The 57,671-nt window shown below is 66.1% G+C and carries 44 protein-coding genes and 2 tRNA genes (2 of these 46 running past the window's edge); 22 read left to right on the top strand and 24 right to left on the bottom strand.

The window, feature by feature from the left end:
• Both ACWCIA_RS16625 and ACWCIA_RS16620 read left to right on the top strand, forming a co-directional pair.
• On the top strand, positions 1–2,220 hold the 3' portion of the coding sequence (locus ACWCIA_RS16625; RefSeq protein ID WP_454165090.1) for a YgiQ family radical SAM protein. Its footprint begins 15 nt before the window's first position; 2,220 of the gene's 2,235 nt are visible here — the last part of the coding sequence; its start codon lies beyond the left edge, outside the window; its stop codon occupies positions 2,218–2,220.
• A 311-nt stretch (positions 2,221–2,531) separates the two neighbouring features.
• Positions 2,532–3,686, top strand: a complete 1,155-nt coding sequence (locus tag ACWCIA_RS16620; protein WP_454165033.1) for a diguanylate cyclase — start codon at positions 2,532–2,534, stop codon at positions 3,684–3,686.
• Between the two features lie 107 nt (positions 3,687–3,793).
• On the opposite strand, the gene ACWCIA_RS16615 is transcribed toward ACWCIA_RS16620, so the two are convergent.
• The 3 genes from ACWCIA_RS16615 to ACWCIA_RS16605 form a co-directional block, all read right to left on the bottom strand.
• Positions 3,794–6,523: a hybrid sensor histidine kinase/response regulator gene (locus ACWCIA_RS16615; RefSeq protein ID WP_454165031.1), complete on the bottom strand. Its 2,730-nt coding sequence runs from the start codon at positions 6,521–6,523 to the stop codon at positions 3,794–3,796.
• 347 nt (positions 6,524–6,870) lie between these two features.
• Positions 6,871–6,947, bottom strand: a tRNA-Asp gene (locus ACWCIA_RS16610).
• Positions 6,948–6,982: 35 nt separating this feature from the next.
• A tRNA-Val gene (locus ACWCIA_RS16605) sits at positions 6,983–7,058 on the bottom strand.
• 658 nt (positions 7,059–7,716) lie between these two features.
• Here ACWCIA_RS16605 and ACWCIA_RS16600 point away from each other — a divergent pair.
• The 3 genes from ACWCIA_RS16600 to ACWCIA_RS16590 all read left to right on the top strand — a co-directional run bounded on the left by ACWCIA_RS16600 (position 7,717) and on the right by ACWCIA_RS16590 (position 11,714).
• Positions 7,717–9,495 carry a S8 family peptidase gene (locus ACWCIA_RS16600; protein WP_454165029.1) on the top strand — a complete coding sequence of 593 codons (1,779 nt, stop codon included), beginning with the start codon at positions 7,717–7,719 and terminating at the stop codon, positions 9,493–9,495.
• 158 nt (positions 9,496–9,653) lie between these two features.
• A complete protein-coding gene (gene dinB / locus ACWCIA_RS16595) occupies positions 9,654–10,730 on the top strand; it encodes a DNA polymerase IV (protein WP_454165027.1) in 1,077 nt (358 codons plus the stop codon).
• An 87-nt stretch (positions 10,731–10,817) separates the two neighbouring features.
• Positions 10,818–11,714, top strand: a complete 897-nt coding sequence (locus ACWCIA_RS16590; RefSeq protein ID WP_379743727.1) for a recombination-associated protein RdgC — start codon at positions 10,818–10,820, stop codon at positions 11,712–11,714.
• Positions 11,715–11,926: 212 nt separating this feature from the next.
• Here ACWCIA_RS16590 and ACWCIA_RS16585 read toward each other — a convergent pair whose 3' ends face one another.
• Both ACWCIA_RS16585 and ACWCIA_RS16580 read right to left on the bottom strand, forming a co-directional pair.
• Positions 11,927–13,528 (bottom strand): catalase, encoded by a 1,602-nt coding sequence (locus tag ACWCIA_RS16585; RefSeq protein WP_454165025.1) that lies wholly within the window; start codon positions 13,526–13,528, stop codon positions 11,927–11,929.
• 103 nt (positions 13,529–13,631) lie between these two features.
• Entirely contained in the window at positions 13,632–14,117 is a 486-nt protein-coding gene (locus tag ACWCIA_RS16580; protein WP_454165023.1) for an asparaginase domain-containing protein, read from the bottom strand.
• A 139-nt stretch (positions 14,118–14,256) separates the two neighbouring features.
• On the opposite strand from ACWCIA_RS16580, the gene ACWCIA_RS16575 reads away from it, so the two are divergent.
• A complete protein-coding gene (locus ACWCIA_RS16575; protein ID WP_454165021.1) occupies positions 14,257–15,012 on the top strand; it encodes an L-asparaginase in 756 nt (251 codons plus the stop codon).
• Positions 15,013–15,170: 158 nt separating this feature from the next.
• Here the strand turns inward: ACWCIA_RS16575 and ACWCIA_RS16570 are convergent, their stop codons facing one another.
• Complete coding sequence (locus ACWCIA_RS16570; protein WP_454165019.1) at positions 15,171–16,160, bottom strand: D-2-hydroxyacid dehydrogenase family protein; 990 nt, start codon at positions 16,158–16,160, stop codon at positions 15,171–15,173.
• Between the two features lie 274 nt (positions 16,161–16,434).
• Between ACWCIA_RS16570 and ACWCIA_RS16565 the strand changes: the two genes are divergently transcribed.
• The 4 genes from ACWCIA_RS16565 (at position 16,435) to ACWCIA_RS16550 (ending at position 21,927) form a co-directional block, all read left to right on the top strand.
• Positions 16,435–18,300, top strand: coding sequence for a phosphoenolpyruvate carboxykinase (GTP) (locus ACWCIA_RS16565; protein ID WP_454165017.1), 1,866 nt, complete (start codon positions 16,435–16,437; stop codon positions 18,298–18,300).
• A gap of 105 nt (positions 18,301–18,405) precedes the next feature.
• The gene (locus ACWCIA_RS16560; RefSeq protein ID WP_454165015.1) at positions 18,406–18,726 is read left to right on the top strand and encodes a CU044_2847 family protein; all 321 of its coding nucleotides are present in this window, start codon (positions 18,406–18,408) and stop codon (positions 18,724–18,726) included.
• A gap of 164 nt (positions 18,727–18,890) precedes the next feature.
• Positions 18,891–21,407 carry a CHAT domain-containing protein gene (locus tag ACWCIA_RS16555; RefSeq protein ID WP_454165013.1) on the top strand — a complete coding sequence of 839 codons (2,517 nt, stop codon included), beginning with the start codon at positions 18,891–18,893 and terminating at the stop codon, positions 21,405–21,407.
• Positions 21,408–21,423: 16 nt separating this feature from the next.
• Positions 21,424–21,927: a hypothetical protein gene (locus tag ACWCIA_RS16550; protein WP_454165011.1), complete on the top strand. Its 504-nt coding sequence runs from the start codon at positions 21,424–21,426 to the stop codon at positions 21,925–21,927.
• 15 nt (positions 21,928–21,942) lie between these two features.
• On the opposite strand, the gene ACWCIA_RS16545 is transcribed toward ACWCIA_RS16550, so the two are convergent.
• Together ACWCIA_RS16545 and ACWCIA_RS16540 are read right to left on the bottom strand one after the other, a co-directional pair.
• Entirely contained in the window at positions 21,943–22,419 is a 477-nt protein-coding gene (locus ACWCIA_RS16545) for a hypothetical protein (protein WP_454165009.1), read from the bottom strand.
• Positions 22,420–22,438: 19 nt separating this feature from the next.
• Positions 22,439–22,894, bottom strand: coding sequence for a DUF2214 family protein (locus tag ACWCIA_RS16540; protein ID WP_454165007.1), 456 nt, complete (start codon positions 22,892–22,894; stop codon positions 22,439–22,441).
• Between the two features lie 140 nt (positions 22,895–23,034).
• Here ACWCIA_RS16540 and ACWCIA_RS16535 point away from each other — a divergent pair, with 140 nt between their 5' ends.
• Positions 23,035–23,841 (top strand): lipid-binding SYLF domain-containing protein, encoded by an 807-nt coding sequence (locus ACWCIA_RS16535; protein ID WP_454165005.1) that lies wholly within the window; start codon positions 23,035–23,037, stop codon positions 23,839–23,841.
• A 173-nt stretch (positions 23,842–24,014) separates the two neighbouring features.
• Here ACWCIA_RS16535 and uvrA read toward each other — a convergent pair whose 3' ends face one another.
• The gene (gene uvrA / locus ACWCIA_RS16530; RefSeq protein WP_454165003.1) at positions 24,015–26,864 is read right to left on the bottom strand and encodes an excinuclease ABC subunit UvrA; all 2,850 of its coding nucleotides are present in this window, start codon (positions 26,862–26,864) and stop codon (positions 24,015–24,017) included.
• Between the two features lie 440 nt (positions 26,865–27,304).
• Between uvrA and ssb the strand changes: the two genes are divergently transcribed.
• Positions 27,305–27,799, top strand: a complete 495-nt coding sequence (ssb, locus tag ACWCIA_RS16525) for a single-stranded DNA-binding protein (RefSeq protein WP_454165001.1) — start codon at positions 27,305–27,307, stop codon at positions 27,797–27,799.
• Positions 27,800–27,876: 77 nt separating this feature from the next.
• Here ssb and ACWCIA_RS16520 read toward each other — a convergent pair whose 3' ends face one another.
• Entirely contained in the window at positions 27,877–28,041 is a 165-nt protein-coding gene (locus tag ACWCIA_RS16520) for a hypothetical protein (protein ID WP_454164999.1), read from the bottom strand.
• 88 nt (positions 28,042–28,129) lie between these two features.
• On the bottom strand, positions 28,130–28,294 hold the full coding sequence (locus tag ACWCIA_RS16515) for a hypothetical protein (protein WP_454164998.1): 165 nt from the start codon (positions 28,292–28,294) through the stop codon (positions 28,130–28,132).
• Between the two features lie 120 nt (positions 28,295–28,414).
• Here ACWCIA_RS16515 and ACWCIA_RS16510 point away from each other — a divergent pair, with 120 nt between their 5' ends.
• The 4 genes from ACWCIA_RS16510 (at position 28,415) to ACWCIA_RS16495 (ending at position 35,891) form a co-directional block, all read left to right on the top strand.
• Positions 28,415–30,508, top strand: a complete 2,094-nt coding sequence (locus ACWCIA_RS16510) for a tetratricopeptide repeat protein (RefSeq protein ID WP_454164997.1) — start codon at positions 28,415–28,417, stop codon at positions 30,506–30,508.
• 883 nt (positions 30,509–31,391) lie between these two features.
• Positions 31,392–32,375: a hypothetical protein gene (locus ACWCIA_RS16505; RefSeq protein ID WP_454164996.1), complete on the top strand. Its 984-nt coding sequence runs from the start codon at positions 31,392–31,394 to the stop codon at positions 32,373–32,375.
• 1 nt (position 32,376) lies between these two features.
• A complete protein-coding gene (locus ACWCIA_RS16500) occupies positions 32,377–33,711 on the top strand; it encodes an HlyD family efflux transporter periplasmic adaptor subunit (RefSeq protein WP_454164995.1) in 1,335 nt (444 codons plus the stop codon).
• Entirely contained in the window at positions 33,711–35,891 is a 2,181-nt protein-coding gene (locus ACWCIA_RS16495; RefSeq protein ID WP_454164993.1) for a peptidase domain-containing ABC transporter, read from the top strand. Before ACWCIA_RS16500 ends, ACWCIA_RS16495 begins: the two co-directional genes overlap by 1 nt.
• 24 nt (positions 35,892–35,915) lie before the next feature.
• On the opposite strand, the gene ACWCIA_RS16490 is transcribed toward ACWCIA_RS16495, so the two are convergent.
• The 8 genes from ACWCIA_RS16490 to ACWCIA_RS16455 form a co-directional block, all read right to left on the bottom strand.
• Positions 35,916–36,275, bottom strand: coding sequence for a DUF1428 domain-containing protein (locus tag ACWCIA_RS16490; protein ID WP_454164991.1), 360 nt, complete (start codon positions 36,273–36,275; stop codon positions 35,916–35,918).
• Between the two features lie 60 nt (positions 36,276–36,335).
• A complete protein-coding gene (mnhG, locus tag ACWCIA_RS16485) occupies positions 36,336–36,740 on the bottom strand; it encodes a monovalent cation/H(+) antiporter subunit G (protein ID WP_454164989.1) in 405 nt (134 codons plus the stop codon).
• Positions 36,737–36,958: a K+/H+ antiporter subunit F gene (locus tag ACWCIA_RS16480; protein ID WP_454165088.1), complete on the bottom strand. Its 222-nt coding sequence runs from the start codon at positions 36,956–36,958 to the stop codon at positions 36,737–36,739. The genes mnhG and ACWCIA_RS16480 overlap by 4 nt, the downstream gene beginning before the upstream one ends.
• A gap of 71 nt (positions 36,959–37,029) precedes the next feature.
• Positions 37,030–37,530, bottom strand: a complete 501-nt coding sequence (locus ACWCIA_RS16475) for a Na+/H+ antiporter subunit E (protein WP_454164988.1) — start codon at positions 37,528–37,530, stop codon at positions 37,030–37,032.
• On the bottom strand, positions 37,527–39,146 hold the full coding sequence (locus tag ACWCIA_RS16470; RefSeq protein WP_454164986.1) for a monovalent cation/H+ antiporter subunit D: 1,620 nt from the start codon (positions 39,144–39,146) through the stop codon (positions 37,527–37,529). The genes ACWCIA_RS16475 and ACWCIA_RS16470 overlap by 4 nt, the downstream gene beginning before the upstream one ends.
• Positions 39,143–39,487: a Na+/H+ antiporter subunit C gene (locus ACWCIA_RS16465; protein WP_454164984.1), complete on the bottom strand. Its 345-nt coding sequence runs from the start codon at positions 39,485–39,487 to the stop codon at positions 39,143–39,145. Before ACWCIA_RS16465 ends, ACWCIA_RS16470 begins: the two co-directional genes overlap by 4 nt.
• Positions 39,487–42,387: a monovalent cation/H+ antiporter subunit A gene (locus tag ACWCIA_RS16460; protein WP_454164982.1), complete on the bottom strand. Its 2,901-nt coding sequence runs from the start codon at positions 42,385–42,387 to the stop codon at positions 39,487–39,489. The genes ACWCIA_RS16465 and ACWCIA_RS16460 overlap by 1 nt, the downstream gene beginning before the upstream one ends.
• A 309-nt stretch (positions 42,388–42,696) precedes the next feature.
• Entirely contained in the window at positions 42,697–43,245 is a 549-nt protein-coding gene (locus tag ACWCIA_RS16455; protein ID WP_454164980.1) for a glutathione peroxidase, read from the bottom strand.
• A gap of 160 nt (positions 43,246–43,405) precedes the next feature.
• Between ACWCIA_RS16455 and ACWCIA_RS16450 the strand changes: the two genes are divergently transcribed.
• Both ACWCIA_RS16450 and ACWCIA_RS16445 read left to right on the top strand, forming a co-directional pair.
• Positions 43,406–45,175: a DEAD/DEAH box helicase gene (locus ACWCIA_RS16450; protein ID WP_454164978.1), complete on the top strand. Its 1,770-nt coding sequence runs from the start codon at positions 43,406–43,408 to the stop codon at positions 45,173–45,175.
• Positions 45,176–45,177: 2 nt separating this feature from the next.
• The gene (locus ACWCIA_RS16445) at positions 45,178–47,130 is read left to right on the top strand and encodes a hypothetical protein (protein ID WP_454164976.1); all 1,953 of its coding nucleotides are present in this window, start codon (positions 45,178–45,180) and stop codon (positions 47,128–47,130) included.
• Positions 47,131–47,321: 191 nt separating this feature from the next.
• Here the strand turns inward: ACWCIA_RS16445 and ACWCIA_RS16440 are convergent, their stop codons facing one another.
• Complete coding sequence (locus ACWCIA_RS16440; protein WP_454164974.1) at positions 47,322–48,356, bottom strand: lysozyme inhibitor LprI family protein; 1,035 nt, start codon at positions 48,354–48,356, stop codon at positions 47,322–47,324.
• Between the two features lie 507 nt (positions 48,357–48,863).
• Between ACWCIA_RS16440 and ACWCIA_RS16435 the strand changes: the two genes are divergently transcribed.
• Positions 48,864–50,039, top strand: a complete 1,176-nt coding sequence (locus tag ACWCIA_RS16435) for an MFS transporter (RefSeq protein ID WP_454164973.1) — start codon at positions 48,864–48,866, stop codon at positions 50,037–50,039.
• A gap of 6 nt (positions 50,040–50,045) precedes the next feature.
• On the opposite strand, the gene ACWCIA_RS16430 is transcribed toward ACWCIA_RS16435, so the two are convergent.
• A complete protein-coding gene (locus tag ACWCIA_RS16430) occupies positions 50,046–50,900 on the bottom strand; it encodes a cupin domain-containing protein (protein WP_454164971.1) in 855 nt (284 codons plus the stop codon).
• 80 nt (positions 50,901–50,980) lie between these two features.
• Positions 50,981–52,765 (bottom strand): glycoside hydrolase family 2 protein, encoded by a 1,785-nt coding sequence (locus ACWCIA_RS16425; RefSeq protein WP_454164970.1) that lies wholly within the window; start codon positions 52,763–52,765, stop codon positions 50,981–50,983.
• A gap of 144 nt (positions 52,766–52,909) precedes the next feature.
• On the opposite strand from ACWCIA_RS16425, the gene ACWCIA_RS16420 reads away from it, so the two are divergent.
• From ACWCIA_RS16420 to ACWCIA_RS16410, 3 genes are read left to right on the top strand one after another with little or no spacing between them, the layout of a single operon-like run.
• The gene (locus ACWCIA_RS16420) at positions 52,910–53,542 is read left to right on the top strand and encodes a DUF4254 domain-containing protein (RefSeq protein ID WP_454164968.1); all 633 of its coding nucleotides are present in this window, start codon (positions 52,910–52,912) and stop codon (positions 53,540–53,542) included.
• Complete coding sequence (locus ACWCIA_RS16415; RefSeq protein WP_454164966.1) at positions 53,539–54,465, top strand: glycosyltransferase family 2 protein; 927 nt, start codon at positions 53,539–53,541, stop codon at positions 54,463–54,465. The genes ACWCIA_RS16420 and ACWCIA_RS16415 overlap by 4 nt, the downstream gene beginning before the upstream one ends.
• Complete coding sequence (locus tag ACWCIA_RS16410; protein WP_454164964.1) at positions 54,462–55,697, top strand: glycosyltransferase family 9 protein; 1,236 nt, start codon at positions 54,462–54,464, stop codon at positions 55,695–55,697. The genes ACWCIA_RS16415 and ACWCIA_RS16410 overlap by 4 nt, the downstream gene beginning before the upstream one ends.
• A gap of 406 nt (positions 55,698–56,103) precedes the next feature.
• Here ACWCIA_RS16410 and ACWCIA_RS16405 read toward each other — a convergent pair whose 3' ends face one another.
• Together ACWCIA_RS16405 and ACWCIA_RS16400 are read right to left on the bottom strand one after the other, a co-directional pair.
• The gene (locus tag ACWCIA_RS16405; protein WP_454164962.1) at positions 56,104–57,156 is read right to left on the bottom strand and encodes a glycosyltransferase family 9 protein; all 1,053 of its coding nucleotides are present in this window, start codon (positions 57,154–57,156) and stop codon (positions 56,104–56,106) included.
• Positions 57,157–57,346: 190 nt separating this feature from the next.
• Positions 57,347–57,671, bottom strand: the 3' portion of a protein-coding gene (locus tag ACWCIA_RS16400; RefSeq protein WP_454164960.1) for a N,N-dimethylformamidase beta subunit family domain-containing protein. It continues 1,058 nt past the right edge of the window; 325 of the gene's 1,383 nt are visible here — the last part of the coding sequence; the start codon falls outside the window, past its right edge — the gene reads right to left on this strand; it ends in the stop codon at positions 57,347–57,349.

Genomic DNA, 57,671 nt, shown 5'->3' with positions numbered 1-57,671 from the left:
ATGGATGCGCTGGGCTGGGATTCGTGCGACGTGATCCTCGTCACCGGCGACGCCTACATCGACCATCCGAGCTTCGGCATGGCCCTCGTCGGCCGCCTGCTGGAAGCGCAGGGCTACCGGGTCGGCATCATCAGCCAGCCCGACTGGCAGTCCGCGGAACCCTTCCGCGCGCTGGGGAAACCGAACCTGTACTGGGGCATCACCGCCGGCAACATGGATTCGATGGTGAATCGCTACACGGCCGACCGCAAGATCCGTTCCGACGACGCCTACACCCCGAACGCCGAGCCGAACAAGCGTCCGGACCGCGCGGTGACCGTCTACGCCCAGCGCGTGCGCGAAGCCTATCCGGGCGTGCCGGTCGTGATCGGCTCGATCGAAGCCTCGCTGCGCCGCATCGCCCACTACGATTACTGGTCGGACAAAGTGCGGCGCTCGGTGCTGTTCGAGTCGAAGGCGGATTTGCTGATCTTCGGTAACGCCGAACGCGCCTTGGTCGACGTCACGCGCCGCATCGCCGCCGGCGAAAACATCAAGGACATCCGCGACCTGCGCGGCACCGCCTTCCTGGTGCCGAACGGCTGGCTGCCCGACGCCGAATGGTCGGTCCACAATTCCACCCGCGTGGACGTGCCGGGCCGCATCGACACGCACCCGAACCCGTATGCGATGGCGCAGGAAGACGTCAAAGCCTGCGCCACGGAAAATGCGCAGCCGGAGCCGGTCGTCAAACCGGTCATCATCATGACGCGCGAACAGCGGCAAGCCGCCGCCCGCGAAAAAGCCATGAAAACCGTGGTGCGCCTGCCGAGTTTCGACACCGTCAGCGCAGACCCGGTGATGTACGCGCACGCCTCACGCGTGTTCCACCTGGAATCGAACCCGGGCAATGCACGCGCGCTGGTGCAGTCGCACGGCGACCGCGACGTGTGGCTGAACGCGCCGCCGCTGCCGCTGGCCATGGACGAGATGGACAACGTCTACGACCTGCCGTATGCGCGCGCGCCGCACCCGAGCTACGGCAAGGCCCATATCCCGGCCTGGGAAATGATCCGCTATTCGGTCAACATCATGCGCGGCTGCTTCGGCGGCTGCACCTTCTGCTCGATCACCGAGCACGAAGGGCGCATCATCCAGAGCCGCTCGGAACCGTCGATCCTGCGCGAGATCGAGCTGATCCGCGACACGACGAAGAATTTCGCCGGCACGATTACCGATCTCGGCGGCCCGACCGCGAACATGTACCGCCTCGCCTGCAAGGATAAAAGCATCGAGGAATCCTGCCGCCGCCTGTCCTGCGTGTACCCGACCATTTGCAGCAACCTGGGCACCGACCACAGCAAGCTGATCCAGCTGTACCGCAAGGCGCGCGCGATTCCCGGCGTCAAAAAAATCCTGATCGGCTCGGGCCTGCGCTACGACCTGGCCGTGCGCTCGCCCGAATACGTGAAGGAACTGGTGACCCACCACGTGGGCGGCCTGCTGAAAATCGCGCCGGAGCATACCGAGCAGGGCACGCTCTCAAAAATGATGAAGCCGGGCATCGGCGCCTACGACGAGTTCAAGCGCCTGTTCGAAAAATACTCGCTCGAGGCCGGCAAGAAGCAGTACCTGATCCCTTACTTCATCGCCGCGCACCCGGGCTCGACCGACGAGGACATGCTGAACCTGGCCCTCTGGCTGAAGAAGAACAATTTTAAACTCGACCAGGTGCAGACCTTCACGCCGACGCCGATGGCGATGGCGACGACCATGTACCACAGCCGCAAAAATCCTTTGAAAAAGGTGACCGAGGATTCGGAAGTCGTGGAAACGGCGCGCAGCGGCAAGATGCGCAAGGCCCATAAAGCCTTCCTGCGCTGGCACCATCCGGAAAACTGGCCGATCCTGCGCGAAACCCTGGTCAAGATGGGCCGTGGCGACCTGATCGGCAACGGCGAGCGCCACCTGGTGCCGGCCTGGCATCCGTCCGAGGGGAGCGCCCAGGAAGCGGGCGTGCGCGAAACCGGCGCGCGCACGGCGGGTGTGCGTGCGGCCAATGCACGGCCGGCCCCGGCGCCCGGCGGCGAGCGCAAGCGCCCGAGCAGCATGCCTGCGCCCAAGCAGATGCCGGCAATGGGGCGCAAGGCGGAGCGGGCGCCTGCGGCAGCCGTTGCCGCGGCCGCGCGTCCTTCGATTCTGTCGACGATCAAGAGCAAGCCGAAAGCAGGGCGCAAATAAGCAGGCGGCGGTCGCCGCCGCTTGAGCTTACGAACAGAAAAGCCGGGCCATGTCGCATGCATGGCCCGGCTTTTTTATATCCCTGTTGCATATGGACGACGTAACATTGTCGGCAAAACAAAGCCGTGTTGCGCATGGTGTCGAGTGTCCGTACTAAAAAAGACAATCGTGCAGCCCTGCCGCGGCAAAGCGTGTACTATAAGTTCTTTTGGGAAACACTCGTTAGCTGTTTGACATTAACACCACACCCTAGTTGATCGTCATGGAGCCGAGCGACATGCTCGGCGGCAGCCGCCCATAAGGAACACGCAGTGATCGAACTTCATATCTACATGCTGGCAGTCGGCATCGGCAACCTGTCGTTTGCCCTGCTGATGGCCGCCTACATGCACGGCACCACGTCCACGCCGGGCTTGCGCACCTGGATGTGGGCGCGCATGGCCTTCGGCGCCACCCAGCTGCTGGCCTGCGTGCGCCCCGACAGCGGCATGCCGGTGCTGGCGGTGCTCGAATCGGTGGGCTGGACCGCCGGCCTCACGCTCGAGGCGGCGGCCTACGTCACCTTTTTTGGCTATCCGCGGCTGCGCCGCTACCTGCTGCCCGTGGCCAGCCTCGGCCTGCTGCTGGCCTGCGCGGCACCGATGAGCGGCGTGGCCCACGCCCAGCTGATGGGCGTCGTTTCCAGCGTCATGGGCGTCGGCTCCTTCCTGGTAGGGGCCGTCCTGCTGCATCCGCGGCTGCCGGGGTCGACCGCGCTGCAGCGCCTGATCGGCGCCAACGACGTCGTCTTCGGCGGCGGGCTGGCGCTGTGGGGCTGCATCGCGCTGGCCGACGCCGTCCCGGCCGACTGGCTGCGCTCGCTGGCCTATATTGCCGGCTACATGCTCTTGATCGTGAACGGTTTCGGCTTCCTCCTGATGAGCAAGGAACGCGACGACGCGCGCATGGAGCGCCTCGCCACTACCGACGACCTCACGGGCCTGCTGAACCGCCGCGCCTTCTTCGAGCGGGCCGACGCGGCGCGCATGCTGGCCCTGCGCCAGCACCAGCCGATCGCGCTCCTGATGCTCGACATCGACCATTTTAAGCAGATCAACGACCGCTTCGGCCACGCCACCGGCGACGAGGCCTTGCTGAAATTTTCCCTGACCTGCGGCGAGGTCCTGCGCGAGCACGACATCCTGGGGCGCATGGGCGGCGAGGAATTCGCGCTGGCGCTGCCCGGCACCGACCTGGCGGGCGCCGTGCACGCGGCCGAGCGCCTGCGCCAGGCCGTGATGGACACCCTCTTGCTCACCTGCGGCAACCAGTACACGATGACGGTCAGTATCGGCGTCGTCGCGATCGAGCCCGGCGAAGACCTGCCCTCGGCCCTGGCGCGCGCCGACCATGCGCTGTACCAGGCCAAGCATGCGGGGCGCAACCGGGTCGAGATGGGGATGTCGCAGACGCGACGCCGCGCATGACGAGGCTGTAGGGTGTGAGGGGGGGCGCCTAGCCTCCTGACTCCACGCGTTTTGCACAGTCCGCAACCCTGCACTGCTTGGACCAAATGGAGCTGCTTAACTAGCCTCTACACCCCGTCAGCCGGCACCAAATTCGCAATCAACTCCTGCACCGCCTGCAACTGAGCCGGCTTGGTCAAATGGTGATCGAACCCCGCCTCCGAAGAACGCAGGCGGTCGCTTTCCGTTCCCCATCCTGTCAACGCCACCAGCAGCATGTCTTCCAGCCCGGGAATGCGGCGCAGGGCGCTGGCGGTCTCATAACCGTTCAGGCCGGGCATGCCGATGTCGAGGAAGGCCACCTGCGGCAGGAATGCCCTGGCGGCCTCCAGCGCCGCGATGCCGTCGTGGGCGACCCGGGTCGCGTGGCCGCTGACCTCGAGGATCATCGACAGGGTCATGGCCGCGTCCACATTGTCGTCCACCACCAGCACGCGGATGCCCCCGGGCTGGCCTGCGGCGGCGTCCTCCTGCTGGCCGGCCCCGGCCTCGCGCGGGCTGGCTTCGGCCAGCGGCAACCGCACCTCGAAGGTGCTGCCGCGGCCGGCGCCGGCGCTGGCCGCCGTGACCGAGCCGCCGTGCATCTCGACCAGGCGGCGCACCAGCGACAGCCCGATGCCCAGGCCGCCCTGGGCGCGTTCGAGGTGGTGGTCGACCTGCTGGAACATGTCGAATACCCTGCCCAGGGAATCGGCCGGGATGCCGACCCCGTTGTCGGTCACCACGATCACGGCCATGCCCTCGTCCGCGCGCAGCGACAGGTCGATCCGCCCGCCGGCGGGCGTGTACTTGGCCGCGTTGTTGAGCAGGTTGGCCACGACCTGGGCGATGCGGGTCACGTCGCCGTCGACCATCAGCGCCTCCTCGGGCAGCGCGATGTCGAGGCGATGGCGGCCGGCTTCGACCAGGGGCATGCTGGTTTCCACGGCGCTGGCGAGCACCCGTTTCAGGTCGGCCCGTTCGCGCTTGAGTTCGAGCTTGCCGCCGCTGATGCGCGCCACGTCGAGCAGGTCGTCGATCAGGTGCACCATGTGGCCGACCTGGCGCTCCATCATTTCACGCACCTTCAGCACGGCGTTCGGATTGTCGCCGGCCAGGCGCATGATGCCCAGGCCGCTGCGGATCGGCGCCAGCGGGTTGCGCAGCTCGTGCGCGAGGGTCGCCAGGAACTCGGTCTTGCGGCGGTCGGCCTCGGACAGGTCGGCCGCCAGCCGGCGCAGCTGCTCCTCCGAACGGCGGCGCGCCGTGATGTCGGAAAACAGCAGGGCCACCTTGTTGCTGCCGGGGCCGCCGATGGGGGTGGCGTAGACGTCGAACCAGCGTCCCATGGCCGCCGCTTCGCTCTCGAAGCGCACCGCCTCGCCGCTGAGCGCCACCCGGCCATAGGTGTCGAACCAGAAGCGGTCGAGGCCAGGGGCCACTTCCCTGGCCGTCTTGCCCTGGGCGTCCACCAGGCCCGTGTGGCGCTCGAACATCGCGTTCATCTCGAGGAAGCGGTAATCGAGGGCGGTTCCTGCCTCGTCGAAGATCATCTCGAGGATGGCGAAGCCCTGGTCCATCGATTCGAACAGGGTGCGGTAGCGCTCTTCGCTGGCGCGCAGCCTTTCCGCGGCCTGCTGGCTTTCGGTCGTGTCGAGCACGATCGCTACCAGGCCCTGGTACTCGCCCGCCGGACTGCGCAGCGCGTTGACGCTGCTGGTGGCCGGCACGAAGCTGCCGTCCTTGTGCAGGTAATGCTTGTCGATGACGAAGCCGGGCCCGCCCTGGACCAGGCTGGCGACCCGGCTCATGGTGGCGGCGACCGAATCGGGCGCCGTGACGTCGACGATGCTCATGCCGATCAGCTCGGCCTCGGTACGTCCCAGCATGTCGCAATACTTCTGGTTGACGAGGGTGATGTTGCTATGTGCATCCATCTCGACCACGCCGGTCGCCGCTTGGCCGACCAGCTTCGCGAAGCGTTCCCGACTCTCGGACAGGCGTAGCTCGGCGCGCTTGCGCTCGGTCTGGTCGACGCCGTGCACCAGCACGCCGGTGATGGCGCCGTCCGCATCGCGCAAGGCGGTGAACACCAGGTCGACGAAGCGTTCCTCGAGCGGCATATCCAGCGCGCGCTGCAGCATGACCGGCATGTCGTTGCCGGTGAACGGGGCGCCGGTCTGGTAGACCGCGTCCAGCAGTTCGAAGAAGCCCTGGCCGTCGATTTCCGGCAACGCCTGGCGCACCGGCTGGCCGACCAGGTCGCGCTTGCCCACCAGTTGCAGGTAACGCTCGTTGATCAGCTCGAAGACATGGTCAGGGCCGTTGTACACGCACATGAAGGCGGGCGTATGGTGGAAGATGTCGGTCATGCGCGCATTGGCCGCCTGCACTTCCCTGAGCAGGCGTTCGCGCTCGGTTTCGGCCTCCACCTCGGCGGTGATGTCGCGCGATACCGCCAGCAGGTTCTGGACCTGGCCTGTGCCGTCGTGCACCGCGCTGACGACGATTTCCCACCAGCGCGGCGTGCCCTTCGCGGTGGGGCAATACGCTTTCATGTGCCCGGTGCCGCCCGCACTGGCCAGCGCCATCGCGGCATCGATCCCGGCCTGGCTTTCCTGCGGCCAGAACGACTTCCACACGGCGCCCTGAAAAAGGCTGAAGTCGTCGATCTCCATCGCGCACATGCCGTTCCGGTTCATCGCCAGCACCTTGCCTTCGCTGCTAAGCAATTTCACACAATCGGGGCTGCTTTCGAACAGTTGCAGGCCAAGGGCGTTGGTATCGATGACGGACAGGAGGGCGTGCTTTTGCTGCATGGGACGAGGGTTCCAGTAAGGTCTGCCGGATAGGGCGGCTGGCAGGGCGGATGAGCCGGCACGCGAGCTTACGCGATTTTCGAAGAAGGCGGCGCTACGCGGGCTGTGCCGGCCGTCTTTGCAACGCGATGAAGAAATTGAAGCGGAAACGAAAAAAGGGCCCGACGAATCGGACCCTTTTTTCTTGATGCTGGCGGAGCGGACGGGGCTCGCCCACGTCCCGCGGGCCGCGGATTCCCTTGCAGGGGAATCCCTTCTCGCCCCAATCCGCATTCCCCACTGGGGGAATGCTCTTTATCGCTAAACGAAAAAAGGGCCCGACGAATCGGACCCTTTTTTCTTGATGCTGGCGGAGCGGACGGGGCTCGAACCCGCGACCCCCGGCGTGACAGGCCGGTATTCTAACCAACTGAACTACCGCTCCGTTTTTACTGATCGGTTCTTCGACTGAACTGAATCTGGTGGGCGCTGAGAGGCTCGAACTCCCGACCTAATCCTTGTAAGGGATCCGCTCTACCAACTGAGCTAAGCGCCCCGCTCTTTGTATCCAGTTCGTCTGACGTTTGTCATCACGTCCGAAGAGGCCCGAATCATAGCGTATGGCTTCGCGAATGTGCAAGGGTTTTCCAGAAAAAATATGCGAAAGACGTTTTTGAGGTCCGGCGCGGGCCAGGACGAGGCGCAGCGTCCGAGCCCGCGCCTGGTTTTCAGGCACGTGCACTCGTCGTCCGCTACTTGCCATCCGCATCACCATTTGAGCAAAGGCAATATTGATTTATGTCAAGGTCTTGCGCAAAAAATGCGCAATTTAGGCAGTGACTTCCGATCACAAGGCAATGACAAAACTTAATTAATCCTTAGGAAGGGTCAGTAAATGACCTGTTTTTATGCAAATAACATATTTGAATCTCTTGCCTTATGCACAAGTAATGATTGTTGTGATGCAGGTAAGGAATTCACGCCGAACGTTATTTGGCGTACATACGAACTTTGCAAATAAACGATTTTTTTGTTAATTCAGCCGTCGAAAGCGTTGCGAAAACGCCTCATTCGATTCGAAATTCCCGACATGCATGATTACTCCGCAGTACATTTTCCAAGCCGCCACGAGAGGGCACATCGGCACACGAGGCCGGTGTTTATAAAACAAGGCAACCGCCTTGACGGAAAACTACATAACAAAGGGCTTACAAATGAAGTCGATCCATTCGATTCACCCGAGTTTGTTGAAAATCGCAGCTGCTGTTTCCATCGCCACCGTCTCGCTGGGCGCGCAAGCAGGCGCTCCCATCCTTGAGACCGACCGCCTGATCGTGAAGTACAAGGATTCGGGCTCGGCTGTCTTCAAGGGCCAGGGCGCCGTGCCGGCCATGACCGCCGCACGCCAGGCCGTCGCCGAGCGCGCAGGCCAGCAGTTCGGCATGAGCCTGAAGGCACTGCGCACGACCGCCACCGGCGCGCACGTGATGAAAATCGACCGCAAGGTCTCCGTCAAGGAAGCCGAGGCGCTGGCCGCCGAACTGATGGCACGCGACGCTTCCGTCGAGTACGCCGAGCCGGACCGCATCCTGCGCAAGATGGCGACCCCGACCGACCCGATGTACACCCAGCAGTGGCACTACTACGAAACCACCGGCGGCCTGCGCCTGCCGGCAGCCTGGGACAGCTCGACCGGCACCGGCGTTCGCGTCGCCGTGATCGACACCGGCATCCGTCCGCACGCCGACCTGAGCGGCCAGATCCTGGCTGGCTATGACTTCATTTCGGACGCGACGATCGGCAACGACGGCAATGGCCGCGACAGCGATGCGTCGGATCCGGGCGACTGGACCCTCGCCAACGAATGCGCCGCCGGCGAGCCGGCATCGAGCTCGAGCTGGCACGGCACCCACGTGGCCGGCACCATCGCCGCCGCCACCAACAACGGCACCGGCGTGGCCGGCGTTGCCTACGGCGCCAAGATCGTGCCGGTGCGCGTGCTCGGCAAGTGCGGCGGCTACACCTCGGACATCGCCGACGCAATCGTCTGGTCCTCGGGCGGCGCCGTCACCGGCGTGACGAACATCGCAGCCCGTGCGCAAGTGATCAACATGTCGCTCGGCGGCGGCGGCGCCTGCGGCACCACCACCCAGAACGCGATCAACAGCGCCCGTTCGCGCGGCACCGTCGTCATCGTCGCGGCCGGTAACGAGAACATGAACGCCAGCAACTCGAATCCGGCCAACTGCGCCGGCGTCGTGACCGTGGCGGCAACCAACCGCAACGGTGCCCGCGCTCCGTACTCGAACTATGGCACCGTGGTCGACGTCGCTGCTCCAGGCGGCGATGCCAACGGCTACATCATCTCGACCCTGAACGCCGGTACCCAGTCGCCAGGCGCGGACAACTATGCCGGCTACCAGGGCACCTCGATGGCGACCCCGCACGTCGCCGGCGTGGCCGCGCTGATGCTGGCCAAGAACAGCGCGCTGACCCCGGACCAGATCGAGTCCAAGCTCAAGAGCACCGCACGGCCGTTCCCGGGCACCTGCACCAGCTGCGGCACCGGTATCGTCGACGCGGCAGCCGCGGTGGCTTCGGCGACCACGACCACGCCAACGGCGCCGACCATCAACGAGACCGAGTCGAACAACACGATCTCGTCGGCGAACGCCATCAGCACCAGCGGCACCACGGTCAACGGCACCATGGCCACCACCACCGACACCGACTACTTCGTGGTCCAACTGCCGGCCGGTAAGACCCTGACCTCGACGCTGACCATGGGCCTGTCGACCGCCGACTACGACCTGTATGTCTACAACAGCTCGGGTACGCAACTGGCCACGAGCCAGAACGGCGCCGGCGCGACCGACACCGCTTCGGTGACGAACACCGGCACCACCACCGTTGCACGTTATGTGCGCGTGCGCTACTACAGCGGCGGCACCGGTTCGACCAGCGGCAAGTACACGCTCAAGATGAGCTGGTAATGGCTGCAGGGAAGTAAAGTACTAGAAGTGAAGTGAAACGACGCGCGGCTTGCCGCGCGTCTTTTTTTGCCGGTGCAGGGATGCTTGCGTCTTGCAACAAACCCCGATTGACGAGATACTGTACAGAATTACAGTAGTCGGCCCCGGCCGCCGCCAGAGTGAACGTCCCCGCACGTAAAATTATCCATTGCGATTGCGACTGCTTCTATGCGTCGGTCGAGATGCGCGACGATCCGTCCCTGCGCGGGCGCCCGCTCGCCGTCGGCGGCCGTCCCGACCAGCGCGGCGTGGTGGCGACCTGCAATTACGAGGCGCGCCGCTACGGCATCCACTCGGCAATGGCTACGGCCCAGGCCATGAAACTGTGCCCGGAGCTGCTGGTCATTCCGCCGCAGATGGAAAAGTATCGGATTGCCTCGCGCCAGATCATGGAGATCTACAGCGACTACACGGACCTGGTCGAACCCCTGTCGCTCGACGAAGCCTATCTCGACGTTTCCAATTCGCCCCACTGCAAGGGCAGCGCCACCCTGATCGCCCAGGAAATCCGGCGCCGCATTTTCGAGACCGTCGGCATCACGGCCTCGGCCGGCGTGGCGCCGAATAAATTCGTCGCCAAGATCGCCAGCGACTGGAACAAGCCCGACGGGCTGTTCCTCGTGCGCCCGGAAGAGGTCGACGCCTTCGTGTCGGCGCTGCCCGTGAAAAAGCTGCACGGGGTCGGCAAGGTGACGGCGGCCAAGCTCAATAAACTGGGCGCGCAAACCTGCGCGGACTTGCGCAGTTGGACGATGCAGGAGCTGCAGCACCACTTCGGCAGTTTCGGGGCGCGCCTGCACGACCTGTGCCGCGGGATCGACTACCGCGAGGTCAGCCCCGAGCGCGAGCGCAAGTCGATCAGCACCGAGGAAACGTACACGCCGGACGTGCCCGACCTGGCCGCCTGCCTGGCGCTGTTGCCTGAGCTGGTCGAACACCTGCTCGGCCGCATCAAGCGCAACGCTGCCGAAAAATTCATCAATAAATTGTTCGTCAAAATCAAATTCTCCGACTTCCAGCAGACCACGGTCGAGTGCGTGGGCTTTTCGCCACACATGCCGACCTTCGCCCGGCTGATGGAAATCGGCTGGCAACGCGCCAGCCGCCCGGTGCGCCTCTTGGGCGTGGGCGTGCGGCTGGGCGACACCGAAAACGTCGAGCAGCTCAGCCTGTTTGACGAACGCACAACACATTAAAAAAGCGTCTGTTGCCGGTTGAAAATTGCCGCGCATCAGCGTGTAGAATGTCGTTCCCCTGAAATACTGAGACAACAGAAAGCAACTATGTGGTTCAAGAATCTTCAGATTTACCGCCTGCCCGCACCATGGGCCTTCACCCCTGAGCAGATGGAAGAGGCGCTGGCGCCGCTGGCCTTCACCCCGGCCAACAGCAACGAACTGCTGCGCCAGGGCTGGGATACGCCGCGCCCGAACGGCGGCCTCGTTCACGTCGTCAACAAGCAGATGCTGATGATGCTGGGCACCGAAAAGAAGCTCCTGCCGGGCTCGGTGATCAACCAGGTGGCCAAGGCCAAGGCGGCCGAGCTGGAAGAGCAGCAGGGCTTCCCGCCAGGCAAAAAGGCGATGAAAGAACTGAAGGAACGCGTGGCCGACGAACTGCTGCCGCGCGCATTCACGATCCGCAGCAACACCTGGACCTGGATCGACCCGGTCAACGGCTGGCTGGTAGTCGATGCCGCCAGCCCGGCGAAAGCCGACGACGTCGTGAAACTGCTGCTCAAGGCCGTCGACCGCATGCCGCTCGAGTCGCTGCGCGTGCAGCGCTCGCCTGTCGCCGTGATGACCGGCTGGCTCGAATCGGATGAGGCGCCGTACAACTTCACGATCGACCAGGACACGGAATTGCGCGCCACCGGCGAAAGCCGCGCCGCCGTGCGTTACGTGAAACACTCGCTGGATCCGGAAGACATCCGCCGCCACATCGCCGCAGGTAAGCAGTGCACCCGCCTGGCCATGACCTGGAACAGCCGCATCAGTTTCGTGCTGACCGAATCGCTGGCGATCAAGGGCGTCAAGCCGCTCGACGTCATCAACGAGGGCGGCGCCGTCACCCACAGCGACGACGAGCGTTTTGACAACGACATGATGCTGATGACCGGCGAGCTGGCGAAGATGCTGGCCGACGTGGTCGACGCGCTGGGTGGGGAAGCGAAGGCGTAACAGCCGGCGTTCGCTGGACGGGCGATCGGCTGCAACGTATGCCGGAGGGACGTAGGGTGGGCAGGTTTCCTGCCCACGCGTTCAACCAGTCCATGCACATAAGCGATTCGATTAGCACCCGTTCGTTGAACGCGTGGACGGCAGAGCCGTCCACCCTACGCGTAACGATAAACGGACCCTCTCGGGTCCGTTTTGCTTTTCAATTCAAGGATTTACTTCGCGCCCGCCACCTCGTCGCTGGTCGCCGGCTCCTCGCTCCTGCCATCCGTATAGGTCGGTCCCTGGCGGTTCTCATGCGGCGCCGGCTTGCCTTCCAGCGGCGGCAGAGCCTTGGCCTTTTCCAGGTCGATGCCGGCAACTTCCGCCACGCGGCGGCCGTAGTCCTCGTCGCAATGCCACAGGTGCCACACCATGCGCAGCTGGATCGGTTCCGGGCACTGCTTCAGATCGCCGCCGACGTTGCTCACCAGCTCGTCGCGTTCCCAGTCCTCGAAGGTGCGATAGCGGTCGCCTGCCTGCTTGTAGTCGCTGCGCGTGTTCGTGGTCTGGTAGCGGCCGAGGTGGCCCTCGACATATTGGTGGTAGTCGCGCTCCGGCTTGGGCGCCTCGCGGGTGCCGCCGATCAGGCTCGGCTCGTAGTTGATGTGCCTGTTTTCTCCGCTGTCGTCGACGTAATACGCCATCTGGCCGTCGCGCTGGTTGGTGCGGGCGCGTGCTTTTTCTTGCGGGGCATTGATCGGCAGTTGCAGGTAGTTCGGCCCGACGCGGTAGCGCTGGGTGTCGGAGTAGGACAGGGTGCGGCCCTGCAGCATCTTGTCGTCCGAAAAATCGATGCCGTCGACCAGCACGCCGGTGCCGAAGGCCGATTGCTCGGTTTCCGCGAACACATTGTCCGGGTTTTTATCGAGCACCATGCGGCCTGCGGGCAGCAGCGGAAACTGGTCTTCCGGCCAGCGCTTGGTGTCGTCCAGCGGGTCGAAGTCGAGCTCGGGATGCTCGCCGTCGGCCATGATCTGGATGCAGAACTCCCACTCCGGATAATCGCCGCGCTCGATCGCGTCATACAAATCGCGGGTGGCGTGGCTGGTGTCGTGGGCCTGGATTTCGGCGGCCTGCCTGGCTGTCAGGTTGCGCACGCCCTGGCGCGGCTCCCAGTGGAAACGCACCAGGTGGGCCACGCCCTGGTCGTTGACGAGCTTATAGGTGTTGACGCCCGAGCCTTCCATTTCGCGGTAGTTGGCCGGGATGCCCCACGGGCTCTTTACCCAGGTCACCATGTGCAGCGCTTCCGGGGAATTCGCGACGAAGTCGTAGAAGCGCCACGGCTCCTGCTGGTTGGTCACCGGGTCGGGTTTGAAGGCGTGGATCATGTCCGGGAATTTAATGGCGTCGCGGATGAAGAACACCTTCAGATTGTTGCCGACCAGGTCCCAGTTGCCGTCGACGGTTTTCAGCTTGACGGCGAAGCCGCGCGGGTCGCGCGCCGTTTCCGGCGAGTCCTTGCCGCCGATGACGGTCGAGAAACGCACGAACACGGGCGTCTGCACGCCGGTCTCGTTGAGCACGCGGGCGCGCGTGTACTTGCCGGCAGGCTCGTCGCCGATGGTGCCGTAGGCTTCGAAATAACCGTGGGCGCCGGTGCCGCGCGCGTGCACGACGCGCTCGGGAATCCGCTCGCGGTCGAAGTGGGTGATCTTTTCGATAAACTGGTAGTTCTCGAGGGTCGCCGGACCGCGCTCACCGACGGAACGCAGCGACTGGTTGTCGCGCACGGGATGGCCCTGGCGCGTAGTCAGGATGGGACGGTCTGACATGGGGAACTCTCCTCTCTGTTCACGGGAGAGAAAAGTATAGAAAGTTTGTCGACAGGGCAGCGCTCTGCTGCCCTGCGGAACTTTTATTTGATTCTTTTGCGGTTCAAAGAGGCTGGAAGACGCCGGCGGCGCGGTTCTTCGTCACGTTATCCCATGCAAAGACCTGGCCGTTCATGGCCACGTAGACGCCGGCCGGCAGGGTCTGCGCCACGCCGCAGGCGAAGCCGAGGTTGAACAGGGCGTCCGAGTTGGCGATCTCGTAAGGGATCATGGCGCCGGTCAGCACGACCGTCTTGCCGAGCGCGGCGGCGCCGAGGACGGCGGCCGTTTGCGGCATGGTGTCGGTGCCGTGGACGATGACGATCGCCTTCTCGCTGGCAGCCTGGCAGGCCTCGAGCACGCGCTGGCGGTCGGCGTCCTGCATGTCGAGCGAGTCGAGCAGGGGCAGCAGTTGCAGCTCGACGGGGATCGTCAGGCGGGCGCGGCTGATTACGGCCGGCAAATGGCTTTCGGCAAAGCCGAGGACGCCGGTCAGCTCGTTATAGTGTTTGTCGAAGGTGCCGCCGGTGGCGATGAGTCGCAGGGTCATGTCGGTTTATACACGCAATAAAAAAAGGTGGGTAATGATAGCCGCAATCGGTAGTGTATCCATATGTGACTGCGCTAGAATCAAACGGATCGGATGAGTAGACTGATCTTTTCTCAGGGCATTGCCCCATCGAATTCCCATGAAAGCCGTAGCTCCAGGAACCGTTATTTTCCACCGCCATCGCGGGTATGGCGTGATCACCCACGTCAACCTGCTGACCGGCTGGGTCTCCGCCCGCTTCGGCAACGAGGCGCGCACCCTCGACCTCAACCTGTCGACCGACGAGGTGCAGCACGCCGATGGCGAGCCCATCCTCTTCCGGCGCACGCCGCCCGACCGCATGCCGCACGCGCGCCTGATGGCCGTGGTGCGCGCGCTGCACCAGGCGGGCTACCAGAAGCTGTACCTGTATTCGTGGCCGAAGCCGTCCGGACTGCACTGGCGCTGGCACCTGTTCACCGGCCAGCGCAACTGGATGCAGCGCTCCTGGCGCGAGGGCTGGTATGGCTCGGGCGCCGAGTACAACAACAATCCCGTCATGGGGTGGGGAGATCTGCCGGGCGCCACGACCGAGGAGCTGATCCACGCGCTGGCGAAGTTCGACCCGCAGGGTCTGGCCCAGGCCCTCGGCCGCGACGAGGACCACACGGCCTGGTTCGCCGAGGTCTGCGATGTGCTGTTGCCGGGTTACATGTACAGCCTCAACACCGAGCGCCCGGCCGACGGCCGCCTGATCGAGGCGCCGCCCGTGCCCGTGGTGCCGGTGCGCGCCGGCCTAGCGCCCTACGCCGGCCCGGCCATCGGCTGGCCGCCGGGCTGGGCCGGCATGTGGACGAAGTCGCATGCGATGCCGGTGCGGCGCATTAATTTGACCGGCGAGCCGGAGCTGCGCTAGCGGTCGTGCTCGACCGTAGGGTGGACGGCTCCGCCGTCCACGCGTTCAACCATCGTATTCGCGGTCCCGACATACGCCTTACCGATCAAGCGTCCGTTGAACGCGTGGACGGCGTCATGGCCGCGAACGATCACGCATTTGGGGTATAGCCGTCCACCCTACGTCCCTAGGGCTTCGGGATTCAAAATATTCGTCGGCTTCCCCGCCGCGAAATTCACGACGTTCTCGAATGCCGTCCTGAAATACATCTCGTAACTGTCCTGCTCCACATACCCCAGGTGCGGCGTCGCCAGCACCGTCGGGATGCGCAGCAACGGGGCATCGGCCGGCAGCGGCTCGTCCGTGAAGACGTCGAGCGCCGCCATCCCCGGCCGTCCGGCGTGCAGCGCCGCTTCCAGCGCCCCCGCTTCGACCAGTTCCGCGCGGCTGGTATTCACGAACAGGGCATCGGGCTTCATGCGCGCCAGGTCGGCGGCGGTGACGATGCCGCGCGTCGCGTCCGCCAGCCGCAGGTGCAGGCTCAGCACGTCCGCTTCCGCAAACAGGGCCTCGCGCGAGGCCGCGGTGTGATGGCCGTCGGCCAACGCCGCCTGCCGGCTCGCTTCGCTGCCCCAGACCAGCACCCGCATCCCGAACACGCGGCCGTACCCGGCCAGCAGCTTGCCGATCTTGCCGTAGCCCCAGATCGCCAGCGTCCGTCCGTGCAGCACCCGTCCCAGGCCGTTCAGCTGGACGTTGGTGGAGGCCGTCTGCCACAGCCCGTCCTTTAAATTGTTCGCGTAGGGCAGGAGCTTGCGGCTGGCCGCCATGATCAGGGCCCAGGTCAGCTCGGCCGGTGCGACCGGTGAACCCGTTCCCTCGGCAATGGCGATGCCGCGCGCGGTGGCGGCTGCCACGTCGACATGTCCGCTCACCTTGCCCGTCTGCGCAATCAGCTTCAGGTTCGGCAGTTTATTGAGCAGCGCGGCCGGGAAGCTTGTCCTCTCGCGGATCAGGACCAGGGCCTCGTAGGGCGCCAGGCGGATCGCCAGCTGGCCGAGGCCGCGCGTGGAATTGTTGAACACTTTGACCTCGTGACCGTCCAATATTTTGTAACAGTCGAGGGCGGGGGCGGCGTTCTGGTAGTCGTCGAGAATGGCAATTTTCATCGAAGTTAAACGAAGTTATTGATGAGCACGTAAAAGAATAACGGGTTCCCGGGGAATCGAAGTAGCCCACTACTTTAGTCAACTATATTTCCTACATTTTTCGGCCTGAAGCGCTTGAATCGCGGTTTGTGAGGTGTACAATCGCCCGAATATTGAGGGTTTGACACCACCGAAGTGTATATCAGACCCTGTTGCATTCGTTCCATGGCGCCTCGTCAGCGAGGCCGTCGACATGCCGGGACAGACAGAATTCTTAATTGGCATTGGAGGTACCATGAACCAGCCCGTGATGGGCGGCGTCGCCGCACTGAACGTTCCCGCTTATATCAAGCACCAAAAGCTCATCAACTGGGTTGCGGACATCGCCGCCCTGACCAAGCCCGACGCGATCTACTGGTGCGACGGCTCGGAAGAAGAGTATGACCGCCTGTGCGCCTTGATGGTCGAGGCCGGCACGATGAAGCGCCTGAATCCCGAGAAGCGCCCGAATTCCTACCTCGCCCAGTCCGATCCGTCGGACGTGGCGCGCGTCGAAGACCGCACCTACATCTGCTCGGCCACCAAGGAACAGGCCGGCCCGACGAACAACTGGATGGACCCGGCCGAGATGCGCACGACGCTGAACGGCCTGTTCGACGGCTGCATGGCCGGCCGCACCATGTACGTGGTGCCGTTCTCGATGGGCCCGCTGGGCTCGCCGATCGCCCACATCGGCGTCGAGCTGTCCGATTCGCCTTATGTCGCCGTCAACATGCGCATCATGACGCGCATGGGCAAGGCCGTCTACGACGTGCTGGGCGAGCAGGGCGAGTTCGTACCTTGCGTGCACAGCGTCGGCATGCCGCTGCAGCCGGGCCAGCAGGACGTGCGCTGGCCGTGCAACAGCACCAAGTACATCGTCCACTATCCGGAAACCCGCGAGATCTGGTCCTTCGGTTCGGGCTACGGCGGCAACGCGCTGCTGGGCAAGAAGTGCTTCGCACTGCGCATCGCCTCGAACATGGGCTACCAGGAAGCGCAGCAGGGCGGCACCGGCTGGCTGGCCGAACACATGCTGATCCTGGGCGTCGAATCGCCGGAAGGCAAGAAGCAATATGTCGCTGCAGCCTTCCCTTCGGCCTGCGGCAAGACCAACTTCGCCATGCTGATCCCGCCGGATTCCTTCAACGGCTGGAAAGTCACCACCATCGGCGACGACATCGCCTGGATCAAGCCGGGCGCCGACGGCAAGCTGTACGCGATCAACCCGGAAGCGGGCTACTTCGGCGTGGCCCCGGGCACCAACGACAAGACCAACTCGAACTGCATGTCCTCGCTGCGCGAGAACGTCATCTTCACCAACGTCGCGCTGACCGACGACGGCGATGTCTGGTGGGAAGGCATGACGAAAGAAGCGCCTGCGCACCTGATCGACTGGCAGGGTAAAGACTGGACCCCGGCGTCCGGCACCAAGGCTGCCCACCCGAACGCGCGCTTCACCGTCGCCGCGACCCAGAACCCGGTGATCGACCCGGCCTGGGACGATCCGGCCGGCGTGCCGATCTCGGCCTTCATCTTCGGCGGCCGCCGCTCGACCACCGTGCCGCTGGTGACCGAAGCGAACAACTGGGTCGAGGGCGTGTACATGGCCGCGACCATGGGTTCGGAAACGACCGCCGCCGCCGCCGGCCAGATGGGCGTCGTGCGCCGCGATCCGTTCGCGATGCTGCCGTTCATCGGCTACAACATGAGCGACTACTTCCAGCACTGGCTCGATCTCGGCAAGAAAGTCGAAGCGAAGAACGCGGCTGCGCTGCCGAAGATCTTCTGCGTCAACTGGTTCCGTACGGATGAGCAGGGCAACTTCGTGTGGCCGGGCTACGGCGACAACATGCGCGTGCTGAAGTGGATCCTGGAGCGTGCCGAAGGCCAGACCGGCGGTGCCCAGCACCTGTTCGGCACCTCGCCGAACTACGGCGACCTGAACTGGGAAGGCATCGAGTTCACCGAACAGCAGTTCCAGCAGATCACCTCGATCGACCAGGATGCATGGCGCGAAGAACTGAAGCTGCACACGGAGCTGTTCGAGAAGCTGTCTTACCACCTGCCGCAAGAGCTGGTGGCGACCAAGCAAAAGCTCGAGCAGCAGCTGGCGCAGTAAGCACTGAGGTTTCTGAGGAGGAAGCGGTCGCAATAAGCAACCGTTGAAGCAGGAAAGGGATAGGCAGCCGCCTATCCCTTTTTTCATTTGGGATGGAAAATTTCCATGAACAAGCTTATCGAGTTCAATGTGCCCGGCGGTGGCACGGTGGTCGTCGAATCCCAGGAGGCCGCCACGGGCAGCGTCATGCGCGGCGGCGGTCTTGCCCCCTTCACGGAAAAAGTCGGCCAGTCGCTTGGGGACGCGCTGTCGGTCATCCGCCCGGTGGCCGAAGCGGCGCTGACTGCCTGCGGCGACCTGGCGGCCTTGCCGGACACGGTCGAAGTCGAATTCGGCGTGAGCTTCGATGTCCGGATCGGCGCGGTGATTGCAGCCAGCAGCACCAACGCCACCCTGGCGATCAAGATGGTCTGGAAACCGAAATAAGGACAAGCAGGAACGCTGCCTGCCGTCCTGAACAGTCCCCTGGGAGGGGGCTGTTCACCATGCGCTCGCCAAACGCACCTTCCCCGCGTGCCGCTGTCTAAACCCATATTGCCTTCCTTCGAACCGACGCATGGCGCGCTTTCCCGGATCACATTGGCATTGCGATGATTTATCAGAACTTCGATCTGGAAATTATTTGTCCGCACGGAGGTGACCGGCTGTGCGCGCGCGTGCTCGAATCGCCCCAGGGCGACTGTCCCTTCATCGACATCAAGTGGCCCTTCGACGCCGACGCGGAAAACGAACTGCTCGGGGAAATCTATGGCGGACTCAGGCAGCGTCGCGTCCGTTCCGGCAAGGCCGGCACGATCGAGGACTTTGGCGGCAAGCTGTTCGAGGCGGTGTTTTCCGGCGATATCGAACACCTGTTCCGCTCCTCGCTCGACGCGTCTTTCCGTGAAGGCAAGGGGCTGCGCATCCGCCTGCGGTTGCCTGAAGACAGCGAACTGCACATGCGGCCCTGGGAGTTTTTATTTGACACCGAAGGCAGGGAATTCCTGGCCGTCAGGGAGCACACGCCCCTGGTTCGTTACCTGCCGGTCGCGCAGCCGATTCCGCCGATCACGGTCGAGGGACCCTTGCGGGTACTGGTCGCCCTGTCCTCGCCCACGGACCACCCCAGGCTCGACATCGCGCGCGAGTGGGAAATCCTATGCCACGCGCTCGAACCCTCGATCACCGCCGGCCAGCTGGAACTGCGGCGCGTGCCGGGCCGCTGCACCTTCGACAACCTGCGAGATTCGCTGCGGCATTACGGCGCCCATATTTTTCACTTCGTCGGGCACGGCATTCCCGGGGCGCTGATACTCGAGCAGGAGTCGGGCAAGGGCCTGGAGATGGAGGCGACCCACCTGCGCTCGGCCTTTCCCAGCGGGGCCCTGCCGCGGCTGATCGTATTGAATGCCTGTTCCGGCGCCATCACCCAGGATGTGCCGTTCTCGGGGCTGGCGCAGGGATTCCTGCGCCAGGGGGTGCCTGCCGTGGTGGCGATGCAGGCGTCGATCACGGACGACGCCGCCATGATTTTTACGCGCTATTTTTACCGCGACCTGGTCGAGATCGGCGCGGTCGACGCCTCACTCACCGAAGCCCGGCTGCGCATGCAGGGGAACGGCCATCCCATCGAATGGGGCACGCCCGTCCTCTACATGCGCGCGCTCAGCGGCCAGCTGTTTCAACCGTCCGCGCACCGTGGGGCGAACCCGCCGACGATGCCCGCGGCGGTGCCTCCTCCGATGCCTGCCCAGGTTGTTGCTCCGGTCTCTGCTCCAATCCCGGCTCCGGTCTCTGCCGCAACCCCTGCAGCGATCCCCGAGGAGCGGAAACGCCCAAGGGACACCGCGGCGAGGACGAGCACGTCCCGCGTCGAACCGGGTGCCGAGCGCAAGAAAATCAAGGAGGTGGTCCAGTCGAAGCAGGACGCGTCGCCGCTGCCGCCGGAAGCGCCCCCGGCCGACAAGAAAAAGCCGAGGACGGTGCGGGCGAGGGACACCACGCTCAGGCCGGGACCGGGCCGCGATGCACAGGCTGTCGGATCGCAGGCCGAGCCGAAGGACCTTACCGCGCCGCTGAACCCGGAACCGGAAGGGAGCGCGCAGGACCGCACGGAAAAGATTCCGCCGAAGGAAGCAGCGCCGCCCGTCACGCCGCCGCCGGCCGGGCAAGCCACCGTCTGGAAAGTCGCGCCCGAACAGCCCGCGCCGCCGGTGAAGCCGGCAGCGAAGCCGGCCGCGCCGGCAGGGGAGGCCGACCAGCCTGCGCCGCCAGTGAAACCGGCAGCAAAGCCGGCCGCGCCGGCAGTGGAGGCCGAACAGCCTGCGCCGCCAGTCAGGCCGGAACCGCCGCCCGCACCAGCCATCGCCCCGGCGGTCCAGGCGGACAAGCCTGCGCCTCCCAAACCGGCGCCAAAGCCGGTCGACCAGGCGAGCTCGCCAAAGGCCGCGCCGAAGAAGCAGGCCCCACCGCCCAAGCTGGAGCCGATCCTGAAGGAGTCCGGGCCCCCGCCGAAGGTCCAGCCGAAAGGCGTCGTGCCGACATTTTCCCTGGAGCCGGAAACCAGGGAGCAAAGCGTTCCGGCAACCGGCGGCAATGCGGCGCCTTCCAGGCCGGCGCCCGGCAAGATGCCGGCCGTGGCGCCGCGCACCAAACAGTTCTTCATGTACGGATCGGCCGCTGGCGTGCTGGCCGTGGTGCTGGCCCTTGCGATCGGCGTCGATCGGTTCATCCCAGGGGGAAGCACGCCGCCGGCGCCGGCGCCGGCCGTTACGGTGCCGCCTCCATCGGCGCCGCCAGCCGGGCCGGCCGCTCCGCAAGACGCCATACCAAACGCCGGACCAAACGCCGCACCAAACACCATCCCGGCCGCGCCATCGGGAGTAGCCGGCACGCCCGCTATAGCCGAGCCGGACAGCAGCGCTGCGCAGGTCGTGTCCAAGGCTGGCGAGCAGGCGGCGCAAGGCCGGGATGGGCCTGCAAAAGCGGCGACCGCCGGCAAGACCAGGGCGCCTGCTCATGCACGCAAGACTCCGCCCGCTACCAGGCCGGCTGCCGCAGCGTCCAACAATTGCAACAATCCCGTGGTCAGCGAACGCAGTGCGAACTGTCTGTTCGGTAAACAATAACAAGGGGAGGTGGCCAATGAAGTCGCGCATCACGACCGGCCTGCTGGCCTGTGTCCTGGCAGGATGGGCACCAGGCGCCGCTGCGCAAGGCGATTGCAGAGAGAGGATCGACACGATCGGCAAGATCGGGGACATCCAGGCCGCCCTGAATTGCCTGGAAGCGCAGGTGACCGCCGAGGCCGAGCGGTCGCGGCAGATTGCGGAAAACTACAAGAAGGTCATGCTCCAGCAAATGCTCGCGCAGTTCGAGCTCGTGACCACGAATGTGCGCCACGTGTCCCTCAAGGAATCGACCCATGGCACCTGGAAGCAGATTCCCGATTCCGCGAATGCGAACGCCTGCTTCCTCTCCTCGGTGCGCCTGCCGCCGCAGGGCCTGTGCCAGGTCACTTACCAGGGCACGCTCGAACGCTGGTCGTATAACGTCAGCGATCCCGCGTCCGCCGGATTCACTTGCACGGCGACTTGCGTCTGGATGGACCTGCGCCTGAAGGCGCAAGGGGCCCAGCAGCAGCCATGAACGGCAGGGCAGGGCTTATTCCGGGCCCGTCACTTCGCGCCGGGCGCCCGTAAACCCGTCGAACAGCCGGCGGTGACGGACGTAGGACATCGCATTGTCGCGCGTGTAATACCCCTCCACCCATTCGAGCAGGAAGGCCAGCTTGCTTTGCTGGGCTTCCATCGACGCGTACTTGTGCGGCTCCCAGGGGCGGCGGCGGTTGTTCTGGAGGCAAGTCTCGAGACCGGGATTCATGAACACCAGCTCGCTGCAGTGGGGGAGCGCCGCTTCCACCAGGTCGGCATAGCAGCCCTCTGCCACCCAGCGCTCGTGGCGGTCCACGAAGGCCAGCAGGTCGGCCTGCACCTGTTCCGGCGCGCGCGGGACCGCAATCTGCCCCGGCTCCCAGACGATCGTGTCGAGGTCGAGATGGACCAGCCCGTGCTGCGCGGCCAGCGCCCGGGCGCGCCAGGATTTGCCGGATCCGGAATTGCCGATGATGAGTAAGCGCATGGGTTGTTGTCCGTTCCTTTCAGTGGTAGCCGATGCCCCGCGCCATGGCCGCGGCGAAAATCGGGATCAGCGCAAAGACGTGGATCTCGACCAGCAGCAGCCGGCGCAGCCCGCCGATTTCCTGCAGCGGGGGCACGAAGGCGGCATCGGCCTTCAGCTTCTTTTGCCAGGCCGCGATGCGCAGGGTCGGGCGTATCGAGACCAGGCCGACCACGGCGAAGGCGGCCATCTTGGCCCAGAACGCGTGGTTGTGCAAATAAAAATCCGGCCCCTTGGCGCCGTACCAGACGCGTATGAAACCTGCGGCGAGGATGCCCAGCGCCAGCATGCCGTAGGCCGCGTCGAAGCGCCCCAGCAGCCGCACGGTCTGCGGCGACATGGCGGCCGGCCGCATCAGCGCGAGCTCGGCCGCCAGCACGGCCGCAATGCCGAACACGAGCAGGTGGTGGACGATGGCGAGCGCAAGGTCGGTCATGCCGGGATCCCTGAACGATGAGGTGCGAGGACTGTAGCATGGCGATGCTGCCCGTTGTCAAACTGGCGCTCCCCGGTCGGCCTCTGGATTAGGCTTTTCGAGCCCATTACCTGATGGAGGAACAAGCCATGAATGCGACCATGAAGCAGCTTTTTGCGACTTCGCTTGCCGTACTGCTGGCCGGAACGGCCGGGATTGCCGGTGCACAGGTCGGCGCGGCGAAAGAGGCCGGCACACCGGGCACGGCGCGCCAGGCGAAGGAAATGAAGAAAGGGATCGAGCACGTCAGCAAGGCGGTCGAGGTGGTGCAGCAGATGCAGGCGAATCCCGAGATGCGGACCTTGTTGCAGCGTTCGAAAGGGGTATTCGTCGTGCCCGATTACGGCAACGCGGCCCTGGGGATCGGCGCGCGCGGCGGCGCGGGCGTGCTGCTGGTACGCCAGGGCGACAGCTGGAGCAATCCGGCCTTCTACAACTATGGCGGCGTCAGCATCGGACCGCAGGCCGGCGCGGAAGCAGGCGCTATTGCCTTCGTGCTGAATGACCAGAAGGCACTCAACAGCTTCATGCAGAACAACAAATTTTCCCTGAACGCCGATGCCGGCCTGACGCTGGTGGACTGGTCGAAAAAAGGGGCGGGCGCTGCCGGCTGGGGCAACATCACGGCCTGGGCCGACACCGAAGGCCTGTTCGGGGGCGCGGCCCTTGCCGTGGCCGACGTCGATTACGACGAAGACGAAACCTCGGCCTATTACCGGCGCCAGGTGGCTGCACGCGATGTCCTGAGCGGGAAGGTGTCCAATCCCCAGGCCGCCACCCTGCGCCAGGCCCTGGCCAATGCTGCCAGCGGCAAGGGCGCGGCGAGCATGGGCGCCAGCGGAACGCGCGGCACGACTTCGTCGGGCAAGGAGGCGAACAAGGAAACCAATCCCGAGCGCACCCGTTAGTTGACGTAGGGGTGGAGGAGGCCAGTGGCCTCCTCCACGGCTTCACCGGAGTCCCGACTCCACGCGGTGATACGCGCCGGCTCCGATGTCGTGCCGAATGATCCCGCCGCGATGTATCACCGCGAAAAAAAAGGCAGAGCCGCAGCTCTGCCTTTTTCCATCCATCGATGCGCTTACTGATTCAGCAGCGGCTTGAGATACTTGCCCGTCACGCTGGCCGGATTATCCGCCACCTCTTCCGGCGTGCCGGTGGCGACGATCTTGCCGCCGCCGGCGCCGCCTTCCGGACCGAGGTCGACGATCCAGTCCGCCGTCTTGATCACGTCCAGATTGTGCTCGATGATGGCCAGCGTATTGCCCTGGTCGCGCAGGCGGTGGATGACTTTGAGCAGCAGGTCGATGTCGGCGAAGTGCAGGCCGGTGGTCGGCTCGTCCAGAATGTACAGCGTACGTCCCGTATCGCGCTTGGACAGTTCCAGCGACAGTTTTACGCGCTGCGCTTCTCCGCCCGACAGGGTCGTCGCGCTCTGGCCCAGCTTGATGTAGCCGAGGCCCACGTCCAGCAGGGTCTGCAGCTTGCGCGCGATCACCGGCACCGGCTTGAAGAACTCGTGCGCGTCCTCGACCGTCATCTCCAGCACCTCGGTGATGCTCTTGCCCTTGTAGTGCACCTCGAGGGTTTCGCGGTTGTAGCGCTTGCCGTGGCAGACGTCGCAAGGCACGTACACGTCCGGCAGGAAGTGCATCTCGACCTTGATCACGCCGTCGCCCTGGCAGGCTTCGCAGCGGCCGCCCTTCACGTTGAACGAGAAGCGGCCCGCGCTGTAGCCGCGTTCTTTCGCCGTCGGCACCGTCGCGAACAGGTCGCGGATCGGGGTAAACAGGCCGGTGTAGGTGGCCGGGTTCGAGCGCGGGGTGCGGCCGATCGGCGCCTGGTCGACCGAGATCACCTTGTCGAAGTGTTCCAGGCCGTAGATGGCGTCGTGCGGCGCCGGTTCCGTCTGCGAGCCGTACAGGTGGCGCGACAGCGCCGGGTACAGCGTGTCGTTGATCAGCGTCGATTTACCCGAACCGGAGACGCCGGTCACGCAGGTCATCAGGCCGACCGGCAGTTTTAAGGTTTCACCCTTCAGGTTGTTGCCGGTCGCATTCGTGATGACGAGCTGGCGCTCCGGATTGGCGGCGGTGCGCTTCTTCGGCACGTGGATCTTGCGGCGGCCGTCCAGGTATTGCGCGGTCACCGAATGCTCGTTGTTCATGATCTGCTCGAGCGTGCCTTCGGCGATGATCTGGCCGCCATGCACGCCGGCGCCCGGACCCATGTCGACGATGTAGTCGGCGGTACGGATCGCGTCTTCATCGTGCTCGACCACCAGCACGCTGTTGCCGATGTCGCGCAGGTGCTTCAGGGTGCCGATCAGGCGGTCGTTGTCGCGCTGGTGCAGGCCGATCGACGGCTCGTCGAGCACGTACATGACGCCGGTCAGGCCGGAACCGATCTGCGAGGCCAGGCGGATGCGCTGGGCCTCGCCGCCGGACAGGGTGTCGGCGCTGCGGTCGAGCGACAGGTAGTCGAGGCCGACATTGTTCAGGAACTTCAGGCGCGCGACGATTTCCTTGATCACGCGCTCGGCGATGTCCCTCTTGGCGCCGGTCAGCTCCAGCGTCTCGAAGAATTCCAGCGTATCGCGCAGCGGCTTGTCCGACACTTCATAGATGGCGCGCTGCTGGGCGCCCTGGCCGATCTTGACGAAACGCGCCTCGGTGCGCAGGCGCGCGCCTTCGCAGGCAGGGCACTTCTTTTCGTTGATGAACTTGGCGAGTTCTTCCTTCACCGCCATCGAGTCGGTCTCGCGGTAGCGCCGCTGCAGGTTGTTCACGACACCCTCGAAGGTGTGCTCGCGGATCACCGTGCGGCCGCGCTCGTTCACATAGGTGAACGGGATCGAGGCCTTGCCGGAACCGAACAGGACCGCATCCTGCGCCGTCTTCGGCAATTGCTCGAAGGGCTTGTCGAGGTCGAAGTCGTAATGGGCCGCCAGGTTCGACAGCATCTGGAAATAGAACTGGTTGCGGCGGTCCCAGCCCTTCACCGCGCCCGAGGCCAGCGACAGGTTGGGGAAGGCGACGATGCGCTTCGGATCGAAGAACTCGATGTGGCCGAGGCCGTCGCACTGCGAGCAGGCGCCCATCGGGTTGTTGAAGGAGAACAGGCGCGGCTCGAGTTCCTGCAGCGAATAGCCGCAGACGTTGCACGCGAACTTGTTCGAGAAGATGGTTTCCTTCTCGGTGTCCATTTCATAGGCGACGGCGCGGCCGTCGGCCAGGCGCAGCGCCGTTTCAAAACTCTCGGCCACGCGCTGCTTGATCTCGGCATTGACCTTGACGCGGTCGATGACGACGTCGATCGAATGCTTTTCCGTCTTTTTCAGTTTCGGCAGCTCGTCGATCTCGTAGATCTTTGCGGGATTGACGCCGCTCTGGATGCGGAAACGCACGAAACCCTGGGCTTGCATGCCGGCGAAGAGGTCGGAATGTTCACCCTTGCGGCCGGCCACGACCGGCGCCAGGATCATCAGCTTCGTGCCTTCCGGCATGGCCAGCACCGTGTCGACCATCTGCGACACGGTCTGCGCGGCCAGCGGCTCGTGCGGGTGGTCCGGGCAATACGGCGTGCCCACGCGGGCGTACAGCAGGCGCAGGTAGTCGTGGATTTCGGTGACGGTGCCGACCGTGGAGCGCGGGTTGTGCGAGGTCGCCTTCTGCTCGATGGAAATGGCCGGCGACAAACCTTCGATCAGGTCGACGTCCGGCTTTTCCATCAACTGGAGGAACTGGCGCGCATAGGCCGACAGCGATTCGACGTAACGGCGCTGGCCTTCGGCGTACAGAGTGTCGAAAGCGAGCGAGGACTTACCCGAGCCCGACAGGCCGGTGATGACGATCAGCTTGTTGCGCGGCAGGTCAAGGTTGATATTCTTGAGATTGTGAGTGCGGGCACCACGAATTCGAATTTCTTCCATTAATTTTGGCAGGCTTTCAATAAGTTTTGCGGGGCCGCGCACGAAACTGTCGCGATGGGCGGGCCGATCGAGGGGAATCTGCTAGTGTAGCGTGTTTTTGTTCCGGCTGTACATTCATCCAGTACTTTGGTGTACCATCGCTGTCAGCCTGATATGCCATTCCGGCAAATCGACAATACCAGTCGCCTGTATGTGAGCCGTTTAGGCTTGGCTTCAATGGCAAATCGTTCAGAATCCGAAAAAAAATCTGCGTCCTGGCCTGAACCTCTCCGACGACCATTCGGTGCTGCGTTTTCGCCCGTCCTGACGCTGACTCAGCCCAACAAAATCTTCTTTTAGAAGCGGCCTTTCGGCCCCATAATATCGTGCTGCATCACCTAGTTCCCTGGCGCTTAGTCTTGTGCAGAGCCAGGGCTCACAACACCTGAAGGAGTCACACCATGGCATCAGTTAACAAGGTCATCATCGTCGGCAACCTGGGCCGCGATCCGGAAATCCGCTACATGCCGAGCGGCGACGCCATCGCCAACATCGCGGTGGCCACCTCGTTCAAGTCGAAGGACCGCAACACCGGCGAGCAGAAAGAGCTGACCGAATGGCACCGCATTTCGTTCTTCGGCCGCCTCGCCGAGATCGTCGGCCAGTACCTCAAAAAAGGTTCGTCGGTCTACGTCGAAGGCCGCCTGCAGACCCGCAAGTACACGGACAAGGACGGCATCGAGCGCTACGCAACCGACATCGTCGCAGAGAACATGCAGATGCTGGGCGGTCGCCAGGGCATGGGCGGCAACGACATGGGCATGGATGACGGCGGCGGCTACGACGCCCCGCAGCGCCCGGCCCCGCGCCAGGCCCCACCGGCACCGGCAGCCCGTCCGCAGCCGCAGCGCCCGGCACCGAACTTCTCGGATATGGATGACGACATCCCGTTCTGATCGTCGACCGTCTCGTATGGCTTGATCGAAAGCCCGTTCCTCGAAAGAGGAGCGGGCTTTTCTTTTTTTACCGAAGCTTATCTGCCTCCCGAGCCGGCCAGCGTGTCGCGCCGCAGGCGTAGCGGCGTATGCGGCGTGCGGATGCCGGCCGCCATGCCCCAGGCGGCAGCCCAGCGCAGCGCCTGGTCCGTTGCCGGACCAAAGGGCCTTGCGATGGAAGCGCGCGCCAGTGCAATCGACATGCGTTTCATCGTGTACAGCTTACGAGGTGATGCATCCTTTGCCATGGGTGCAGCTTAAGGCGCTTTGCCGCTGCTCACCGTACCCTGGCTAACCCATGCTGCCGATCGCCGGCAATGCGCCTGGACGACGGGCCTGACGGTTCACCACCATCTCGAAGCCGCCCCAGATCAGGCGCTTGCCGTCGAAAGGCATGTTCTCGGGTTTCATGAATTCGGCCATGCGCGGGTCGTGCATGGATTTTGTCATTGACATGTGGCGCTTCCTGGCGCGATGCGTAGACGATCCACGCAAACACAAGCGCTTTGCCATGGATGTTCTGCGGAGAACTATTTCTTTCAGCGCTGCTTTCGCTATGGCAAACTTGAAGAACGATTGTTTGACTTTTATTCCATGCGCCGCAAGACCACCGTCCTCGCTTCTTTCCTCGTCCTCTGTTCCGGCTGGGCTGGCGCCGGGGCGCCAGCCGATCCCCCTGCCGTTGCCGGGCAGGCCCAGGAACAGGAGCAGGGCCTCGCGCAGCGCGAAGCGGACAGTCTCAACGAGCTGGGCCTGGCCTACCTGAACGGGACCGGCATGCAGCAGGACTACCGCCGTGCGGCCGACATGTTCCGGGCAGCGGCCGCACGCGGACATCCCAGTGCCCAGGTGTCGATGGGCTACCTCTACGAAAGGGGCTACGGGGTGCCGGAGGACATGCCCGAGGCCCTGCGCTGGTACCGCATGGCGGCGGCGCAAGGCGACAGCGCGGCCGCATTCAACCTTGGACTGGCCTACCAGCACGGCCGTGGCGTGGAGCAGGACGACGCGCAGGCTTACGCATGGTTCCGCAAGTCGGCCGAGGGAGGCGATGCGGACGCGCAGAACCACGTCGGGAATGCCCTCGACGAGGGGATAGGGGTACGCGAGGACCCCGTGGAGGCGGCGCAGTGGTACCGCAAGGCAGCTGCACAGAACGACATGCATGCGCAGACGAGTCTTGGCGAGATGCTCATGACGGGCCGGGGCGTGCCGAAAAACGTCGAACAGGGCATCGCGCTGATGCGCCAGGCCGCCGGCCAGGGCAAGCCGCGCGCACAGTTTCGGATGGGGTATTACCACGAGACCGGTTCCGGGCTGGCGGCGGACCCGTCCCTGGCGCTCGACTGGTACGAAAAGGCGCTCGCCGGCGAGTGGGACGAGGCGAAGCCGCGCATCGCGCGGCTGTACGCCGACGGCGTGCGCGGCGCAGCCGGAGAGGCCCGGGCCGAAGCCCTGTTCGCCGAGGCCATCGCGCAGGGCGACCTCGGATTCTTCGTCGACGTCGGCAAACTCTATACGGACCTCGGCAAGCCGGCGAAAGCCGAAGCGCTGGCGCGGCGTGGACTGGCGGCCGCCGGGCGTGCAGCCGGCCAGCGCGAGCAGGTGCGCATGCTGGCGGCGCTGCTGGGGCATGCGCTCGACATGCAGCAACGGTTCGCGGCCGCGCAAGCGCCGCTCGAGCAGGCGCTGGCGCTGGCGGAAAGCCTGCCGCACACGGCTGCCCAGGAAGTCCCGCGCGCCCTGATGGCGCTGGCAAGGAATCAGCTCAACCAGGCCCGCTATCCCCAGGCCGAGGCCTACTACCTGCGCGTGCTGGCGCTGCGCGAACCGGCGCTCGGGCGCGAACACGCGCAGGTGCTCGACGTCCTCGATGAGCTGTCGACCCTGTACAGCTGGACCGAGCAGTTCGGCAAGGCCGAGGCCGCACTGCAGCGGATGCTGGCCGCGCACGAGTCGGCCAAGCCGAAGGACGAGGCCGGCCTGGCCCGCGCGCTGGCCGGGCTGGGATCGGTCTACTGGTCGCAGGGGCATTTCGAACCCGCCGAACCGCTCTACAAGCAGGCACTTGCGATCGCCGAGGCGCGCGAGGGGGCGAAAGGCACGACGGTCGCCACCCGGCTCAACAACCTGGCCTCCCTCTACCAGAGCCAGGGCAGGTTCCAGGAGGCCGAGGCGGCCTTCCAGCGCGCGCTGGCGATCGTCACCGAGCTCTCCGGCCCGGAACATTTCCGTACCGCGATCATGCTCAACAATCTCGGCGCGCTGTACAACGCGATGGGGCGCCACGACGAAGCGCACACACTGTGCCAGCGCTCGCTCGGCCTGCGCGAGAAACTGCTGGATCCGGACAGCCTCGACCTGGCCTTCAGCCTGCACGAGCTCGGTTCCATCCTGACCCATCAGGGCAAGTACGAGCAGGCCCGGGCCTACCTGGAGCGTGCGCTTGCCCTGCGCGAGCGCCATCTTGGTCCGGCGCACACGGAAGTGGCCGGTACCCTGCACGCGCTGGGCGCCCTGTACCTGGCGCAAGGCGATGCCGCGCAGGCCGCGCCCCGCCTGCGGCGCGCGCTCGACATCCGCCAGCGCGTGCTCGCCCCGCACCATCCGGACCTGCGCCGCACCCGCGAGAAGCTGGCGGCAGCCGATGGGCAGGCTCCTTCGGTCTGATCGGCCTGCGCTGTCAGCCGACTGTCCCTATCCAGATTGAGGCGTTGCCACCGCTGACGGTGGCCGCCCCGGTCCGAGCCTGCCCGGTCATGCGCTCCGGATCGACCGTTACCGATCGTCATGTCGATCAATTCCTCGTCCTGCCGAGACAGCCGGACCTGAATCCGCTTATTCATCAGTTCATTCAGCTTGCATGGCCAACACGGCAGAGTTAAAAGCCCTTTTGATACCGTAACTTAACGTTGTTCGAATACTTGTGATGGCTCTTCTGTAGGACTAGTTACCATTTCTTGTAGGATTTGTCTGAAAAACACGCGTATTTAAACAAGGTTTGATCTAAATCAAACCAGACAAGAATTTAACAAAATGGTGACTGCCAGTTAGCTAGGATTTTGAACAGGGCCGGGAGCTTTGGCGAGAATTCCCAACAAGATGCAACCAGGAACGAGAGCGCGCCTCGTTGATGGAACGCCTTGTTTTCGCTTTCTAGATGATGTCACCGTGACAAGTCGGCGAGGCCTTGTCAGGCAGTGATGCCTGGCTTCAAACCGAGGAGAGGGATCATGCGTAACTTGGACACCAACGAGCTCGAGCATGTGTATGGCGGTAACAAACCCAAACACTATGACAAATCCAGGAGCAACAGCCACAGCAAGAGCAAAAGCAAGAGCAAAAGCAAGAGCTACAGCCACAGCAAAAGCCACAGCTATTGCCGCTGATGTCGCTGGCTGAACAGCAGGCTGTCGCTATTGTGGATGGTGCGGTTGGGAACAGGTAACACTGCGGGAATCATACCCGCGGGTTCGAAGCCGATTCCAACCCCTGTCCTTCGGGCCCGGGAGTACGGTGACGCTCCCGGGCCATTCAGAACCAGGGGACGAACATGAAAAGAGATAGCGAGCTGGACGATACGCTGGCGCAGGCAGCGGGACCGGAACAGGAGATGTGGCTGCTGGGACAGGCGCCATTGCGCAAATACCTCGATTTCATCGAGGACATCGGATACGGTCCGAAGATCAGTAACCGTACTCCGCTGGTGCAGGAATGGAGCGCCGCCGCCCTGTGGTACGAGGAACTTGCCGAGCGCGAGGCCGGTATTGCCGACCATCTCGACTGCAAGCCGCTCGATCCGGTACTGGCTCCCCTGGCCGACGACATCCTCGCCAGCGACCGGTTCAAGCGCACGTTCGACCATTTGCCTGCCAGGCTGGTCATGGTGGAGCTGGCCCACCTGGTGGTATGCCAGAACCATGTCACCCGCAGCTTCGTCGACCGGCTCAAGGAACGCCTGGGGCCGGATCCCGACCCGGTTGCGCTGTTCCGGTTTTGCCTGCCCGCGCAGGACAGCCACGCGCCGGTGCAGGTGCGCGAGCTTGGCTCCAAGCGCTATGAATTCCGTTCCGATTCGACCGATTTCCGCTTTCACGAACCCGTGCTGCTCAAATCGCAGCAATTGGGCGACTACGCCTCCTTCGGTTCGGTCGCGGCGGCGCTCGGCCTGGTCGTCGGCTACAGCTCGAACTTCCTCAATGCCGTGTGCGACGACGACAGCGGCCGCCTGTTGCTGCACAACGGCTACCACCGCGCCTGCGCGCTCATGGAACTGGGCGTCACCCATGTTCCCTGCGTGGTCCAGACTGTTACGTCGCGCGACGAGCTCGACCTGGTGGCGAAACCGATCGTCGCCAGCAGCCCGGGGTACTTCTTCAATGCGCCGCGCCCGCCGCTGCTGAAGGATTTCCTCGACCCCAAGATTCGCAAGATCCTGCCGACCCGCAAAGTATCGCGCGTGATCGAGGTATCGTTCGAGGTCCGCGATTACATGGCCGACGACCACGTGGCTGACGACTTCCTGGCAGGGCGCTGACATGAACGACGGCGGCGGCGAACTCACGCGCAACGGCGATGCCGGGCGCGGGCACGGCGCCGCCGTCGGGGTGCCGCTGTTCCGGCCCGAGGTGCTGCGCAACCAGCAATCCGAATGGATGGGCAGCATCCTGGTCAAGCCGCGCGCGATGAACTGGTGGTTCGCCGGCCTGGCCTCGCTGACCGTGGTCGCCATCCTGCTGCTGCTGTTCGCGGCGAGCTATACCCGCAAGGCCCATGTGTCCGGCTGGCTGGTGCCGCAGCAGGGAATGGTGCGTGTGTTCGCACCGCGCGCCGCCGTGGTGAGCGCGTTGCTGGTGCGCGAGGGTGCGCAGGTAAAACAGGGGCAAGCGCTGGCGCAGTTGTCTGCCGAAGAACACAGCCTGGCGCTGGGAGGTACCCAGGCCGGCACCGTGCGCGCGCTGGAAGCACAACGCGCGACCCTGGAGGTGGAACGGCTGCGCGCCCAGGAAATGGTCGCCCAGCAGCGCGCCGCCCTGATGACCCGTTACGACACGCTCGGGCGCGAAGCCGACAGCCTGCGCCAGGAAATCGAAGTCCAGCAAAAACGCCTGGCGTTGGCACAGCAATGGCAACAGCGCATGGGCGGCCTGCAGGGGAGCGGTTATATCTCGGAGCAGCAGGTGCGGGTGGCCGCCGAAAGCGCGCTCGACCAGGCGGCCAAGCTGCGGACGCTCCAGCGCGGCGTGCTGTCGCTCGAAAGGGAGCGCGCCACGGTCAAGGGAGAGCTCGACCAGCTGCCCTCGAAGATGGCAACCCAGGAAGCGGTCATCGCCCGTACCCTCGCCGTCAACAGCCGCGAACTGGGCGAGGTGGAAGCGCGCCGTTCGCTGGTGGTGCCGGCGCCACAGGGGGGAACCGTCACCGCCATCCATGCATATACCGGAACGGCGGTCGGGCCGGCCACGCCGCTGCTGAGCATCGTGCCGCGCGGGGCGGTGCTCGAGGCGCACCTCTACGCGCCGAGCCAGGCCGTGGGTTTCGTGCATGCAGGACAGCCTGTCCTGCTGCGCTACCGCGCCTACCCCTATCAAAAATTCGGCCACGCACGGGGAGTGATCGCCAGCGTCTCGCGCAGCGCGATGGAGCCATCCGAATTGCCGTCGATGTTCGCCGCCAGCGCACCGGGGACCTCGGCCGAAGCGATGTACCGGGTCACGGTCAGGCTCGAACGCCAGCATGTCATGGCCTATGGCAAGGCGGCGCCGCTACAGCCGGGCATGCAGCTCGATGCCGACGTGCTGCTCGAACGGCGCCGGCTGGTCGAGTGGATCCTTGATCCGCTGTACACGCTGACCGGGAGATGGAACCAATGATGAGCTGGAACGACAACACGGCGTACGGCGGGCGCCTGCCCTCCATCCTGCAGACCGAAGCGGCCGAGTGCGGCCTGGCCTGCCTGGCGATGATCGCTTCCTTCTACGGGGACGGCTACGACCTGGCGCAATTGCGGCGCCGCTACGGCCTGTCGCAGCGCGGCGCCTCGCTCAAGGACATGATCGCGATCGCCGACCACCTGGGCATGACGGCGCGTCCCCTGCGGCTCGAACCGGACGAGCTGCCGCTGCTGGCCACTCCCTGCATCCTGCATTGGGACCTGAACCATTTCGTCGTGCTCAAGCGCGTGACGGCAGCCGGGGTCGTGATCCACGACCCTGCTTCCGGCGTCCGCCGCCTGCCGCATGCGGAAGTTCAGCGCCACTTTACCGGCGTGGCGCTGGAGCTGGGCCCGGCTCCCGGTTTCGTGGCGGCCGAACCCGCGCCGCGCGTGCGACTGCGTGCGCTTGTCGGCAAGCTCGTCGGTATCCGGCGCTCGCTCGGCGTGCTGGCATGCATGGCGCTGGCCATCGAGCTGCTGGCCGTCGTCAGCCCATTCTTCCTGCAATGGGTGGTCGATGAGGCGCTGGTCAGCGCCGACCGCGACCTCCTCCTGACGCTGGCGCTGGGCTTCCTGTTCATCCTGCTGCTGCGCGTCGCCATCACGGCCATGCGTGGAGCCACCCTGATTGCCATTTCGAGCACGCTCAAGGTATCGGGCCGGGCCAGCCTGTTCAGCCACATGGTGCGGCTGCCGACGCGTTACTTCGAGAGCCGCCACCTGGGCGACGTGCTGTCGCGTTTCGGCTCGCAGGAGACGATCCTGCAGGCGCTGACTACCCACCTGGTCGAGATCATCCTCGACGGCCTGATGTCGCTGATTACGCTGGCGGTCATGTTCGTCTATGCGCCGGGACTGGCGATGCTGGTGTTGTCCGGGGCGCTCCTGTATGCCCTGCTGCGTGCGGCGTCGTATGCCAGCCTGCGCAACGCGTCGGCCGAGGCCATAGTCTGGGGCGCCCGGCGCGACAGCCATTTGCTGGAGACGCTGCGCGGCATGAAGACGATCAAGTTGTTCAATGCGCAGGCGGCGCGCCAGGCACACTGGCTGGGCCTGCTGGTACAGACCGTGAACCGCCAGGTGACGACCCAGAAGCTCGGTCTGCTGTTTCGCACCGTGAATTCGACACTGATCGGCGTCATCGCCGTGCTGGTGATCTGGCTCGGTGCAAAACGCGTGCTGGACAATACCTTTTCGGTCGGGATGCTGCTCGCGTTCATCAGCTACAAGGACCAGTTCCTCAGCCGTATCAGCGGCCTGATCGATAAAGCACTGGACCTGTGGATGCTGCGCCTGCACGCCGAGCGCCTGGCCGATATCGCGTTGACGGCGCCCGAGGATGGCGGGGTGGCGCCCCCGGATGACGGCAACCCGCGCGCGCCGCTGTCGATCGAGCTGCGCGGACTGCGGTTCCGGTATGGCACCAGCGACCCCTGGGTGATCGACGGCATCGACCTGTCGATCGCGCCGGGCGAGTCGGTCGCCATCGTCGGCCCGTCGGGCTGCGGCAAGACGACGCTGCTGCGGATCATGGCGAGCCTGCTCGAACCGACCGCGGGCGAGATCCTGGTTGGCGGGCGCCCCCTGAACGGAGCGGGGCTGGCACAGTACCGCTCCCTGATCGGCGTGGTGCTGCAGGATGACCAGCTGTTTGCCGGTTCGATTGCGGATAACATCAGCTTTTTCGCGGACGCGCCGTCGAATGCGCGCCTTCGCGAATGCGCGCGCCAGGCGGGCGTGCTGGAGGACGTGGAAGCAATGCCGATGGGCTTCCATACCTTGATCGGCGACATGGGCACTGTCCTGTCTGGCGGGCAAAAGCAGCGGGTCCTGATCGCCCGTGCGCTGTATCGCGAGCCGAGCCTGCTGTTGCTCGACGAGGCCACGAGCCACCTCGACGTGGCGCGTGAACAGCAGGTCAATGCCGCCATCAAGGACCTGGCGATGACCAGGATTATCGTCGCGCACCGCCGCGAGACCATTCTGTCGGCCGACCGCATCATCATGCTCGACAAGGGGCGTATCGCGGTCGACCTGCGTGGACAGCGCGGCCGCGAGGAATTCCTGGCATTGGTGCATGCCAGGGAGGAGGGCGAGGCGCTGAAGGCGCTTGCGTAACCCAGCGCAGCGCCAGGCCTGCCGTCAGCGGTCCACCACCATCTCGAAGCCGCCCCAGATCATGCGCTTGCCGTCGAACGGCATGTTCTCGGGTTTCATGAATTCGGCCATGCGCGGGTCGTGCATGACCTTGTCGTTGACCTCGTCGCGCTTGGCGCGCGAGGGATAGACGATCCAGGCGAAGACGACGACTTCGCCTTCTTCCAGCTGCACGCTCTGGGGGAAGGACGTGAGCTTGCCGGGTTTGACGTCGTCGCCGATGCATTCGCGGTACTCGAGCGCACCGAACTCGCGCCAGATGGCGGCGCATTTGTTGGACATGTCCCAATACGCGTCCAGCTTGGCTTTGGGAACCGGGATGACGAAACCATCGACATAGGCCATGATCGTTCTCCTTGAGATTGTAGGTGCCGTTGAGACCACGCCGGCGCCGGAAAAATCCCGCTAGCGCTTGCCCGGCGCGGGACTGCCGGGAGTTTCTTCCTCCACGATGCTGTACACGCCGCCCGCGGTCACGCCGGCCGCGTGCTTGCGCGCGCGCAGGTCGCGGTAGACGGCCGCGCGCATGATCAGCATCGACACCACGGGCGCCGTCATCAGGAGGAAGACGGTGATGATCACCTCGTGGATCACCAGGCGCGATTGCGCCACCGTGAAGTACAGCATCGAGGCGATCAGGATGCAGCCGGCGCCGAGCGTGATCGTGATCGCCGGGCCGTGGATGCGCTGGTAGAAGCTGGGCAGGCGCAACAGGCCGAGCGCGCCGATCAGGACGATGGTCGCGCCCAGGATCAGCAGCAGCGCGACCGGCAGCGCGGCCCAGGCGGGCAGGATGGCGATGCCGCTCATTCGATGATCTCCCCGCGCATCAGGAACTTGGCCATGGCGACCGTCGAGACGAAGCCGACCAGCGCGATCAGCACCGCCACCTCGAAATACACCTGCGTGCCGAAGCGGATGCCCAGCACCAGCGCCAGCAGCATGCCGGCCATCCACAGGGTGTCGAGCGCGAGCACGCGGTCGTGCGCGGACGGACCGATCAACAGGCGCAGCGCGCACAGCAGCATGGCCACCAGCACGCACACGAGGGCATAGGCTATCGAGAGTTCAAGCAAGGTCGCCACGGGCGCTCTCCGTTTCAAAAATCTGGTTCAAAAATTTCCCTCAGGGGTTGTTCGTAACGCGTTTTGATCGTGTCGATCCACCATCCGGCGTCGTGCAGGTCGAACACGTGCAGCGACAGTTCATAGCGTTCGGGCAGGATCTCGACCCAGACCGTGCCCGGCGTCATGTTGATCAGGCAGGACAGCATGGCCAGGCCGTAGGGATCGCGGATGGTCAAGGGGATGCGGATGAACTGGGAATTGACGTCGGCGTGATGGGTAAACAGGATGATGCGGCTGACGTTGAAGCAGGAGCGGACGATCTCGACCGAGGCCATGCCCAGCAGGCGCAGCAGGGTGAGGGGCGCGCGCAGATGTGGGTAGCCGAGCGGCTGCAGGCGCCGCACCAGCAAGGGGATCGCAATGCCGAGCGCGGCGCCGAGCAGGATGCCGGCGGCGTCGAACGTCTGGTTCAGCAGCAGCCACAGCGCGCACAGCGCCGCCGACACCACCGGGTAAGGGAGCCAGCGCTTCATGGCGCCTCCTTGCCGCTGGCGGGGCCGGGGACCGGCGGCTCGCCCAATACCCGGCGCGCGTACTTGCCTGGTTCGTGCAGGTCGGCGCTGGCGCGGCCGAGATAGTCGAACAGCGGGCGCGCCTGAACCGTCATCGCCACCGACAGCAGCAGCAGCGCGCTGACCGGCGCCACTTCCGACAGCTGCAGGCGCGGCGGCGCGACGATCTCCGCCGCCCAGAAGGTGCGCACGCCATAGCGCAGCATGGAGATGACGGCAATCAGCCCCGAAACGATGATCAAGGCCATCAGGGTCCAGCCGGTCGGGCCGATGCTGCCGCTACCTGCCTCCGGATTGAGCAGCGCATGGAACATGCCGAACTTGGCGACAAAGCCCGACAGCGGCGGCAGGCCGGCGATCATCAGGGCGCAGGCGGCGAACGCGAGCGACAGGAAGGCCATCGCCGCCGGCACGCCCTTGCCGCGCGGCTCTTCGGGGGCGTCTTCGACGGCCCAGGCTTCCATCGTCAGCGCCAGCATCGCCGCGCCCGGGGTGCGGATGCGGTCGATCAGCTCGATCAGGAGCAGGAAAGCGGACACCGCCAGCGTCGAGCCGACCAGGTAGTAGAGGCCGGCCGTCACCAGCGAAGGCTGGCCGTAGCCGATCACCGCCAGCAGGGTGCCGGAGGAGACCACGGCGCTGTAGCCCGCCATGCGCCCGGCGCTGTCGGACGAGAGCATGCCGGCCGCGCCGAACACGATGGTGGCCATGCCGCCCCAGACCAGGGCGTCGTAGCCGAAACCGGCGGCGGCGCCCGCCTCGTCCCCGAACAGCAGCAGCCACAGGCGCAGGATGACGTAGGCGCCGACCTTGGTCATCAGGACCAGCATCGCCGCCACCGGGGGAGAGGCGGCGGCATAGGTGGTCGGCAGCCAGAAGCCGAGCGGCCACATCGCGGCCTTGACCAGGAAGGCCAGCGTCAGCACCGCCACCCCCAGTTTCAGCAAACCGATGTCGGCAGGCGCGATGGCGCCGATGCGCACGGCGAGATCGGCCATGTTCAGGGTGCCGGTGGTGGCGTAGATCAGGGCCGTGCCGAGCAGGAACATCAGGGCCGCCGCCAGGTTGACCGCGATGTACTGCATGCTCGCGCGCAGGCGCTCGGCGTTGTAGCCGTGCAGGACCAGGCCGTAGGAGGCCGCCAGCATCACCTCGAAGAAGACGAACAGGTTGAACAGGTCGTGCGTCAGGAAGGCGCCGTTGATGCCCATCAGCAGGAACTGGAACAGCGAATGAAAATGCACGCCGATGCGGCTCCAGCGCTGCATCGCGTAGTGCAGCGAGGCCAGCGCCAGCGCGCCCGTGAGCAGCAGCATGAGCGCCGACAGGCGGTCGGCGACGAGGGCGATGCCGAACGGCGCCGCCCAGTTGGCCGCCAGGTAGACGCCGATGCCGCCCGCCCAGGCGCCGCCGTCGGCCTGCGCCATCAGCAGGCAGGCCGTGATCAGCTGGCCGAGCACCGAAGCGTAGCCGAGCCCGAACTTGAAGCGGTGCCGGCCCTGGGTCAGCGGCACCAGCACGGCGCCGCACAGCAGCGGCAGCAGGATGGGGAGGATGACGAGGTGTTGGACCGTCATACTTCCGGCTCCTCGCCGTCGACGTGGTCGGTGCCGGTGACGCCGCGCGCGCCGATCATCACCACCAGGTAGAGGGCCGTGGTGGCGAAGCCGATCACGATGGCGGTCAACACCAGCGCCTGGGGCAGCGGATCGGCGAGGACGGCCGGATCGATCACGGCGCCGGCGGGCGTGAAGGGCGGCTGGTCGAGCCAGACCCGGCCCATGATGAAGATGAACAGGTTGACCGCGTACGACATCAGCATCAGGCCGGTCAGCACCTGGAAGCTGCGCGGGCGCAGCAGCAGCCAGATGCCGGCGCCGAAGACGATGCCGATGGCGAGCGAGAGTACTGCTTCCATCAGGCGATCTCCTTGGCCGGTGGGATGGTGCTTCGGGTGGCGCCGGGCGGGGCGCGGTGGCTGCGCAGCGACTGGTGGGCGAGCGCGACGAGGATCAGCATGGTGGTGCCGACCACGACCAGGAACACGCCCAGGTCGAACACGAAGGCGCTCGGCACGTGGATTTCTCCCAGCACGGGCAGGTCGAGGTGGGCCGTGTGGCTGGTGAGGAAGGGGTAGCCGAACAGCCAGGCGCCGAGGCCCGTGCCGCAGGCGGTGACCAGGCCCCAGGCGATCCAGCGGTGCGGGCGCAGGCGCAGGTTCGATTCGACCCATTCGGTGCCGCCGACCATGTACTGGACGATGAGCGCGGTGGCGAAGATCAGGCCGGCGACGAAACCGCCGCCCGGCAGGTTGTGCCCGCGCATGAAGAAGTAGAAGGCGATGATGCCCATGAAGGGCAGCAGGAAGCGCAGGTAGACGGCCGGGATCGCCAGATAGCCGCTGCTCGCCTGCTGCGCCGGCGACTGCATGGCCGCCTGGTCGACGTCGCTGGCCTGCTGCACGGGGATGGCGATGCTTTCCGGCGCCGGGCGGAAACGGCGCAGCAGCGCGTAGACGGTCAGCGCGACGATGGCCAATACCGTGATTTCTCCCATCGTGTCGAAGCCGCGGAAGTCGACCAGCAGCACGTTGACGACGTTGGCGCCGCCGCCCTCGGTAAGGGCGCGCAAGAGATAAAAATCGCTGATGGTGGACGGCGGCTTGCTCGACAGCAGGGCATAGGTGGCGGCGGCCAGGCCGAGGCCGCCGGCCACGGCGACCGTGCCGTCGCGCGCGCGGCGCAGCCAGGTGCTGCGCGGCACGTGCGCTGCCAGGCCCTTGGGGGCGAAGCGCGGCGGCAGCCAGCGCAGGCCGAGCAGGATCAGCACCGTGGTCACGGTCTCGACCATCAACTGGGTCAGCGCCAGGTCGGGCGCCGACATCCACAGGAAAGTCAGGCTGGTGACGGCGCCGGTGCCGCCGACCAGGATCAGGGCGACCAGGCGGTGGTATTTGGCCTGCCAGGCCGCGCCCAGTGCGCAGGCCGCCCCGATCAGCCACAGCAGGGCGAACAGCGGGTCGAGTGCGGACAGGTGCAGCGGCGGCAGCGCGGGCAGGGGCCGCACCACCAGCAGCGGCACCGCGACCAACGCCACCATCAGCATCAGCAATTGCGGCTGCAGGCGGCGGGTGCCGGTGCGGCGGAGCAGCCAGGCCGCCGCCTGCGACAGCGCCAGCAAGGTGTTTTCGTAGGCTTGCGCGCCGTTCAGGCGGTACAGCACCGGCACCCGGTCGCGGTCGGCAAGATCCGCATAGCGGCGCAGCAGCACGTAGAACAGGAAGCCGCCCAGCAGCGCCGCCACGCTCATCAGGAGGGGCAAATTGAAGCCGTGCCAGATGGCAAGGTCGTATTCCGGCAGGGGCGCGCCCAGCACCGCCACCGCCGCCACCGCCAGCACTTCGCCGACGACGAGATCAGGCATGATGCCGACCAGGACGCACAGCACCACCAGGCATTCGACCGGGAAGCGCATCCAGCGCGGCGGCTCGTGCGGTTCCTGCGGCAGGTTCTTCGGCAATGGGCCGAAGAAGACGCTGATGAAGCGCAGCGAATAGGCCACGCTGAACACGCCCATGGCGACGGCGGCATAGGACATCGACCAGTTCTCGGTGCCGCCCACCTGCATCGTCTCGGCGAAGAACATCTCCTTCGACAGGAAGCCGTTCAGCAGCGGCACGCCCGCCATCGCGGCGCTGGCGACGATGGCCAGCGCCGCGGTATAGGGCATGGCGCGCCGCAGCCCGTCGAGCACGAGCATGTCGCGGGTGCCGGTCTCGTGGTCGATGATGCCGACCGCCATGAACAGCGAAGCCTTGAACACCGCATGGTTCATCGTGTGGAAGATCGCCGCCACCACGGACAAGGGCGAGCCGATGGAGAGCAGGACGACGATCAGGCCCAGGTGGCTGATGGTGGAATAGGCCAGCAGGCCTTTCATGTCGTTCTGGAAGATGGCGAAGAAGGAGCCGATCAGGAGCGTGCAGACACCGGCACTGCCGAGGATCCAGGTCCATTCCTCAGTGCCGGACAGGATGGGCCACAGGCGGATCAGGAGGAAGATGCCGGCCTTGACCATGGTGGCCGAGTGCAGGTAGGCCGAAACCGGGGTCGGCGCGGCCATCGCGTGCGGCAGCCAGAAGTGGAAAGGGAATTGCGCGCTCTTGGTCAGCGCGCCGAGCGCGACCAGCACCAGCGCCGGGGTGTACCAGTCGTGGGCGCGGACCCGGTCGCCGGCGGCCAGCACGGCGTCGAGGTCGTAGCTGCCGGCGATGTGGCCGAGGATCAGCACGCCCGCCAGCAGGCACAGCCCGCCGATGGTCGTCACGGTAAAGGCCATGCGCGCGCCGCGGCGGGCGTCGTTGCGGTGCTGCCAGTAGCCGATCAGGAGGAAGGAGGTGACGCTGGTCAGCTCCCAGAACACGACCAGCTGGATCAGGTTGCCCGACAGGACCACGCCCAGCATCGAGCCCATGAAGGCGAGCATGTAGGCGAAAAAGCGCGCCACCGGGTCGCGTTTCGACATGTAGTAGCGCGCGTAGAGCAGCACCAGCAGGCCGATGCCGAGCACCATCAGGGCGAATACCCAGGCCAGCCCGTCCATGCGCAGCACGAGGTCGAGGCCGAAGTCGGGCAGCCATGTGTAGCGCTGGCGCAGGATTTCGCCGTCGCTGATGGGGGAGAAGGCGCCGATCGACAGGACCAGGGCCGTCAAGGTGACGACGCCGGCAACGGCCGCCGGGCGGTTGCGGCTGCCGGTCGGCATGCAGGCGGCGATGAGCGCGCCGAGGAAGGGGAGGAGGACGATCAGGGTCAGCATGGGCGTCACCCGGCCAGCAGCGGTGGCCGGTATCCGCCCGGGGGCAGGTCAGGAGGACGCATTGCGTCCCCCCGGCCCACAACAGCGGATCGTCGCCAGGGCAGCAAGACCCGTGGCGGCTGACAATCTTTGTGGATCTACCGCATCAATACTGTGGCTCACGTGCGCCTCCCTGGCGAACAGACTCGAACCTGCGCTACTTTACCGTTTTTGTGGCGAAGACGGCAACGCATTAGCCGAGCCAGGCCGCCGGCGGGATACGGCGCGGGAGTGCGTAAGCCGCTGTCCTGTGGACGCGGCAGGGGCGGATCAGGCCAGCGCCGCTTCGATCGCCGCCACCAGCGCCGGATCGTCCGGCTTGACGTCGGGGGCGAAGCGGGCGACGACCTTGCCGTCGCGCCCGACGAGGAATTTCTCGAAATTCCACATGACGTCGCCCGGGTTCTTCGGGCTCAGGCCATGCTGGGCCAGCTTGTCGGCGAAGGTGCTGCCATCGAGCTGGCGCGCCTGCGGCTGGGCGGCGATGAGCTCGTGGTAGAGCGGGTGGCGCGCCTCGCGGTTGACCTCGAGCTTCTGGAACATCGGGAAGCGCACGCCGTAGTTGCGCTGGCAGAAGTCCGCGATCTCGGCCTCGTCGCCCGGTTCCTGGGCGCCGAAATCGTTGCAGGGAAAGCCCAGCACGACCAGGCCGCGCTCTTCGTATTTCTCGAACAGTTTTTCGAGGCCCGCATATTGCGGCGTGAGGCCGCATTGCGATGCGACGTTGACGATCAGCATGACCTTGCCGCGGTAGTCGCCCAGCGTGGCCTCCTGGCCCTCGAGGCGGCGCAGCGGAATGTCGAACAGGTTGGCGCTCATGTGCTCAGTCCTTCCATTGCGAAACCGCTATCCTAACCCGGCCCGCGAAAGCGTGCGCCCAAGCGTGCCGGCAACAGTCCGGCTGGCGCCGGCCGGCCGTGCTTGACGGCAGCGCACCCGCCGCCTTATAAGCCTTGCTGTGACAACGCGCAGCCAGGACATGACCGAAGGAAGCCAGCGTGCACGGCGCCATGCGCGCCTGCTCGATGGACTGCGTGCGTTCGTCCACAACGAGCGCACCGCGGCCCAGGACAAGCTGCTCGAGGTCTGGCGCCAGCCGCTGCCGGACCGCCTGGCCAAGGGCCTGGCGCAGGGCTTCCTGCGCATCGAACCCGGGCCGGAATCCGGCACGGCCTGGGCCTACCCGGACGGCGGCGAGTCGCGCTTTCGCGAGGGCGACCTGGTCTGCCTGCACGGCGGCTCGCCCCTGAACGCGATGCTGGCGCGCGAAGCGGCGTTCGAGCTGGAAGAAGAGGGCCGCTGGCTGCTGCGCCTGCGCCATGCGGCCGCCGTCATCAAGGCCATCGGCACGACCCCCTTCTATGCCGACCCGGACGACTTCGACCTGTCCAAATACTACGACGCGGTGCTGGACGATATCGGGGAGACGATGCCGCCCTCGCGCGCCCACCGCATGCTGATGCCCTTGCTGGACGGGCGCATCAGCAATGACTTCGATCCGCGCGATTTCGAGGAGGCGGAAGGCATTGCCCTGGCCGAAGGCCTGAACCCGGCGCAGGCCGAGGCGGTCGGCAAGATTTTTGCTGCCGAGCAGGTCGCCTGCATCCAGGGACCGCCGGGCACCGGCAAGACGCGGGTGCTGGCGCTGGCCGTGCGCCTGCTGGCCGGGCGCGGCGAGCGGGTGCTGGTGACCTCGCACACGCACATGGCGGTCAACAACGCCCTGAACCGGATCGCCGCCCAGGGTATAAAAGTGGCGAAAGTCGGCCGCCACACGCAGGCAACCGGGCTGGAGCCGGCGGTGACCGTGGCCGACAGCTTCGCCGAATGGCACGGCCGCCCGCATGAAGCCGGCTATGTGGTGGGCGCCACGCCGTTTGCCACCTGCACCTATCGGCTGGAGAACTGCAAATTCGACACCGTCGTGTTCGACGAGGCGAGCCAGGTGACCTTGCCGCTGGCGCTGATGGCGATGCGGCGCGGCGCGCGTTTCGTTTTCATCGGCGACCAGAAGCAGCTGCCGCCGGTGCTGCTGGCACGCTCCATCCTGGAAGACATCCCCGGTTCGATTTTCGCCAAGCTGACCGCGCACAACGTCGACAGCGTGATGCTGACCGAGACCTACCGCCTGAACCGCGAGCTGGCCGCATGGCCGAGCCAGGCCTTTTATGACGGCCGCCTGCGTCCGGCAGGGCCGAACCGCGAACGCAAGCTGGCGTTGGCGCCGCGTGAAGACGGCGATCCGTTCGACGCCGTGCTGCGCGACCCGGCCAGCCTGGTCTTCATCCCGACCCTGGACGAAAGCGCGCGCAGCCGCAATCCCGACGATGCGCAGCTCGTCGCGAGCCTGTGCGGCGCCGCCTTCGAGGGTGGGCTGGCGCCGCGCGAGATCGGCATCGTCACGCCCTTCCGTGCCCATGGGCGGGCGTTGCGCAATGCCCTGGTCGAACGATTCGGCTGGAACACGGCGCGCCGGGTCGTGGCCGATACCGTCGAGCGCATGCAGGGCCAGGAGCGCGAGCTCGTGATCCTGTCGCTGGCCGCCGGCGACCTGCGCTTCCTGGCGGCGGTCGCCGAATTCTTTTTCCAGCCGGAGCGGCTGAACGTGTCGGTGACGCGGGCGATGACGAAGCTGGTGATCGTCGGGCCGGAGCTGCCGCCCGACTTCACGTCGACCGACCCGCGCATGGCGCAGCACCTGGCGCTGTACCGCAGCCTGCTGGCCGCGGCGCGCCGCATCGCGTTCTGACGATGGCCCTGTTCATTCCGGAATGGACGCGCGCGAGCGGGCGCCAGCTGCAGCTCAAGCGGGTCCTGAACGCCCTCGACGAGGCGACCGTGGTGCGCAAGCCCCTGCGCGACGAGCAGGACGCGCCCGACCTGTTCATCGAGCACGCCGAACGCGGCTGGCTGGCGCTGGCCGTCGTCGACACGCCCTTCGACGCGCTCGATGCGCGCCAGCTGTTCGCCAGCGACGCGCGCGGCGCATTCGACGCCCAACTGCGCGGCTGGCGCACGGCGCTGCCCGCTGCATTGCCCCTGCTGGTGCTGCTGTGGGCGTGCAGCGAGGACGAAACGGCGCTGCTGGCGGCGCAACTGCAGGAGGCGCCCGAGGTGCGCCTGCTGTCGCGCGAGCGCTATCTCGAGCGCGGCGCGCCGGGACTGGCTGCACTGCAGCGGCCGCTGGCAACGGGCGACGAGGAGGAGCTGCGCGCACGCTTCTTCCCGGAGTCGCTGCTGCCGCTGGCGCCGGTGGCGCGCAGGCGCTTCCGGCGCAGCAATGGCGCCAGCCTCGGCGGCCTGTTCCTCGACGCGCAGCAGGAATGGGCGGCCAAGCTCGACCTCGAACTCCCCGACGAGCAGGCGCAGGCCGCGCTCGACCTGAACGTGCGCCTGGTGAACGGCGTGGCCGGCAGCGGCAAGACCCTGATCGCCCTCAGCCGGGCGCTGCTGCTGGCCGAGATGCATCCCCGGGAACGGGTGCTGGTCCTGATCCATAACACGCCGATCGTGGCCGACATCCGCGAGCGCCTGCACCGGACCCGCGGCGCCCTGCCGGCCAACCTCGAGATCACGACCTATTCGGCCTGGGTGCACCGGCAATGGCGCAAGCTGTACCGCATGCCCCTGCAGATGCCGGGCGACCCCGACTACCTGGCGGGCCTGGTGCGCAGCCTGCGCCCGCGCTGGCCGGAGCTGAAACTGCCGGACGCGCAACTGGTCGAGGAATTCGACTTCCTCAACGAGATGCTGGTGGCGAGCGAAGCGGAATACATGGACACCAGCCGGGCCGGACGCGGCTTCGCCCTGCGCGCGAAGGAACGCGCCGAGGTGTGGGCGCTGTTCATGGAGGTGACCGACGCGCTCGCGGGCCAGGGCCTGCGCATGTGGAGCGCGGTGGCGGCGGACGTCTGCCGCGCGCCCGGCCATGCGGCGCTCGAGCGTTACGAACACATCCTGGTCGACGAGGCGCAGTTCTTCGCGCCGTCCTGGTTCCATACGGTCAAGCTGGCGCTGCGCCCGGGAGGGCGCCTGTTCCTGTGCGCCGACCCGAACCAGGGTTTCATGAAGAGCCGCCTGAGCTGGCGCAATGCGGGGCTGGACGTGGCCGGGCGCACCAAGAAGCTGCTGCGCTCCTACCGCACCACGCAGGCCATCCTGCACACGGCCGGCGCCCTGCTGGCGCGCACCGTGCAGGCCGATCCCGAGGATTACCTGGAGCCGGATTTCACCGGTATGGAAGAGGGCGCCGCGCCGATCCTGCTGCGCGTCGCCTCGCCCCAGGACGCGGTCGACCGCGCCGTCAACGAAATCGTGGCGCTCAGCGGGGAGCACCGCCTGCCGCTGTCGGCCTTCCTCGTGATCTATGGCAGCGACACCCCGAAGCAGCTGCTGTACCGGAGACTATGCCGCGCGCTCGGCGCCGGCCGCGTCTGGTGGCTGAACAAGGACAAGAAGCAGCCGCCCGGCGGCTACGGCCCGGACTACCTGCGGCTGGCCAATTTGGAGACCGCGACCGGGCTCGAGGGCGGCGTCGTGTTCCTGCTCGGGATGGAAAGCCTGCTGGCCGTCGGCGACGGCGCGCGCGAGGCGGACGCCCGCAAGCTGTATATGGCGATGACGCGGGCCAGCCACCGGCTGGTGGTGCTCAGCACCGAAGACGTGGGGCCCGATGCGCAGGGGTTGTTCCGGGCGGGGGCGTGATGTGCGTGGCTGCGCATTGGTTGGTTGAACGCGTGGGCAAGAAACTTGCCCACCCTACGTCCCTCCGCGATATGTCCATGAGCGCTTATCGAAGGGACGTAGGGTGGGCGGCTCTACCCGAACGGTAGTGATCCCGCGGCATCGGCGCCGCTCACGCGTTCAACTGCATCCCGATCAGCCAATCAGGCTGCTCAACGCCCCGCTGCAGCATTGTCCAGTTCCGTCAGCTGTTTCAAGCGGCGCGCGGTCAGCAGGGCGCGCCAGCCGGAGCCGGGCACCTGCGGGTGGCGGATCGAGCCGAACAGTTCCATCGCGTCGCGGTAGGCGAGCCAGGCGCGCTGGGTCTTCTCGACCCCGGTCTTGCGGATCGTGCCGAGGTAGGAGGTGCTGGCGGGACGGGTCAGCATGAAGCGGCGATAGGTCTCGTTCATCTTGTCTTCCAGCGCGGCGAACTCGGCCTCCGAGTAGCGCGGGGCCTTGCCCGTTTCGGCGTCGAGGACGTCCGCGCTGAAGGCGTCGAGTTCGGCGGCTTGCGTGTCGAGCTGCAGCGAGCGGGTGGCGCCGCTGCCGGCGTCGGTTTCGTAGTCGACCCGGTGCTGGGCGAAATACTGGGCGGCCTTCAGCGCCATCTCCAGCCCCAGCTGTTCCTTCTCGCTCCAGCCGCGTGCGATGGTGGCCAGCTGGGCCGCGCGCGATTTGTCGCGCTGGCGCTCGCGCACGGCCGCGCACTGGCCGCGCATGTCGGCACTGGCGACGTCGTCGCAGACGTCGAGCGGGGCGCGGTCCTCGCCGCCGGCACGGCGCCGCACGTGCTGCACCCGCGCCTTCATTTCGTTGACCGGGCTCTGGATGCTGCAGGCGTACTTGAGGGCCAGGTCGAAGTTCGGCGTCATGGCGGCGCCGTTCGCATACAGCATCATCAGCACCCCGTTCGCCCTGGTGCGCACGGCGCAGGCATGCACCTTTTCCCATTCCGCCTTGCTCGCATCGGGCTGGTTGAGCGCGTCGTAATACAGGGCGCCGGCGTCGCAGCCTTCGGTCTTGCCGGCGCGCGCAGGCTGGTGCTCGCGCGGGGGCTTGAGTCCGGCCACGCGCAGACATTGCCGGTACCAGTCGCTGCCGCGTAACACCTCCGGCGGCGCGCCGTACACGTTCGGGTAGGGCGCTGCCTGGACGGCGCCGGCCAGCAGGCCCGCCACGAGAAACGGCCAGTACGCACGAGACATCGCAATCTCCTCAAAAGTTTCCTGTTGGAAGCTTTAACGCTACCGCGAGGCGAGCTCGTCGGTGGTGAGATGGCGCAACCGGTCGTGGCAGCCGGCACGGATCGCGCGGCCTCCCAGTGCTCGTCCGTTACCTACTTTCTCAAGGGTTTTTACATTCCGTAACGGGAGTTTTAGCGCTTTTTCATGGGAAATAAAGTGACTGCATGCAATAGGTTTAACACCCCGTGCAGCTCTGCCAATTACTTGATTTTTCGACTGTGATCGTGACGCAACGCGCATAAATTTTTTCCGTACGGCAAACCAAAAGTGCGCTTCGGATGCGTAAAATTGCCGTCCATCAGCTTCCTGACGCCAACTTTTCGAGGTTGGCGTTTGTTTTTTCTACCCCTGTTAGCAGTCAGTTACGAACGGCAGAGCAAGAGAACTCTTCCGACCGGAGACATCCGACAGCGCGAACGCTGCGGGAAACATGACGCACCAGGCACCCATTCAATCGATTTAGGAAAAATGCAAACTTCTGTTACCGCTAGCCCCGCCCCGATCTCTACGTCGCGCCGCTCGGTTCTCATTCAAGCCCAGGACTATGCCCTGCCTGTGTTGTTCGCCCTGTTCGGCCTCGTCATGGGCTCGTGGGCAGGCCGTATCCCGGCCCTCGCCGAGCGCGTGCACGTCTCGCACTCGGCCCTGTCGATGGTGCTGCTGTGCGGCGGCGTCGGCGCCTTGTTGTCGTTCCCGGTGTCGTCCTTCCTGATGGGGAAGTTCGGCGCCCGCAAATCGCTGCTGATCTCGGGCCTGGCCCTGCTCGGCGTGCTGGTCTCGATCGGCATGGCGCCGACCGTCTCGCGCCTGATGATGGCCGTGCTGATGCTCGGCATTACCGCCAGCGTGTATGACGTCGCCATGAACTCGGTCGCGTCTAAGCGCGAAAAGCAGACCGGCAAATCGGAAATGTCGATGCTGCACGGCCTGGCCTGCGGCGGCGGCCTGGCGGGCGCCACCCTGGGCAGCCTGATGGCCAGCCTGAAAATCGCACCGGCTACCCACTTCATCATGCTGGCCGGTCCGCTGGCCATGGTGCTGTGGGGCGCCTACCAGATGCTCGACGTCGACAACAACGTCGAGAAGGTCGAAAAGAAGAAGTTCGCCCTGCCGCGCGGTCCGATGGCACTGCTGGGCCTGCTGGGCTTCCTGGGTGCGATGTCGGAAGGCAGCATCGCCGACTGGAGCGGCGTGTTCCTCAAGGAGCATTTCAACGTCAGCGCCGGCATGGCGCCGCTGGGCCTGACCTGCTTCTCGGCGATGATGCTGGTCTCGCGCCTGGTCGGCGACAAGCTGAAGGTCCGCTTCGGCGCCCAGCGCCTGGTCACCACCGGCGCCATGATCTCGAGCGCCGGCCTGTTCTTCGCCGTGCTGTCGCCGAACGCGTATTTCGCACTGGGCGGCTTCGCGGTCGCCGGCCTCGGCCTGTCGCTGCTGTTCCCGTTCGTGTTCAGCGCGGCCGGCGCCCAGGGCCCGGTGGCACTGGCCGGTGTCGCCAGCATGGCCTATAGCGGCACCCTGATGGGTCCTCCGGTGATCGGCGCCATCGCCCACCACGTCGGCATGCAGATGGCGATCGGCTATGTCGGCGTCCTGTCGCTGGGCATCGCCTTCGTTGCCAGCCGCAGCCGCCTGCTGAAGTAAGCACCGCTAGGCAGTAGAAAGCTGAGCCGGCCTGTGTGCCGGCTCAACCTCCTTTAGCCACTGCCGTGGCGACACCCCCACCATCCCCGTAAACGCCCGCGTGAATGCGGGCGCGCTCGTGTAGCCGGCCTGGGCACTGACCACCTTTACCGGCATCCCCTTGCGCAGCAGGTCCTGCGCCAGGCCGATGCGCCAGCGCGTCAGGTATTCCCCTGGCGGCATCCCCACCACGTTACGAAAATGCTCGGTAAAGCGGGCGCGCGACATGCAGGCTTCGCGTGCGAGCGTCTCGAGCTGCCAGGGTTCGTGCGGACGTTCGTGGATCGCGCCCAGCGCCGGCGACAACTGGCGGTCGGCCAGCCCGGCCAGCAGGCCGATCGACAGCGTGCCGTGTTCGAATTCGTGGCGCAGCACCTGCACCATCAGCACGTCGCACAGGCGGTCGAGGATGACGTCGCGCCCCTGGCTGGACGAAGAGGCTTCGGCGAACAGCAGCTCGAGGGTGTGTTCGAGCGCGCGCACCTTCGAAAAGGGCAGGTACAGGCGTTCGGGCAGCGCGCGCGCCAGCGGATTGGCGCCGCCGTCCTCGAACGAGATGTGGGCGCACAGCAGGTTCGCGCTGGCGCCCTCCGGGACTTCCAGGGTATGGGCGCTGCCGCGCGGGTAGTAGACCATGGCCGGCCTGTCCACCCGCAGCGGCGGCAGGTTCTCCTGGCGGAAGATCACGGGGCCGCAGCGTACCAGGTGCAGCTGGCCTGCCGAGCTGTCCTCGGCAAACGCATTGGCATCGCAAAAGACCCCATTGAAAAACACCCGGGCGCGGAACGAGTAGCGGCCGACCAGTGACGAGATCTTGTCCATAAGCTCCATTCTTGGATGTGCAGCCTATTCTGGACGATCTGCAATCTTTTGAGAAGCGCAGCACGTTTCGTCACGGCCTCCTACCCGTCGGGCCAGAGCTTGGCGTGCAGGGCGGCGATCTGTTCCGGCGGCAGGCGCGGCACCCGGTCGATCGTCATCAGGCCGTTCTGCTCGTGTTCGACGTCGGTCAGCTGCGTATAGCACAGGCCGGCAAGGAAGGGCAGCGAGGCCAGCCCTTCCATCAGGGTGCGGTAGCGCTGCGCCAGTTCGTCCTCGTTGCGCACGTTGCCGTAGGCGTCGTACAGGCGGTCGCGCCGCCGTTCCGGCCGGTCCGGCGCCATCAGGTAGCCGCCGACCTCGGAAAACACGATGGGCTGGCCGCGGTACTGGGCGCCGGGCAGGAACAGCGCCTTGGCCTTGTGCCAGCCCGTCTCCGGCGGCAGGCCGGTCAGCAGCGTGCTGGCATAGCGTTCCAGCAGCGCCTCGACCGGATGCGAATAATCGTGGATCGTGCACACGTCGGTGACGTCGGTATGCTGCCAGCCGTCGTTGTCGATCACCGGCCGGGTCGTGTCGACCAGGCGCGTGCGCGCCACCATCCGTTCCAGGAAATCGTGCTGGTGCGGATGGCGCATCAGCTCGGGGAAGCCGAAGCTTTCCACCACCGGCACCCAGGCCACGATGGAGGGGTGGTTGGCGTCGCGCATGACGGCCCTGAGCCATTCGATTTCGAGGCGCTCTTCGGATTCTTCCGACCACGAGCGCGCATTCGGCATCTCTTCCCACACCATCAGGCCGAGCCGGTCGCACCAGTAGAGCCATCGTTCGTGCTCGATCTTCTGGTGCTTGCGCACGCCGTTGAAGCCGAAGCGCTTGGCCCAGGCCACGTCCTCGCGCAAGGCCTCGTCGGAGGGGGCGGCCAGCAGGGTGTCGGGCCAGTAGCCCTGGTCGAGCGCCATCAGGAGAAAAATGCGCTTGCCGTTCAGGTGGAACCAGCCGTCCTTGAGTTCGATCGAGCGCAGGCCGACATACGATTCGACGCTGTCGACCAGCTGGCCGCGGTGCAGCAGGCGCACGCGCAGGCCGTACAGGTGCGGAGAATTCGGCGACCAGGGCTTGGGATCGGGGATGCGGGTGCGCAGCTCGAGGCTGGCGCCGCGGCTGGCGGTGCGGGTGCTGGCGCAGACCCAGGTCGAATCGGGGTCGTCCAATACGTCGAGCTCGGCTTCCCACTCGCTGAAGGGGCCGTGCAGGTGCACCGTCAGGGCGAGCGCGCCGTCCGGATCGGCTTCCAGCACGCGCAGGTAATCGATGCGCAGCGGCGCCACCGGCTCGAGCCAGACGTTCTGCCAGATGCCGCTGGTGCAGTAATAGTAGATGCGCACCGGCGTGCCCGAGGCCGACTGCTTGCCGCGCGGCTGGTAGGGATCCTGCCGGTCTTCGACGCGCACCGTCACGCGGTTCTGGCCGGGGCGCAGGTAGGGCGCGATATCGAACGAGAAGGGTACGTGGCCGCCGCGGTTGCGGCCCGCCACGCGGCCGTTGACCCAGACGTCGGCCCGGTAGTCGACCGCGCCGAAATGCAGCAGCAGGGCGCCGCTGTCCCAGCCGTCGGGCACCTCGAAACTGCGGCTGTACCACATGATTTCGTGGATCTCGCGGCTGCCGATGCCGGACGTCGCGGATTGGTAGGGGAAGGGCACGAGGATCCGCCGGGGGAGTTCGCGGCCGTCGAACCAGCGTTCGGACAAGCCGGCGTTGGCGTCGTCGAAGGCGAACTCCCACCAGCCGTCGAGGCTGGCCCACTGCTGGCGCACCATCTGCGGACGCGGATAGGGCGCGCTGGGGGTGTCAAAGCTGCGCATGATAGGGGCAATACAGGGGTGGGGAAGGGGACTGATTTTGTTTTGCGCTTGAATAAAGTGTACACCCGAATCGCATCGAACTTTCAAGCCCCCGCAGGTCTCCAAACATGAGTTCACAACGCGGTTTCTCAGGCGGAGGCGGCCATGGCGCACGGACTCGATGCACGCTCGATCACCCTCTATCACGACGCATTTTTGCAGGTCGCGCAGCACGCTGCCGACGCCTTCGACACCGGCGGCGAAGCCTGGCGCGCCATCGCGGCGAACCACCGATTTAATTGTTTGCTGTGGCGCGAAGAAGACAAAGCCCGGCGCCAGGATGTCCCCGCCGCCGACATCGCCGCCGGCAAGCGCCGCATCGACGCCTACAACCAGCAGCGCAACGACGCCGTCGAGGCCATCGACGAAGCCATCCTTGCCGTGCTGGCGCAGGCCGGCGTCGCGCCGAGGCCCGACGCCCGCCTGTCGAGCGAGACCGCCGGCGCCATGATCGACCGCCTCTCGATCCTCGCGCTGAAGATTCACCACATGCGCGAACAAACCTTGCGCCTCGATGCGGGAGCGGCCCACGTCGACGCCTGCACGGCCCGGCTGGGGCGGCTCGTCACGCAGCGCACAGACCTGTCCGGCTGCCTCGACCGCCTGCTGCTCGAAGCCGGCGACGGACGCGCCTACTTCAAGGTGTACCGCCAGTTCAAGATGTACAACGACCCGGCGCTCAATCCCTGGCTGTACGGAGACGCGCGCGCTTCACAGGCGCAGGGGCGGACCGCATGACGGCGGCGATCGATGTCCTCATCCCCACCTGCGAGCGGCCGGCCGCGCTGGCGGTGACGCTCACGGCCCTGGGCGCGTCCGGCGGGCCGCCGCTGCGCATCGTCGTCTCCGACCAGTCCGAAAGCGCGGTGGCCGTCGAGCAGCCCGAGGTGGCGGCCGTGCTGCGCTACCTGCGCGCGCGCGGCATCGCCGTCGACACCCACCGCCACCTGCCGCGACGCGGCATGGCCGAGCAGCGCGCCTTCCTGCTGGCGCAGGTGCAGGCGCCGTACTGCCTCTACCTCGACGACGACGTGATCGTCGAACCGGACCTGGCGGCGCGCCTGCATGCCGCGATCCTCGGGCAAGGCTGCGGTTTCGTCGGCAGCGCCGTGCACGGACTGAGCTACCTCGGCCAGGTACGGCCCGGACAGGAGCAGATCGAGTTCTGGGAAGGCCGCGTGCAGCCGGAAACGGTCCGGCCGGGCATGCCCGCCTGGACGCGCCACCACCTGCACAGCGCCGCCAACCTGTTCCACGTGCAGTCGCGTCACGCGGGCGCTGCCGGTGGTGCGCCGGACGGTGCTCCAGAAGTTGCTCCAGAAGGTGCTCCCCAAGGTGTTCCCCGAGGTGCTTCGGAATCGCGCCTGTACCGGGTGGCCTGGATCGGCGGCTGCGTGCTGTTCGACAGCGCCAAGCTGCGCGCATGCGGCGGCTTCGAATTCTGGCCGGGGCTGCCGCCGGGCCACTGCGGCGAGGACGTGCTGGCGCAACTGCGCGTCATGGAGCGCTACGGCGGCTGCGGCATCCTGCCCTCCGGGGCCTACCACATGGAGCTGCCCACGACCGTCACTACGCGCGAGGTCGACGCACCCTACGCCCTGCTGGGCGAGGCCGCGGCGGTGGACGCAGCGCGCGGGCCCGCCGGCGTGGTGGCGCGATGAGCGGGCAGGCTGGCGCGTCGCGCCCGGTCTTCGGACGCAAGATCGCCGTCTTGCGTCCGAACGCCGTGGGCGATTTCGTGTTTGCGCTGCCGGCGCTCCACGCGCTCAAGCGTGCCTATCCGGATGCCGAACTGGTCCTGCTCGGGCTGCCATGGCATGCCGTCTTCCTGGCCGGCCGACCCGGGCCGGTGGACCGCGTGATCGCGGTGCCGCCGATGGCCGGTATCGGCCTGCCGCCGGACGCGCCCGACGACGGCACGGCGCGGCGCTTCGCCGCCGCCATGCGCGACGAAGCCTTCGACATCGCCTGCCAGATGTACGGCGGCGGCAGGTATTCGAACCCCCTGGTCGCCTCCTTCGGCGCGCGCCTGACGGTAGGTGCGCGCGCCGACGGGGCGCCGCCGCTGGACCGGACCGTGCGCCACGCGGAGCCGGGCAATCGCCGCCTGGCCCTGCTCGAGATCGCCGCGCTGGCCGGCGCCTGCGACCTCAGGCTGGAGCAGGAGCTGGCGGTCACGCAGGCGGACCGCGAGGAAGCGGCGCGGGTCGTGCCGCCATTCGCTGCGGGGACTGCATTGCGTGGGTATGCGTCGTCGGCATCTGCTGCCCGGGAAGGACTGCGCGCGGGGCAGTTCGGGACTGCCGCAGGGCCGGCGGCCAGGGAAGCGGTGACGAGGGAAGCGGCGGCGGGGCAGGCGCCTGCCCGATCGACGCCGCCGCTGGTGCTGCTGCAGCCCGGCTCGACCGATCCGCGCCGCTGCTGGCCGGCCGCATCGTTCGCGGCCGTGGGCGATGCGCTGGCGCGCATGGGCGCGCAGGTCGCGGTGAACGGCACCGCCGCGGAGGCGCCGCTCGTGCGCAGCGTGATCGAGGCGATGCACGCCCCGGCCATCGACCTGTCCGGCAAGCTGGGCCTGGGCGGACTGTGCGGCCTGGTCGAGCGTGCGGCATGCGTGGTATCGAACGACACCGGCCCGCTGCACCTGGCGCTGGCGATCGGCACCCCCGCCGTCGGCATCTTCTGGTTCACTAACCTGATCGACGGCACCCCTCTGCGCCCGGCCCTGCTGCGCGCCGCGCTGTCGCTGCGCCAGGATTGCCCGGAATGCGGGGCATCGAATCTCACCAGCCGCTGTGCCCACGACGCCAGTTTCGTGGCCGACGTGCCGGCCGAGCAGGTGATTGCGATGGCGGAAGACTTGCTGGTGGCGGGCACAGGCGCAGGGTCGTGAGCGCGATGCGAAGGGGGGAACGTGCCGATCCAGGTATCGCCAGCGCAGGATGGTAGGGTGGTCGGCTCCACCCTGGTGCAGGATCATACGCAGCGCCTGCGCCGCCCACGCGTTCAACCCCAGCAGGAATGACCGCGCAGCTCACATGGGCCGCCCGAACGCGTGAACGGCGTAGAGGTCTCGTCGATGCACGGTTCCGGGTCGCGCCGTCCACCCTACGGGTCTATTTACGCGTAACGGTGTGGCCACCCCCGGGTTTTACGCAGCACGAGTGACCGCGCAGCTCGCATGGGCCGCTTGAACGCGTGGGCGGCGCAAAAGTCGTGGCCATGCACGGTGCCGGATGGAGCCGTCCACCCTACCGGGCTATGGGGCAAGCGGTGTTGCGGATCGGCGGGCGGGAACGTTACCAGTAGGGCCACATCCCCGCCGTGCGCTGGCGTCCCGGATCGGTGCCGGCCAGCAGGGCCCGCGCGTGCTGGAGGACGGCGGCCGAGCGCTGGGCGTCGGGGTCCCAGATGCAGCGGTGCTTGTCGCGGTCGAGCGGGGCCCAGCGGGCGATGTCGGCCTTGCTGAAGATGACGACGCTTTTCAGGCGCAGGCCGGCGGCGATGTGGGACACGCCGGTATCGTTGCAGACCAGCAGGCGCGCATTCTTCATGAGCGCGGCCATGGCGCCGATCGAGATGGGCGCGGCCGCATTCACGGCGGGCGCCTGCATGTGGCTGGCGACCTCGTTCGCCAGCTCGGCTTCGTCGGCCGAGCCAGTCAGCACTACGTCGACGCCGAACTCGGCGGCGAGCCGGTCGGCCACTTCTGCAAAACGCTGGGCCGGCCAGCACTTGTCGCGCTTGCGGGCGCCGGGGTGGACGCAGATATAGCTGCCGGGCGCCAGGCCGGCCGCGATGCCGCTCGCCTCGAGTTCCTTGCGGTCGTCCGGGGCCAGCGGGAATTCGAGGTAGTCGCCGACGGCGCTGGCGCCGAGGCGCTCGACCAGGCGCAGCAGGCGGTCCGATTCTGCCCCCACCCGCGGATAGGGGAACAGGACGGTGTGTTCCGTGTTGACCGCGTCGCCATCGCAGTAGCCGGCCATCGCTTCGGCACCGAAACCGGCCACGATGTCGTTCGTCACGGCGCCATTGCCGTGCAGTTGCAGCGCCAGCGTGCAGCGCTGCGCACAGAGGCCGGCATAGAAGGGCGTGAGTTCTTCGTGGCGCACCGGCTGTTCCGGCAGCAGGGGATGGCCGGGGAAGGCCACGAAGTCGTCGACATAGGTCCGGAATCGCCTGGCGAACTGGCGTGCCCAGGGCAGACCCACCAGGGTGATGCGCGCATGCGGCAGCGACGCGCGCAGCGCCCGCAGCGCGGGCACCGCACACAGCATGTCGCCCAGGTGCAGCGCGCGGAACACGAGGATCGATTCGACCTCGCGCCGATGCAAGAGTGGACGCCGATACACCGTTTCCTCCGTTTGATGAGATGACGACATGGCCAACCGTCCCGTGAACCGGCCAGGACGCTCAAGAGCGCCTGGCAAAATCCTCTTCGCTGCGTCGCCGCGCCTCGCCATACAGGCGTACTGTCTTCGACGTCGCGCTTCGCTCCGAGGAGCTCACCTTCAACACTCCTGCAGGTTTTGCCGGGCGCGCTCAATGCCGCAGTAAACGGTCCAGCACGTTGCGGGTGATGCGCTCGACCCGGCGGTCGCGCCCGTCGGCCAGCACCTGCGCCCAATCGGTCGTGCCGGCCGAAAAAACGGTGCCGCCCCGTTCGAACAGGCCGAGCGTTGCCGCATGCACGCCTTCGCCGGCGGCGTGGCGTTCGCGCGGCGGCAGCTCCTGCCAGCGGCTGTCGAGCGGGCAGGCGGCCAGCAGCTGGTAGGCGTCCGGCGTGCCGCCTTCGTCCGCCCAGGCCGACAGGGTCGCCGTTCCGCTGGCGCGGTCGAAGGCGTCGAGCGGGGCGCCGTCGCATTCG

It is taken from the genome of Massilia sp. SYSU DXS3249, from assembly GCF_053668055.1.
The sequence above is the reverse complement of the archived record's forward strand: the minus strand, read 5'-3'. Positions and strand labels throughout refer to the sequence as shown.

Bases quoted from the DNA above. Each gene is read 5' to 3' on its own strand.
- ACWCIA_RS16535 (WP_454165005.1), top strand. From the start codon at position 23,035: ATGAAGCAGCTTTTTGCGACTTCGCTTGCCGTACTGCTGGCCGGAACG.
- ACWCIA_RS16545 (WP_454165009.1), bottom strand. From the start codon at position 22,419: ATGCGCTTACTCATCATCGGCAATTCCGGATCCGGCAAATCCTGGCGC.
- ACWCIA_RS16580 (WP_454165023.1), bottom strand. From the start codon at position 14,117: ATGACCCTGCGACTCATCGCCACCGGCGGCACCTTCGACAAACACTAT.
- ACWCIA_RS16550 (WP_454165011.1), top strand. From the start codon at position 21,424: ATGAAGTCGCGCATCACGACCGGCCTGCTGGCCTGTGTCCTGGCAGGA.
- ACWCIA_RS16460 (WP_454164982.1), bottom strand. From the start codon at position 42,387: ATGCTGACCCTGATCGTCCTCCTCCCCTTCCTCGGCGCGCTCATCGCC.
- ACWCIA_RS16585 (WP_454165025.1), bottom strand. From the start codon at position 13,528: ATGTCAGACCGTCCCATCCTGACTACGCGCCAGGGCCATCCCGTGCGC.
- ACWCIA_RS16520 (WP_454164999.1), bottom strand. From the start codon at position 28,041: ATGTCGATTGCACTGGCGCGCGCTTCCATCGCAAGGCCCTTTGGTCCG.
- ACWCIA_RS16540 (WP_454165007.1), bottom strand. From the start codon at position 22,894: ATGACCGACCTTGCGCTCGCCATCGTCCACCACCTGCTCGTGTTCGGC.
- ACWCIA_RS16475 (WP_454164988.1), bottom strand. From the start codon at position 37,530: ATGAAGCGCTGGCTCCCTTACCCGGTGGTGTCGGCGGCGCTGTGCGCG.
- ACWCIA_RS16590 (WP_379743727.1), top strand. From the start codon at position 10,818: ATGTGGTTCAAGAATCTTCAGATTTACCGCCTGCCCGCACCATGGGCC.
- ssb (WP_454165001.1), top strand. From the start codon at position 27,305: ATGGCATCAGTTAACAAGGTCATCATCGTCGGCAACCTGGGCCGCGAT.
- ACWCIA_RS16615 (WP_454165031.1), bottom strand. From the start codon at position 6,523: ATGCAGCAAAAGCACGCCCTCCTGTCCGTCATCGATACCAACGCCCTT.
- ACWCIA_RS16465 (WP_454164984.1), bottom strand. From the start codon at position 39,487: ATGGAAGCAGTACTCTCGCTCGCCATCGGCATCGTCTTCGGCGCCGGC.
- ACWCIA_RS16415 (WP_454164966.1), top strand. From the start codon at position 53,539: ATGACGGCGGCGATCGATGTCCTCATCCCCACCTGCGAGCGGCCGGCC.
- uvrA (WP_454165003.1), bottom strand. From the start codon at position 26,864: ATGGAAGAAATTCGAATTCGTGGTGCCCGCACTCACAATCTCAAGAAT.
- mnhG (WP_454164989.1), bottom strand. From the start codon at position 36,740: ATGAGCGGCATCGCCATCCTGCCCGCCTGGGCCGCGCTGCCGGTCGCG.
- ACWCIA_RS16570 (WP_454165019.1), bottom strand. From the start codon at position 16,160: ATGAAAATTGCCATTCTCGACGACTACCAGAACGCCGCCCCCGCCCTC.
- ACWCIA_RS16505 (WP_454164996.1), top strand. From the start codon at position 31,392: ATGAAAAGAGATAGCGAGCTGGACGATACGCTGGCGCAGGCAGCGGGA.
- ACWCIA_RS16435 (WP_454164973.1), top strand. From the start codon at position 48,864: ATGCAAACTTCTGTTACCGCTAGCCCCGCCCCGATCTCTACGTCGCGC.
- ACWCIA_RS16470 (WP_454164986.1), bottom strand. From the start codon at position 39,146: ATGACGGTCCAACACCTCGTCATCCTCCCCATCCTGCTGCCGCTGCTG.
- ACWCIA_RS16560 (WP_454165015.1), top strand. From the start codon at position 18,406: ATGAACAAGCTTATCGAGTTCAATGTGCCCGGCGGTGGCACGGTGGTC.
- ACWCIA_RS16430 (WP_454164971.1), bottom strand. From the start codon at position 50,900: ATGGACAAGATCTCGTCACTGGTCGGCCGCTACTCGTTCCGCGCCCGG.
- ACWCIA_RS16455 (WP_454164980.1), bottom strand. From the start codon at position 43,245: ATGAGCGCCAACCTGTTCGACATTCCGCTGCGCCGCCTCGAGGGCCAG.
- ACWCIA_RS16425 (WP_454164970.1), bottom strand. From the start codon at position 52,765: ATGCGCAGCTTTGACACCCCCAGCGCGCCCTATCCGCGTCCGCAGATG.
- ACWCIA_RS16515 (WP_454164998.1), bottom strand. From the start codon at position 28,294: ATGTCAATGACAAAATCCATGCACGACCCGCGCATGGCCGAATTCATG.
- ACWCIA_RS16445 (WP_454164976.1), top strand. From the start codon at position 45,178: ATGGCCCTGTTCATTCCGGAATGGACGCGCGCGAGCGGGCGCCAGCTG.
- ACWCIA_RS16555 (WP_454165013.1), top strand. From the start codon at position 18,891: ATGATTTATCAGAACTTCGATCTGGAAATTATTTGTCCGCACGGAGGT.
- ACWCIA_RS16450 (WP_454164978.1), top strand. From the start codon at position 43,406: ATGACCGAAGGAAGCCAGCGTGCACGGCGCCATGCGCGCCTGCTCGAT.
- ACWCIA_RS16490 (WP_454164991.1), bottom strand. From the start codon at position 36,275: ATGGCCTATGTCGATGGTTTCGTCATCCCGGTTCCCAAAGCCAAGCTG.
- ACWCIA_RS16440 (WP_454164974.1), bottom strand. From the start codon at position 48,356: ATGTCTCGTGCGTACTGGCCGTTTCTCGTGGCGGGCCTGCTGGCCGGC.
- ACWCIA_RS16565 (WP_454165017.1), top strand. From the start codon at position 16,435: ATGAACCAGCCCGTGATGGGCGGCGTCGCCGCACTGAACGTTCCCGCT.
- ACWCIA_RS16420 (WP_454164968.1), top strand. From the start codon at position 52,910: ATGGCGCACGGACTCGATGCACGCTCGATCACCCTCTATCACGACGCA.
- ACWCIA_RS16480 (WP_454165088.1), bottom strand. From the start codon at position 36,958: ATGCTGCTGTGCGCGCTGCGCCTGTTGATCGGTCCGTCCGCGCACGAC.
- ACWCIA_RS16575 (WP_454165021.1), top strand. From the start codon at position 14,257: ATGAAAGCCGTAGCTCCAGGAACCGTTATTTTCCACCGCCATCGCGGG.
- ACWCIA_RS16410 (WP_454164964.1), top strand. From the start codon at position 54,462: ATGAGCGGGCAGGCTGGCGCGTCGCGCCCGGTCTTCGGACGCAAGATC.
- ACWCIA_RS16600 (WP_454165029.1), top strand. From the start codon at position 7,717: ATGAAGTCGATCCATTCGATTCACCCGAGTTTGTTGAAAATCGCAGCT.
- ACWCIA_RS16500 (WP_454164995.1), top strand. From the start codon at position 32,377: ATGAACGACGGCGGCGGCGAACTCACGCGCAACGGCGATGCCGGGCGC.
- ACWCIA_RS16495 (WP_454164993.1), top strand. From the start codon at position 33,711: ATGAGCTGGAACGACAACACGGCGTACGGCGGGCGCCTGCCCTCCATC.